At 43.9% G+C, this 57671-nt stretch carries 54 protein-coding genes (1 of these 54 only partly in view); 36 read left to right on the forward strand and 18 right to left on the reverse strand.

Going from position 1 to position 57671, the window contains the following annotated elements; genetic code table 11:
• Together KFE96_RS04815 and KFE96_RS04820 are read left to right on the forward strand one after the other, a co-directional pair.
• Positions 1-230: the 3' portion of a DUF350 domain-containing protein gene (locus tag KFE96_RS04815; protein WP_255834859.1), read on the forward strand. It extends 190 nt beyond the left edge of the window; the window shows 230 of its 420 coding nt (coding positions 191-420); the start codon falls outside the window, past its left edge; it ends in the stop codon at positions 228-230.
• A 10-nt stretch (positions 231-240) separates the two neighbouring features.
• A complete protein-coding gene (locus tag KFE96_RS04820; protein WP_255834860.1) occupies positions 241-843 on the forward strand; it encodes a DUF1190 domain-containing protein in 603 nt (200 codons plus the stop codon).
• Between the two features lie 43 nt (positions 844-886).
• Here the strand turns inward: KFE96_RS04820 and KFE96_RS04825 are convergent, their stop codons facing one another.
• Positions 887-2542 carry a thiamine pyrophosphate-binding protein gene (locus KFE96_RS04825; protein WP_255834861.1) on the reverse strand — a complete coding sequence of 552 codons (1656 nt, stop codon included), beginning with the start codon at positions 2540-2542 and terminating at the stop codon, positions 887-889.
• A 227-nt stretch (positions 2543-2769) separates the two neighbouring features.
• Between KFE96_RS04825 and KFE96_RS04830 the strand changes: the two genes are divergently transcribed.
• The 4 genes from KFE96_RS04830 to KFE96_RS04845 all read left to right on the forward strand — a co-directional run bounded on the left by KFE96_RS04830 (position 2770) and on the right by KFE96_RS04845 (position 6921).
• Positions 2770-3702, forward strand: coding sequence for an MBL fold metallo-hydrolase (locus tag KFE96_RS04830; protein WP_255834862.1), 933 nt, complete (start codon positions 2770-2772; stop codon positions 3700-3702).
• 31 nt (positions 3703-3733) lie between these two features.
• Complete coding sequence (locus KFE96_RS04835) at positions 3734-4732, forward strand: YheT family hydrolase (RefSeq protein ID WP_255834863.1); 999 nt, start codon at positions 3734-3736, stop codon at positions 4730-4732.
• Positions 4733-4879: 147 nt separating this feature from the next.
• Positions 4880-5845, forward strand: coding sequence for a DUF2336 domain-containing protein (locus KFE96_RS04840; protein WP_255834864.1), 966 nt, complete (start codon positions 4880-4882; stop codon positions 5843-5845).
• 137 nt (positions 5846-5982) lie between these two features.
• Positions 5983-6921: a DUF2336 domain-containing protein gene (locus tag KFE96_RS04845; RefSeq protein ID WP_255834865.1), complete on the forward strand. Its 939-nt coding sequence runs from the start codon at positions 5983-5985 to the stop codon at positions 6919-6921.
• Between the two features lie 54 nt (positions 6922-6975).
• On the opposite strand, the gene KFE96_RS04850 is transcribed toward KFE96_RS04845, so the two are convergent.
• The 3 genes from KFE96_RS04850 to KFE96_RS04860 are packed head-to-tail and all read right to left on the reverse strand — an operon-like array spanning position 6976 to position 9266.
• The gene (locus KFE96_RS04850; protein ID WP_255834866.1) at positions 6976-7440 is read right to left on the reverse strand and encodes a DoxX family protein; all 465 of its coding nucleotides are present in this window, start codon (positions 7438-7440) and stop codon (positions 6976-6978) included.
• A gap of 46 nt (positions 7441-7486) precedes the next feature.
• The gene (locus KFE96_RS04855; RefSeq protein ID WP_255834867.1) at positions 7487-8620 is read right to left on the reverse strand and encodes a hypothetical protein; all 1134 of its coding nucleotides are present in this window, start codon (positions 8618-8620) and stop codon (positions 7487-7489) included.
• Entirely contained in the window at positions 8607-9266 is a 660-nt protein-coding gene (locus KFE96_RS04860) for a DedA family protein (protein WP_255834868.1), read from the reverse strand. Before KFE96_RS04860 ends, KFE96_RS04855 begins: the two co-directional genes overlap by 14 nt.
• Positions 9267-9653: 387 nt before the next feature.
• Between KFE96_RS04860 and KFE96_RS04865 the strand changes: the two genes are divergently transcribed.
• On the forward strand, positions 9654-10187 hold the full coding sequence (locus KFE96_RS04865; protein WP_247015730.1) for an adenine phosphoribosyltransferase: 534 nt from the start codon (positions 9654-9656) through the stop codon (positions 10185-10187).
• A 27-nt stretch (positions 10188-10214) separates the two neighbouring features.
• On the opposite strand, the gene KFE96_RS04870 is transcribed toward KFE96_RS04865, so the two are convergent.
• Positions 10215-11339, reverse strand: coding sequence for a M14-type cytosolic carboxypeptidase (locus KFE96_RS04870; protein WP_255834869.1), 1125 nt, complete (start codon positions 11337-11339; stop codon positions 10215-10217).
• A gap of 434 nt (positions 11340-11773) precedes the next feature.
• Here KFE96_RS04870 and ykgO point away from each other — a divergent pair, with 434 nt between their 5' ends.
• Positions 11774-11899 carry a type B 50S ribosomal protein L36 gene (ykgO, locus tag KFE96_RS04875; RefSeq protein WP_191251113.1) on the forward strand — a complete coding sequence of 42 codons (126 nt, stop codon included), beginning with the start codon at positions 11774-11776 and terminating at the stop codon, positions 11897-11899.
• Positions 11900-11982: 83 nt separating this feature from the next.
• Entirely contained in the window at positions 11983-12591 is a 609-nt protein-coding gene (locus KFE96_RS04880; protein ID WP_255834870.1) for an HAD family phosphatase, read from the forward strand.
• A gap of 4 nt (positions 12592-12595) precedes the next feature.
• Here the strand turns inward: KFE96_RS04880 and pyk are convergent, their stop codons facing one another.
• Entirely contained in the window at positions 12596-14053 is a 1458-nt protein-coding gene (gene pyk / locus KFE96_RS04885; RefSeq protein ID WP_255834871.1) for a pyruvate kinase, read from the reverse strand.
• Between the two features lie 143 nt (positions 14054-14196).
• Here pyk and KFE96_RS04890 point away from each other — a divergent pair, with 143 nt between their 5' ends.
• Entirely contained in the window at positions 14197-14964 is a 768-nt protein-coding gene (locus KFE96_RS04890; RefSeq protein ID WP_255834872.1) for an N-formylglutamate amidohydrolase, read from the forward strand.
• Positions 14965-14974: 10 nt separating this feature from the next.
• Complete coding sequence (locus KFE96_RS04895) at positions 14975-15286, forward strand: DUF1244 domain-containing protein (protein WP_255834873.1); 312 nt, start codon at positions 14975-14977, stop codon at positions 15284-15286.
• Between the two features lie 35 nt (positions 15287-15321).
• Here KFE96_RS04895 and glpD read toward each other — a convergent pair whose 3' ends face one another.
• Positions 15322-16815 carry a glycerol-3-phosphate dehydrogenase gene (glpD, locus tag KFE96_RS04900; protein ID WP_255834874.1) on the reverse strand — a complete coding sequence of 498 codons (1494 nt, stop codon included), beginning with the start codon at positions 16813-16815 and terminating at the stop codon, positions 15322-15324.
• Between the two features lie 337 nt (positions 16816-17152).
• On the opposite strand from glpD, the gene KFE96_RS04905 reads away from it, so the two are divergent.
• Positions 17153-17440 (forward strand): DUF2312 domain-containing protein, encoded by a 288-nt coding sequence (locus tag KFE96_RS04905; RefSeq protein WP_255834875.1) that lies wholly within the window; start codon positions 17153-17155, stop codon positions 17438-17440.
• A 189-nt stretch (positions 17441-17629) separates the two neighbouring features.
• On the opposite strand, the gene KFE96_RS04910 is transcribed toward KFE96_RS04905, so the two are convergent.
• The 4 genes from KFE96_RS04910 to KFE96_RS04925 form a co-directional block, all read right to left on the reverse strand.
• Complete coding sequence (locus tag KFE96_RS04910) at positions 17630-18496, reverse strand: HNH endonuclease (protein ID WP_255834876.1); 867 nt, start codon at positions 18494-18496, stop codon at positions 17630-17632.
• Positions 18497-18504: 8 nt separating this feature from the next.
• The gene (locus tag KFE96_RS04915; protein WP_255834877.1) at positions 18505-20073 is read right to left on the reverse strand and encodes an AAA family ATPase; all 1569 of its coding nucleotides are present in this window, start codon (positions 20071-20073) and stop codon (positions 18505-18507) included.
• Between the two features lie 534 nt (positions 20074-20607).
• Complete coding sequence (locus tag KFE96_RS04920) at positions 20608-22038, reverse strand: hypothetical protein (protein ID WP_255834878.1); 1431 nt, start codon at positions 22036-22038, stop codon at positions 20608-20610.
• Between the two features lie 134 nt (positions 22039-22172).
• The gene (locus KFE96_RS04925) at positions 22173-23090 is read right to left on the reverse strand and encodes a cyclic GMP-AMP synthase DncV-like nucleotidyltransferase (protein WP_255834879.1); all 918 of its coding nucleotides are present in this window, start codon (positions 23088-23090) and stop codon (positions 22173-22175) included.
• A 97-nt stretch (positions 23091-23187) separates the two neighbouring features.
• Between KFE96_RS04925 and KFE96_RS04930 the strand changes: the two genes are divergently transcribed.
• On the forward strand, positions 23188-24741 hold the full coding sequence (locus tag KFE96_RS04930) for a nucleotidyltransferase (RefSeq protein ID WP_255834880.1): 1554 nt from the start codon (positions 23188-23190) through the stop codon (positions 24739-24741).
• A gap of 9 nt (positions 24742-24750) precedes the next feature.
• A complete protein-coding gene (locus tag KFE96_RS04935; protein WP_255834881.1) occupies positions 24751-25848 on the forward strand; it encodes an SAVED domain-containing protein in 1098 nt (365 codons plus the stop codon).
• 353 nt (positions 25849-26201) lie between these two features.
• On the opposite strand, the gene KFE96_RS04940 is transcribed toward KFE96_RS04935, so the two are convergent.
• On the reverse strand, positions 26202-26459 hold the full coding sequence (locus KFE96_RS04940) for a helix-turn-helix domain-containing protein (RefSeq protein ID WP_255834882.1): 258 nt from the start codon (positions 26457-26459) through the stop codon (positions 26202-26204).
• A gap of 122 nt (positions 26460-26581) precedes the next feature.
• Between KFE96_RS04940 and KFE96_RS04945 the strand changes: the two genes are divergently transcribed.
• The 12 genes from KFE96_RS04945 to KFE96_RS05000 all read left to right on the forward strand — a co-directional run bounded on the left by KFE96_RS04945 (position 26582) and on the right by KFE96_RS05000 (position 38994).
• A complete protein-coding gene (locus tag KFE96_RS04945; RefSeq protein WP_255834883.1) occupies positions 26582-26977 on the forward strand; it encodes a hypothetical protein in 396 nt (131 codons plus the stop codon).
• The gene (locus KFE96_RS04950; protein ID WP_255834884.1) at positions 26958-27311 is read left to right on the forward strand and encodes a hypothetical protein; all 354 of its coding nucleotides are present in this window, start codon (positions 26958-26960) and stop codon (positions 27309-27311) included. The genes KFE96_RS04945 and KFE96_RS04950 overlap by 20 nt, the downstream gene beginning before the upstream one ends.
• A 555-nt stretch (positions 27312-27866) precedes the next feature.
• On the forward strand, positions 27867-28304 hold the full coding sequence (locus KFE96_RS04955; RefSeq protein WP_255834886.1) for a hypothetical protein: 438 nt from the start codon (positions 27867-27869) through the stop codon (positions 28302-28304).
• A 482-nt stretch (positions 28305-28786) separates the two neighbouring features.
• Positions 28787-29734 (forward strand): SH3 domain-containing protein, encoded by a 948-nt coding sequence (locus KFE96_RS04960; RefSeq protein ID WP_255834887.1) that lies wholly within the window; start codon positions 28787-28789, stop codon positions 29732-29734.
• Between the two features lie 180 nt (positions 29735-29914).
• Positions 29915-30469, forward strand: a complete 555-nt coding sequence (locus tag KFE96_RS04965; protein WP_255834888.1) for a hypothetical protein — start codon at positions 29915-29917, stop codon at positions 30467-30469.
• A 377-nt stretch (positions 30470-30846) separates the two neighbouring features.
• Complete coding sequence (locus tag KFE96_RS04970; RefSeq protein ID WP_255834889.1) at positions 30847-31065, forward strand: hypothetical protein; 219 nt, start codon at positions 30847-30849, stop codon at positions 31063-31065.
• Between the two features lie 316 nt (positions 31066-31381).
• Positions 31382-32716 carry a helix-turn-helix domain-containing protein gene (locus KFE96_RS04975; protein ID WP_255834890.1) on the forward strand — a complete coding sequence of 445 codons (1335 nt, stop codon included), beginning with the start codon at positions 31382-31384 and terminating at the stop codon, positions 32714-32716.
• Between the two features lie 92 nt (positions 32717-32808).
• The gene (locus tag KFE96_RS04980; protein WP_255834891.1) at positions 32809-34053 is read left to right on the forward strand and encodes a site-specific integrase; all 1245 of its coding nucleotides are present in this window, start codon (positions 32809-32811) and stop codon (positions 34051-34053) included.
• A complete protein-coding gene (locus KFE96_RS04985; RefSeq protein WP_255834892.1) occupies positions 34010-36115 on the forward strand; it encodes a hypothetical protein in 2106 nt (701 codons plus the stop codon). The genes KFE96_RS04980 and KFE96_RS04985 overlap by 44 nt, the downstream gene beginning before the upstream one ends.
• Positions 36093-38036 (forward strand): tyrosine-type recombinase/integrase, encoded by a 1944-nt coding sequence (locus KFE96_RS04990; protein ID WP_255834893.1) that lies wholly within the window; start codon positions 36093-36095, stop codon positions 38034-38036. Before KFE96_RS04985 ends, KFE96_RS04990 begins: the two co-directional genes overlap by 23 nt.
• Positions 38037-38038: 2 nt before the next feature.
• Entirely contained in the window at positions 38039-38578 is a 540-nt protein-coding gene (locus KFE96_RS04995) for a hypothetical protein (protein WP_255834894.1), read from the forward strand.
• Positions 38579-38748: 170 nt separating this feature from the next.
• On the forward strand, positions 38749-38994 hold the full coding sequence (locus KFE96_RS05000; protein WP_255835591.1) for a DUF2312 domain-containing protein: 246 nt from the start codon (positions 38749-38751) through the stop codon (positions 38992-38994).
• Between the two features lie 59 nt (positions 38995-39053).
• Here the strand turns inward: KFE96_RS05000 and murI are convergent, their stop codons facing one another.
• Genes murI through KFE96_RS05015 form a run of 3 tightly spaced genes read right to left on the reverse strand, consistent with a single transcriptional unit; the run spans position 39054 to position 41997 of the window.
• Positions 39054-39887, reverse strand: coding sequence for a glutamate racemase (murI, locus tag KFE96_RS05005; RefSeq protein ID WP_255834895.1), 834 nt, complete (start codon positions 39885-39887; stop codon positions 39054-39056).
• Between the two features lie 33 nt (positions 39888-39920).
• Complete coding sequence (locus tag KFE96_RS05010) at positions 39921-40541, reverse strand: pyridoxamine 5'-phosphate oxidase family protein (protein WP_255834896.1); 621 nt, start codon at positions 40539-40541, stop codon at positions 39921-39923.
• 7 nt (positions 40542-40548) lie between these two features.
• Positions 40549-41997: a sigma-54-dependent transcriptional regulator gene (locus KFE96_RS05015; protein WP_370650564.1), complete on the reverse strand. Its 1449-nt coding sequence runs from the start codon at positions 41995-41997 to the stop codon at positions 40549-40551.
• A gap of 325 nt (positions 41998-42322) precedes the next feature.
• Between KFE96_RS05015 and KFE96_RS05020 the strand changes: the two genes are divergently transcribed.
• The 9 genes from KFE96_RS05020 to KFE96_RS05060 all read left to right on the forward strand — a co-directional run bounded on the left by KFE96_RS05020 (position 42323) and on the right by KFE96_RS05060 (position 53039).
• Positions 42323-43453: a Re/Si-specific NAD(P)(+) transhydrogenase subunit alpha gene (locus KFE96_RS05020; RefSeq protein WP_255834898.1), complete on the forward strand. Its 1131-nt coding sequence runs from the start codon at positions 42323-42325 to the stop codon at positions 43451-43453.
• Between the two features lies 1 nt (position 43454).
• Entirely contained in the window at positions 43455-43778 is a 324-nt protein-coding gene (locus tag KFE96_RS05025; protein WP_247015705.1) for an NAD(P) transhydrogenase subunit alpha, read from the forward strand.
• The gene (locus KFE96_RS05030) at positions 43775-45196 is read left to right on the forward strand and encodes an NAD(P)(+) transhydrogenase (Re/Si-specific) subunit beta (protein WP_255834899.1); all 1422 of its coding nucleotides are present in this window, start codon (positions 43775-43777) and stop codon (positions 45194-45196) included. The genes KFE96_RS05025 and KFE96_RS05030 overlap by 4 nt, the downstream gene beginning before the upstream one ends.
• A 334-nt stretch (positions 45197-45530) precedes the next feature.
• On the forward strand, positions 45531-46079 hold the full coding sequence (locus KFE96_RS05035) for a hypothetical protein (protein WP_255834900.1): 549 nt from the start codon (positions 45531-45533) through the stop codon (positions 46077-46079).
• A 76-nt stretch (positions 46080-46155) separates the two neighbouring features.
• A complete protein-coding gene (locus KFE96_RS05040) occupies positions 46156-46587 on the forward strand; it encodes a DUF6491 family protein (protein WP_255834901.1) in 432 nt (143 codons plus the stop codon).
• A 169-nt stretch (positions 46588-46756) separates the two neighbouring features.
• Positions 46757-49846 carry an efflux RND transporter permease subunit gene (locus KFE96_RS05045; RefSeq protein ID WP_255834902.1) on the forward strand — a complete coding sequence of 1030 codons (3090 nt, stop codon included), beginning with the start codon at positions 46757-46759 and terminating at the stop codon, positions 49844-49846.
• A gap of 13 nt (positions 49847-49859) precedes the next feature.
• Positions 49860-50951: an efflux RND transporter periplasmic adaptor subunit gene (locus KFE96_RS05050; RefSeq protein WP_255834903.1), complete on the forward strand. Its 1092-nt coding sequence runs from the start codon at positions 49860-49862 to the stop codon at positions 50949-50951.
• Between the two features lie 21 nt (positions 50952-50972).
• Positions 50973-52166 carry a sensor histidine kinase gene (locus tag KFE96_RS05055; protein ID WP_255834904.1) on the forward strand — a complete coding sequence of 398 codons (1194 nt, stop codon included), beginning with the start codon at positions 50973-50975 and terminating at the stop codon, positions 52164-52166.
• Positions 52167-52226: 60 nt separating this feature from the next.
• Complete coding sequence (locus KFE96_RS05060; protein WP_255834905.1) at positions 52227-53039, forward strand: LytTR family DNA-binding domain-containing protein; 813 nt, start codon at positions 52227-52229, stop codon at positions 53037-53039.
• 209 nt (positions 53040-53248) lie between these two features.
• Here KFE96_RS05060 and KFE96_RS05065 read toward each other — a convergent pair whose 3' ends face one another.
• Positions 53249-54154 (reverse strand): FkbM family methyltransferase, encoded by a 906-nt coding sequence (locus KFE96_RS05065; protein ID WP_255834906.1) that lies wholly within the window; start codon positions 54152-54154, stop codon positions 53249-53251.
• A 267-nt stretch (positions 54155-54421) separates the two neighbouring features.
• On the opposite strand from KFE96_RS05065, the gene KFE96_RS05070 reads away from it, so the two are divergent.
• On the forward strand, positions 54422-55372 hold the full coding sequence (locus KFE96_RS05070; RefSeq protein WP_255834907.1) for a UDP-glucuronic acid decarboxylase family protein: 951 nt from the start codon (positions 54422-54424) through the stop codon (positions 55370-55372).
• Positions 55373-55376: 4 nt separating this feature from the next.
• Here KFE96_RS05070 and KFE96_RS05075 read toward each other — a convergent pair whose 3' ends face one another.
• Together KFE96_RS05075 and KFE96_RS05080 are read right to left on the reverse strand one after the other, a co-directional pair.
• Positions 55377-56231 carry a glycosyltransferase gene (locus tag KFE96_RS05075; protein ID WP_255834908.1) on the reverse strand — a complete coding sequence of 285 codons (855 nt, stop codon included), beginning with the start codon at positions 56229-56231 and terminating at the stop codon, positions 55377-55379.
• 71 nt (positions 56232-56302) lie between these two features.
• Positions 56303-57565: a glycosyltransferase gene (locus tag KFE96_RS05080; RefSeq protein WP_255834909.1), complete on the reverse strand. Its 1263-nt coding sequence runs from the start codon at positions 57563-57565 to the stop codon at positions 56303-56305.
• Between the last annotated feature and the right edge of the window lie 106 nt (positions 57566-57671).

Here is a 57671-nt window from a genome sequence, read left to right on the forward strand (position 1 = left end):
TTGGTATCCCGGTTTATAGCGCGCTTGATAACTCGTTAAGTCTGATTGATTTTGCGGTTTGGGCCACCATTGCGCTGGTTGTTCAGGTATTAACGTTCGTTCTGCTGCGTAAGCTTGTGTATCCAAAACTTGTTGAACGTATTGAGCAAGGTGAAATCGCTGCCGCTATTAAAATTGCAGGTGTTTCAATTGTTGTTGGCCTGATTAATGCGGGCAGCATGACATATTAAGAGGTGAATTATGAAGAGAGCTAAAAAACTTTCCCTCACCTTGATGGCCGTTGGTAGTGCTACAACGCTTGCAGCCTGTGGTGATGGCGATAAACGGGAAGAGGTTGAATCCTATAAAGACCTTGAGAGTTGCCTTTCTGCTGGAGTGTTCAGCGATCAGCAGTGCGAGGATGCTTACGATAAGGCAAAGGAAACTCATGATAGCAGTGCGCCGCGTTATGATAAGGTCGGTCTGTGTGAAGAGCAATTTGGTGTAGGGCAGTGTGAGCAACGTACAAATCATAATGGCGGGTCGTTCTGGTCACCATTTTTTACCGGCTATATTATTTCCAGCTTGTTAAACCAACCTTCCTATGGTGGCGGTTATTATTCTACACCTTATTATCAAACACGCTATGGCCGTAGGGCTACGTGGAACGGTGACTATATTAAAACCTATAGGGATTCGAATGGCCGTATCCAACACCGTGTGAATAAGGAATCGTTCCAGAAACCGAAACCAGCAAAAGTATTGAACCGCACAGCAGTGATTTCCCGTGGTGGGTTTGGCACTCGTCCAAAGGCCAGAGCTTCAAAAAGCCGAAGTCGAGGTGGTCGCAGTTGGGGTGGTTAATATCCTGATTAAGAAAAGGCAGCTTAAGCTGCCTTTTTTATTGTTAAATCTGCCTGAGGGAACTGATAGTTGCGGTGGGTGCAATGGCTTCGGGATCTACCATCACTTCAATAAGAGCTGGCTTGCCGGATGCCTGTGCAGCTTTCAGCGCTGGCGCAAAATCTTCAGTTTTTTCAACACGAACGGCGTGAAAGCCGTAGCTTTCAGCCATAGGCACAAAATCAGGGTTAGTAAGCTCTGTGCCTGAAATACGCTCAGGATAATTTTTTTCCTGATGCATACGAATAGTGCCAAACATGCTGTTATTGAACACGAGGAAAATCACATTCGCCCCATAACGAGCAGCTGTTGCAAGCTCCATCACACTCATCATGAAGCAGCCATCGCCTGCACAGCAAACCACTGTTTTTTCCGGTGAAATGATTTTGGCTGCGATGGCCGCAGGCACACCGTATCCCATAGCGCCAGATGTGGGCGCTAATTGGGTTGGGAACCCTCTATACTGATAAAAGCGGTGGAGCCAACTGGCGTAATTACCAGCACCATTACAGAAGATAGTATCGGCAGGTAAATCTTCACGCATATGAGCATAAAGTTCAGCTAGCTGCACATCCCCCGGATTTGGGAGTGGCTTTTGCCATTCTGTATATTCGTTTTTTGCATCTATCACATGATCTGCCCAATTTGTGCTACTGATGTCCCAGTCTTTGATAAGGGAGAGCAGTGTTGTTGGTGTGGCATTGATCGCGAGATCAGGTTGGTAAACGCGGCCAAGTTCTTCTGCACCTTGATGCATGTGAATAAGAGTTTGTTCAGGAACAGGGGCTGATATCCGGCCATAACCGTCTGTTGTCATTTCCCCTAAGCGAGGGCCAAGGGCTAGAATGACATCAGCGTCCTGCATGCGTTTTACAAGTTTTGGATTTGCGCCGATCCCCATATCTCCCACATAATTAGGGTGACGATTGTCCATTCTGTCCTGACAGCGGAAGGACGCGGCGACAGGTAAGTTATTCTTTTCTGCAAATTTTTGCAGCATATCAACAGCTTCAGCTGACCATCCACTGCCGCCTGCAAGTACAAAGGGACGTTTCGCGTTCTGGAGCATGGATTTCATGTTTTCCAGATCAGCGGCTCCAGGGTGTGCAGTGGCTGCGGTGTATGGCACTGTTTTCTGAGGTGCACATAGTTGACGTAGCATGTCTTCTGGAAGGGCTAGTGCAACAGGGCCGGGTCTGCCTGACGTGGCAACCCTGAATGCGCGGCCAATATATTCGGAAATACGCGAGGCATCATTAATTTCCGCAGTCCACTTGGTTACTTCAGAAAGGAACCTACGGTAATCGATTTCCTGAAAAGCTTCTCGCTCTACCTGATCAGCAGCAACCTGCCCAATGAGCATAATCATGGGGGTGCTGTCTTGAAAAGCGGTGTGAAGGCCAATTGAAGCATGGGTGGCGCCAGGGCCGCGCGTTACGAAACAAATGCCGGGCTTGCCTGTCATTTTACCATAAGCTTCGGCCATGTTGGCTGCGCCTGCTTCGTGGCGGCAGGTAATAAAACGCAGTTTATCTTCGGTATCATGTAGGGCATCAAGAGCGGCAAGGTAGCTTTCACCCGGAACTCCAAACGCGATGTCTGCACCGTTTGCAATAAGTGCATCAATTAAGGCTACGCCGCCAGAAACTTGGTCCGCCACAATTATCCTCCCCAGGCTGCAACGCTTCGAAAGATCGTAGGCTGGCCCAAAAAAAAATCAAATGGAACTAAAAGTTTGAAAATTATTATTTTTCACAGGATCAAACCTGCTGTGGTATGAGATTTGGGGTACCTTCACCAAGCTGTGAATAATGGTTACTGTTTCATGGGAAATATATGTCGCATATGGTTTAGGGAACTCGAATTGTTATTCAGTATGAGGGTAGAGTGTCGGAACTAAATACCAGCAATAAGCCACCGGCTGTCGCAAGTCCGTTAGTGGCAAAAGAGCTGCGTAAACACGCGGAATATGGTTTGATCAGACAGGTGGCGGACGGCATTTTGTGCGTGCTTGCAGATAATCCAAAAGATTATACCGGACCCGGAACAAACACATATGTGATTGGTGAAGAGGCTGTGTGGATACTTGATCCAGGCCCAAATAGCCAAAAGCATATTGATGCGGTTTTGGCAGCGGTGAACGGGCGCGGTGTTGAAGGTATTCTTGTTACCCACACACATTTGGACCATAGTCCAGCGGCTAATCCACTGAAAGAAATTACCGGGGCAAAAACATATGGCTTTGGTGCGCTCTCTAAAGATATTCTTGCGCTGACTGATGAAGATATTGACGAAGATTTCGTTCCTGATGAGGCGCTTTCACACGGCCAGATGTTGGGTGAAGGCGATTACCGTATTGAAGCACTTCACACGCCGGGGCACTTCCCAAACCATATGTGTTACCGTTTGTGGAATAAGGATGTTCTCTTTTCCGGTGATCATGTAATGGGCTGGTCAACAACTGTCGTTGTACCGCCTCTTGGGCACCTTGGTGAATACCTACAGAGCCTGAATGTGTTGGAAGCCTGTGAAGCGTCCTTGATGCTACCCAGCCATGGTGATCCTGTTGATAATCCGAATGGTCGTATACACGAAGTGCGCGAACACCGTATGATGCGGCATGCACAGGTAGCGGATTGTATGGCCGAAGGCCTTAAGTGCCCAGAAAAGATCGTTGAAAAATTGTATGTGGATCTTACGCCTCGTCTGATTGAAGCGGCAAAAGGATGCGTTCAAGCTCATATTGAACTGCTTGAAGAAGAAGCCACAATGAGAGCACCAGTGAAAGAGTCTTTTGCATTTGATGTTGTTGCCCCTTAAATAAAGCGTGTAGCTTTTAAGGGAAAACAGAGTGCAGATTGTTGGCGCCGGTTTACAGGCATTTCTAAAAGAACAGGGCGGTGATCTATTGCCGCCTTTCAAACAGCGTTTCCCATGGTTGGGGGCTGATCTTCAAACCGTCCGTAATAGCTTTTCTCGTAATAAGCCTGTAGTTGAGATGCATAACCGCCTTTATGCACCGCTTGAAAGTGGAGAGGCCATAAGTGTTGCGGTTACAGAGCCTCAAATACCTTCAGTGCAAAAATCTTTAGTATTAATCCACGGTTTGGGTGGGAACGAAGATAGCCACTATATGAAAGAGACGGCTCTAGCTTTCTCTCAGCTTGGCTGGCATGTATTCCGTATGAATGCTCGGGGTGTTGGGCCCTCTCGGGAAACTTCAAAACCTCCCTATAGTGCGGGGTTAACAAAAGATCTTAGGTCTGTTCTTGCTGCGGTTCATAAGCATCATCCTGAGAATAAGATTTATGCTATGGGTTTTTCGCTTGGTGGGCAGTTGCTGCTGCGGACCTTAGGTGAAGGCGAATTGCCTGTTGATTTAATTGCTGGTGTATCTGTATCTGCACCCCTTGATCTGTCAGCCAGTCAGCAAAAACTGGAGCGCCGCAGAAACGGTGTTTATGTGGATTATCTCGTTAAGAATATGCGAGCTGACCTGGAAGGTACAAAATCGCCAACGCATGATATTGCTCTTGAGGATATTAAAACTATCCGAGGGTTTGACGAATATATCATTGGCCCATATTTCGGCTTTAAAGGGGCTGATGATTATTATTCGGGTATTTCCTGTAAATCAGTTATCGCAGATATTAAACAACCTGTTCTAGCTATTCATAGCGCCGATGACCCTTGGATACCTGTTGAAGATTATAGAGATGCCAATTGGCCATCTGATGTAGCAGCCGGGGCCGTCGTGCTTCCGAAAGGAGGGCACGTGGGTTTCCACTGTAAGTATGCTGACATTCCCTGGTATATTGGTGCGGCGAAACAATTCTTTGAAGCGATTTAGAAACAATTTTATTAAAATGATTCTATCTATGATAGATAAAAATTTATCCATAAGTTGACTAATTAACAATCTTATCTGACTATTCTTTCTCTCATCGGGCAATTGAATCGGAATTAAAGTCACTTCAGGCGTAAGTGAAATAAACTGGTGAATGCGGGAAAGAATGCATTGGTAGATGTAGCGAAATTAGAGAAGATGCTTCTTGCCAAGCAGGTAGGCCAGTTCTTGTGTGGTGACCATAATGCTGAGGAACGCACAACTGTGGAAGCCGCTGCCCGTAAACTTGCCGAAGATGTTTGCCGATATGTGCGTGAAACTTTAGCTTTTGAACTTCGCAAGTGCGATGATTTAGCGCCGGATCTGGCTGAGAAAATTGCGCGGGATATTGAGCCGGTTTCCAGCCCGTTTTTAGAAGAAACCAATGCTTTTTCCACAGCAACACTTATTCGGTTAATCCCCCAGTTAAAAGAATATGCCCGTGCAGCGATCGCGCGCCGGACAGACCTGAATGAGGATGTGCAGGAAGCGCTGATTAAGTCGTCTTCTGAACAAGGTGTTACCAACCTTGTCCGAAATGACAGAATAGAAATGCCTGAGAAAAACTGCAGCATCTTGGTGCGCAGATTTCAGGATAATGTGCGGGTGATGGATCAGTTCTCGGCTCGTAATGATTTACCGCTGATTATTATCGAAAAGATTGTGAATAAAGTCTCCACCCACTGTCGGAATATGCTTGTTGAAACATATTCTATTCAGAATGTGGTGGCGGATGAGTTGGCTGAAAATACTCAGTTTGAAGCTATGTGGCAGAAAGTAGCCGGGGCTACAGCAAGCCAGATCCACGGCTATGTAACAGATTTAAGAGATGAAAGACGGCTTAATCATCCACTGACTATCAAAGTGGCAAATCGCGGGTGTTTAACATTCCTTGAAAGCGCACTTGCGCTTGAAGCGGGTTTGCCAACTGGGCGGGTGAAGGAAATGCTCAGTCTTGAAGATCAAGCTGCATTTGTTCGTCTGATGCAGATGGCAAATGTTGATAAGAAGTATGCACCTCAATACTTGAAGATTGCGAAGGCAAACTATTTGCCGGAAGGTAAAAAAGCGGCATAACTTTATACTGTGTAAGGGTTTGAAGTGTAAAACTGGATAGAGAAAAATTTTATCCAATGATTCAGCTTTTATAAAGTTAAAGAATGCCATACTTTGTTTCGGAACATTGAATGTTCCGGATGTTTTGGAGCGGGTTAATGAGTTTAAACACTGTAGACATTGTAAATGCTGCAACGCTTGAGAAGGTTGTTCTTGCCAAGCGTATTTCTGCATTTTTACGTGATGAGCACTCTGAAGAAGAGCGCGCTACAGTGGAAAATGTTGCCAGAATGCTGGCGCAGGATATCGCGCTGCAAGTGCGTGAAACACTCGCTTTCGAACTTCGTACATGCAATGCTCTGCCTTATGACTTGGCGGCCAAATTGGCGTCTGATGTAGAAAGTGTGGCGTGCCCGTTTCTTGCGTCCACCTTGGCGTTCACTGATATGCAGCTTGCGGGTCTCGTACCGCATCTTGAAGAATATGCTCATATAACGCTCGCACGTCGCCCTGACTTGGGGCCTCAGACATGTCAGGCGATTGTAACGGTGGGTTCTGATAAAACTGCCACATATGTGGTGCGGAATGACCATATCACGCTATCAGATCAAACCTGCGATATTCTGGTTAAGAAACATGCGGAAAACCAAGGTGTGATGGACCATCTTTCCCGCCGCACAGATCTTCCATTGTCTACTGTTGAAATGATCATGCATAAGGTCTCTGCCGAGTGCAGAGCGGCACTTGTGGAGCATTACAGTATTGATCGGTCTGTTGCCGAGGAAGTGACAGGTAATAGCATGTTTGAGGCGATGTGGCGGCAGCTGGAAAAAGCCAGCCCAACACAGGTGCATGCTTATGTTATCGACCTGAAACGTTCTGGCAGACTTACCCATGATCTGGTGAAAGATATCGCTGGCCGTGGTTGTTTGGCCTTTTTGGAAAGCATGCTAGCTCTTGAAACAGGGTTAACATTAGGGGCTGTGCGGGAAGTTCTCTATGCAGGTGATACAAAAGCCTTTGTGGGCCTGATGCAAAAGGCGAAGATCAATAAATCAGCTGCTCAGGATTACCACCGGATCGTTAACGGCCAATAATTATTCTGTTGAAAACAGGTCTAAAAAAGGGCGCTTCGTAGCGCCCCTTTTTGTTTATGCTTCTGTCGCTTCTGGCTTCTTGCCAAGCAGCGCCAAAATTTCATCCTGACGGCGATACATCATGTAAAGTGCGAAAATCAAAACGATCACAGCAGTATTAGCGAGTGTATCATCCACGTGCTCTACACCTGCTTCATCTGTAAAGCGTACTACCCAGCCAAGTGGGCTGAAAAGGTGGAAGAAGATCGCACCAGCCATTGTGCCTGCGGCCAGAATCGCACCGTATAGGCGCAGATTTGGGATAATCAGCAAAATTGAAGCAGCAAGTTCAATCACACCAGTGATTATCGCACCGTACTGAGAGAACCAATCCATACCAAGCCAGGTGCCGATTGTAGTAAAAATATGTCGAGGTTCTGCAGCCTCCAGGATTTCAAATTTGAAAGGTAGACTGCCCCCCAAAATTGCTACCATAAAAATAACTAAAGCCCATTCATGATGTTTCTTAATAAAATCCATGATGCTCTCTCTTCCTTTAGTTCTGGTTATGCCCCAGTTGTGCGATTTAGTGTGTTATCGGATATTGTTTTGTTAGTTGTTTTTCACGCCACCAAGCTTTTGCAAGTTTTCTCAATGACGTAGGGGCATGGCCCCGCTTCCTGTTTTTTGCACCAATAGCATATAAGTGCCCATATTGCTGCATCAGCGTTTTATAGGCTTGCCATAAGGTTGTACGCGAATCCCATATATGTGTTGGCTCGCCACCAGCACCGTTCACTTCTATGATTTTGAAATCTTCCCCATTCTGGAACTTATCAAAACTTCCAAAGCGTACATCAAAACGGCCTACGTGGAATTCGTTCATGGTTTTGGCAATTTCGTCGAAACGTTTCACCATACCTTCGGTGATATGTTCGTTGCCGTTTCTGAAAATAGTGCCCTTGCTGTGGTTGCCTGCAAACGCCAGTTTAATTGCTTCACCGGAAGGAATAACTTCTTCAAGGCGATCTTTGTGCCGCTCTAAATATAAGTGCGGTACCTTGCCTGCGCGCGGGTCTGCCATAATAAGTTCCCGGAGCGTAGCTTTGCCATCACCATACACACGAGGGAAATATTTAAGAGTGAGGCTGATGATTTGGCCTTTTTCTTCGCCGGGATGCTTGATGTAATAAACCCCAGCTTCGCCTTCTTCATCCACAAGGGTCTGCAGCATAAATTCAGCGCCAGCCGGATAGCTTTCAATATACGCATCAAGCTCCGTATCTGTTTTAACGAGTTGCACCCCAGCCCCGCGCATGCCCATATCAGGTTTCGCTACAAGAGGTAGGGCAAGGCCTGCTTCTTTCATTGCCTGCCTTGCGTCCTTCAGGCTGCGCTTCAGAGCGCCATCACCGCTCCATCGGACGCATTTCACATACGGAGAAACATAATCTCGCGCAGAGCCCGTAATTTCTTCCATCACTTCATATTTGCTTTCACCAACGAGACCGGAGAAAGGCAAATGTGGGTTTGTGTTGGTTGGAAGGGTTAAGCCCATATGACGCAGCATCAGCCAGCCGCAATAAAGCGCTACTGGAGCATAAAAAAGATGCGATGGAGCGAACTCAAACCATGAGATATCAGCAGCTGACGCATCAAGCGCAGGCATACCAGCATGTGGTTCATTGTTATGTTGTGTTTTTAAGCTAGTTGCTTCCACGTGAAGTCTCAAAATTAGGGGGTAATGGTAGGTCTTCTTTTTCCTCAGCAGGATCAGGCAACTGGGTTGATAGGCCTGACGTCTTAATAAAGCGAGGAATAAGGATGATCATGGCTAAGGCAACAATAACAGCTGCAGAAATACTGGCGATACTGCCGTATTCAGAAAATGCCTGCTGGATTTCGCTGACGAACAGTACCATTGCTGTAACCCAGACAATGGCCGCTGCACCCATAACAATCACAAAACGAGTGAAAGATAGCTTCAAAAAACCAAATGTCAGATAGGTTACTAAGCGAGTGCCGGGTGTGAAACGCGAAAAGAAAAGAACACCCGATTCTTTACCCTTTAACCAGCGTCTTAATTTTCTGGTTTTGCCAATTGGCAGTTTTTTACGCAGATAATTATTATCTCTGGCTGTCCAGCCAAGGCCGTAAAGCCCGATATCACCAACCAAAATGCCTGTGGCAATTGCTGTTATGGCAAATAGCGGGCTAACCACTCCCATACCAACGAGAATGCTGCCAGCAATTAGGGTACCGTCTTCTGTAGCGAAGGTGGCTAAAGCAAGTGCTAAACCCAGCAATAGTGGGTCATGCGCCAGACTTTCCAGTAGCTGGATGATATTTTCTGGTGACAAATCCATTACTTTTTACATCGTTTCCTTAGACCAGTTTGGGTATCTGGTGGCTTGTGTCAAGTTTCTGCTCTTTGGTCAACTGCTTCATTGCCACAAAAGATTACCTAAACTCAGCGTTCTGAAAACCTAATTTTAGGTGATAATAAGCGCGCGCTTACACACGGGTTTGTGAAATAAATGTGTAGCATCAGTTTATAGATAACAGTTTAGAAAGCCTCTATTCTAAAGTTTATTTAGGGTGCGATTGGAAAAATATCGCTGTTTTTTGAGATTGTTTAGTTTTGCCCTTGCGAATGCAATACACATTCTTGTGGGTAGAGTAAGCAAAAGTTAATGGGAACTCAGCATCAAGAACTGAGGCGGTAATAACTGTAATGATGAGTGAGACAGCAAGTGATAGAACAGCAACGAATTGATGGATATATCCGCACGATTCCGGATTTCCCAAAACCGGGCATTGAGTTCAAAGATGTAACAAGCCTGTTTGCTGATGCGGAAGGTTTTCGCTTACTGCTGGATAAGTTTCAGCAAAAACTAACTGGGTACCGTATTGATGCGGTGGCTGGTATTGATGCACGTGGTTTTATCATTGGTGGCGCGCTTGCTGATCGCCTGCGGTGCGGGTTTGTTGCTATCCGGAAAAAAGGGAAGCTTCCAGCTGATACCATTTCTGAAGCATATGAACTGGAATATGGTGAGGAAATCTTAGAAATTCACAGTGATGCAATCCAAAAAGGACAACGTGTTCTTTTGGTGGATGACGTGTTGGCAACTGGTGGTACTGCAAAAGCTGGCGTTAAGCTGATTGAGCGTATTGGCGGTGAGATTGTTATGTGTGCCTTCGCGGTCGATTTAGCGAATCTGGGCGGCCATGATGCGCTTGAAAGCGATGGCTATGAAGTTTTCAGCCTTAGCCAATTTAACTAAGGCTGATTTTTTTAAATTATTTTAAGCTTATAGCTCATCTACCATATGGTGGAGCGTATCAATACATGCGCGTGCCAAGTGGCGGCAACGTTGTGGGCTCCAACCAAATTCTGGATCTGGTAGATCATCATTGTCTTTGAATGGCATTTCCAAAGTCATCGCCAAACAGCCATGTGTTTCAGCCACATAATCAGTACATTTTTTCATGTCTGCTGAACCTGGGGCATCAACGTCATAACCGAATTCCTGCTGGAAATCTGGCGAGATGATGCAAAGCAGATCTTGATATATTTTCAGAAGTTTCATCTGCTTTTCTGTAAGCGAAGGGATGCCCTCGAAGCCTGCGATAAAGTTATAAGGCAGTGCTTCATCACCGTGTACATCCAGATGAAAATCAACACCTGTCTCTGCCATCTTTTCACGCACAAGGTACACTTCCGGGCTGCGATCCATGCTTGGGTTTGCCCATTCACGGTTCAGATTGGCGCCCGCCGCGTTTGTACGTAGATGGCCGCGTTTTGAACCATCTGGGTTCATGTTAGGTACAATATAGAAATGGCACTTTTCGAGAAGGGCCGTGGCAACCGGGTTATCCTGATCAAGAAGGTAATCAAAAGCACCTTCCATCCACCATTCTGCCATGCTTTCACCAGGATGCTGGCGGGCGATAAGCCATACTTTCTTCCGGCCTTCTGGGCCGTAGCCAATTTCTACAAGGTCAAGATCTTGGCCATCTAGTGTGTGGCCAAGGACGCTTGTGGAAACAAGAGGGCTATCTGAAACCTCTGCAATCATATCCGCATGGCGTTCCATAGAAAATGGTGCAAAATACGCGAAATAGAGGCTGTCTTGCTCCGGTTCAATTTCCCATGAAAGGGTGGTGCCGTCATATTCAGTTTCAATGCGGAACCAGCTTTCTCTGTCATAGGAAGCGCAAACTTTATATTCTTCCCAGCCTTCGGCGTAAGCTGCACCACCTGCATTTTCGATTGTCAGCTTGCAAGGGGTATCTTCCACACCGGAAACACGGAAGTGGAACCACTGATAAAAATCGGAATTATTGTCCTTACGAATTGCGAGTCGCACATCTGACGGGTCATCCGCCTTAATAATTTCGATATTTCCACTATCAAACGCACTTGAAATAAGCATGCTTGTGGCTCCTGAGCTTGGTTTCTCAATAAATGTAATTTGCCTTTGCCTATCGCCTTTTAGGGGCTTTGGTCAATCAGCAAGTTTGTGAACCTTAACGGAAACCTTAGGGAAACGCTAAGGTTCGTATCGAAAAAACGTGAAAAATTAGTACAGATATTGTACTATCATGTTACTGACGCATATGCGTGAGAGGACTACCCTTGCTATCTAACAGGGGAATTTGAGGCGCTTTCTGCCAAGGCGGGAAGCGCCTTCCTTTTGAAAGTACCATTTTCTTCTATGAAACGAGGCGCAACCTATTGACAGATTGGGCATCCCCCCTTATGTTCCGCCGCCAATGGATTCGAGGAATAACAGATTCGTTGTTCCCGCCGATTTCCGGTTTTCTGGGTCGGTGTAATTGTTAACTGGTTTAAGGAAGGGCCCGCGCTATGAAAGTTCGCAACAGCCTGAAGTCCCTAAAGTCTCGTCACCGCGATTGCCGTGTGATTCGTCGTAAGGGCCGCACATACGTAATTAATAAGACTCAGCGTCGTTTTAAAGCGCGCCAAGGCTAATCCTAGACTAGCCAGAGCATTATTGATTAAACCGCGCACTCTCATGTAGAGTTGCGCGGTTTTTGTGTTTGTGGGGTTGAGCAATGGCAGCTGTTAAAATTGTACTCTTTGATATTGGTAATGTGTTTGTGCACTGGGACCCTCGGTTCCTTTATGAGAAGCTTATTCCTGATAGCGATGAATTAGATCGTTTTCTAAAGGACGTAGTGACCCTTGAATGGCACACGGAGCATGATAAGGGTAAAAGCTTCAAGGAAGGCACCTCAGAGCTTGCTATGCGCTTCCCTGAGTATGAAGACCTTATCAAAGTATATGATACCCGCTGGACAGAAACTATCAGTGGCCAGATAGACGAAACAGTCCATATCCTTGAAAGACTCGTGGAGCGGGGCATCCGTGTTTATGCTCTTACAAATTTCTCTGCGGAGAAATGGCCACCCTTTTGCCACGAATATGCTTTTACAGATTTATTTGAAGGTGTTGTGGTTTCCGGCGAAGAAAAGCTTGTGAAACCTGACCCGGCTATTTTCCAAATCGCTATAGACCGATACAGCCTTGATGCTGAAGCCACTCTTTATGTGGATGATCGGCTGGAGAATGTGGAAGCAGCGGAGGCAAAAAAAATGCAGGGCCATCATTTTACGGACCCTGCAAAATTACTTGCTGATTTAGAGGCGAGAGGCCTGCTTTAAGGTATTAAACCTCGCTACCATCCACCCAAGCGATATGAAGTACGTTTGTGGCGCCTGGTGTGCCGAATGGTACACCAGCGGTTACCACAATGCGGTCACCAGCTTTTGCAAGGTTACTGCGCAGCGCCATGCGCTTAGCTTTGCCAATCATTTCTTCAAACGAATCTACATCCTTGGTCTTCACTGTGTGCAAGCCCCATACAATCGCCATGCGGCGTGCGATAGGTGTGCTTGGTGTTAGTGTAAGGATTGGTGCACTTGGGCGCTCACGTGATGCGCGGATCGCTGTGGCACCAGATGTGGTGAACGTTACGATTGCTTCAGCGCCGATCGATTTCGTTACTTGGCGTGCAGCCGCTGTAATCGCATCCTCTGTGCGGGAATTGGCATTCGCCAGCTCCTGACCTGTTGCCATATAATCTGGTTCAGCTTCCACACGTTTTGCTACACGGTCCATCACAGCTACGGCTTCACATGGGAAATCACCAACAGCTGATTCAGCAGAAAGCATCACAGCGTCTGCACCATCTGCAACAGCTGTTGCGACATCAGTTACTTCCGCACGCGTCGGTACAGGTGACTGAATCATGGATTCGAGCATCTGTGTGGCAACCACAACAGGTTTACCAGCGTGGCGTGCTTTACGGATAATTTTCTTCTGGATACCCGGAACCTTTTCAACAGGTTCTTCAACACCCAAATCACCACGGGCCACCATCACGCCGTCAGACAGTTCAATGATTTCATCCAGAGCATCAACAGCTGCTGGCTTTTCAATCTTCGCCATAACAGCAGCTTTGCCGCCAACCAGTTTCTTCGCTTCTGCAACATCGGCAGAGCGCTGTACGAAAGAAAGTGCAATCCAGTCAGCACCAGCTTTTAGGGCGAAAGCAAGGTCAGCACGGTCTTTTTCTGTAAGGGCAGCAAGCGGGAGAACCGCATTGGGAACGTTCACGCCTTTGCGGTCTGAAAGATAACCACCTACAAGTACAGTTGTGTGGGCCTTACCGTCTTCGATTTCAGTAACTTCAAGGCGGATTTTACCATCATCAAGAAGGATGTTTGTGCCAACCTCAATTGCATCAAAGATTTCTTTGTGCGGTAGGCCAACACGTTCTTTCGTGCCCGGTACATCGGTAAGGTCAAGCGTGAAACGTTGGCCTTCTTCAAGAAGGACTTTACCATCAGCGAAGGTGCCGCAGCGTAGTTTTGGGCCTTGCAGGTCTGCAAGAATGGCGATAGGACGACCAACTTCTTCTTCAACACTGCGGATAATCTTTACAAGGTCTTCTTTGCCAGCATGGTCACCGTGGCTCATATTCAGGCGGAATACGTCAACGCCTGCTTCAAAGAGAGCTTTAATACGTTCATGAGAACTTGATGCTGGGCCAAGGGTGGCGACAATACGAGTTTTACGCTCACGTCGGAATGCGGAAAACTCAGTATGGGTATAGGCGGTCAATGTTGCCTCCAGAAAGGGGGGTTATAGTTCAACTTGCATGCATATGGGGGCTTTAATTTTTGCGCATGCTGCTTTAAACCTTGCGAAAGGTCCAGTTATTTTTTCAACTGAAACTAAATAATCATATATGTTAGGCCCTTCTTATGACTGTAGCAGCATACGCGCCAGAAATCATCAATCCTGACGCTACGGAAAATTTGGTAATTTTGTGTGAACACGCCAGCAATCATATCCCTGCGGATTTGAATAATCTGGGATTGCCCGCTGAGGAACTGAAACGTCATATTGCATGGGATATTGGCGCGGAAGCCGTTACTCGCAAAATGTGCGAAATGATGGGCGTTTCTGCTGTGGTAGCTAAGGCTTCGCGGCTTGTACTTGATGCGAACCGCGAACCCGATCACACCACGCTTATTCCGCTTGAAAGTGACGGTACCCTCATTCCGGGAAACCAAAATCTGAGTGTTGAAGATATTCAAAGCCGTAAAGAGGCTTTTTATGATCCGTTCCACCAAACAGCAGATGCGGTGATTGAACGGCATCTGGAAGCAGGCGTTAACCCGATCGTGATTGGCATGCACAGCTTTACTTCTCATATGGATAGTTTCGACAGACCTTGGCAGATCGGTTTCTTGTGGAACAAGGATCAACGGCTCGCGCAAGCGATGATAGGCCTTCTTGAGCGAGAGACAGATCTTACCATTGGGGATAACGAGCCATATTCAGGACAGGAGCTATATTATACCATGCAGCGGCATGGGGCTGATCGAGGTTTGCCGCAAACCACTATTGAAATCCGGCAGGATTTGCTTGCGGATGATAATATGGTTACCCAGTGGGCAGCACTTCTTGCAGAATGCCTTGATGAATGTATGGGGCGGGCTGATCTGATGAAACGTGAATATTTTTAGGAGCAGATAAATGAGTAAAGAACAAGCAATTGAAGCAGCAGTATTTCGCCGGCTCCTGAAGCATCTGGATGACCGAAAAGATGTGCAGAATATTGATTTGATGGGCTATGGTGGGTTTTGCCGTAATTGTCTATCTGATTGGTATGCTGAAGCAGCGGCGGACGCAGGTGTTGACGTGAGCAAAGATGAAGCCCGTGAGCGTATCTACGGTATGCCTTATGGTGAGTATAAAAAGGCATATCAATCGCCTGCAACTGAAGAACAGCTCGTATTGATGAATGAAAGCGTTGTGAAAAATAAAGCAGCACGCGGTGAAGCTTAATTGAATGAAGGAAAGGTCGCCATCGGCGGCCTTTTTTATTTACCCTGAAACCAGTTTTCCACGTCTTCGATTTCAGCAGCGGTTAAACGCAGCCCTAATTTTGATCTGCGCCATAGCGCATCTTCAGCGCAAGTGGCCCATTCTCTGTCCCGCATAAACTTCAATTCTGCCTCATAAAGACAGGCGCCAAAATGCTGGCCCATGTCTTCAATAGAAGTGCAACCTTCAAGAATGCTGTGGATATCATTGCCGTATGCTTCAATGAACCTCAGGCGAAGGGCGCGCGGCAAGAAGGGATAATCATGCTTGATGCGTGTATTGAAGAAATCCATATCCGCATAATTAAGGCCAACAGCGCCAGGTAAATGGGCATCTTTGGTCCAAGTACCTTCATCAAACCCAAGAAGGGGCTTCAGTTTTTCCAGCGCTTCTTCGGCCAGATGCCGGAAGGTGGTAATTTTGCCGCCATATATGCTGAGAAGCGGTGCATTCTCTTTTGTATCTAACTCAAGCACATAATCCCGGGTTGTCTTTGAGGCATTTTTCTCACCGTCATCAACGAGGGGGCGAACCCCTGAATAACTCCACACTATGGTTTCCGGTTTGATCGTACGGCGGAAATAGTTACTGGCTAGCTGGCACAGGTATTCTTTTTCTGTGTCATTAATTTTCACGGAGTTGGGATCAGCTTCAAAAGGTACATCTGTAGTACCGATAAGGGTGTAATCTTCTTCGTAAGGGATAGCAAACACCACGCGGTTATCACCCCCCTGAAACGTGTAGGCTTGTGCCCCATCATAGACTTTCGGTACGATGATATGACTACCTTTCACCATGCGAATGTTTTTGCGGCTGTCAGGCGCGGGGGAGGATTTTGCTTCGATATCATCAACCCATGGGCCGGCGGCATTCACAAGGGCTCTTGCCTTATATGTAGTTTCTTCATTTTGGCTGTTCCGCACAGTTATGTGCCAAATCCTATTTTCCCGAGTGGCTTTAATCACTTCATGCTGGGTTAGGATATTGGCCCCTTTATTTTCGGCATCTCGCGCAGCAAGTATAACAAGACGCGCGTCGTCCACCCAGCAATCGCTATATTCAAAACCTTTTGTATAGCGCTCTTTCAGGGGCGCACCGCTGGTGTGCTTCCTAAGTGCTCTGACCTCCGTAGGAGGGAGAAGTTTTCTGCCTCCGATGTAATCATAAAGGAAAAGTCCTAGCCGCAAAATAAATGCAGGCCTCAGGCCTTTATGATGTGGCAGAATAAACCGCATAGGCCTGATAAGATGTGGTGCTGATTGAAGCAGTATTTCCCGCTCAATAAGCGATTCTCTTACCAACTTGAATTCGTAATGCTCAAGATACCTAAGGCCGCCATGGATAAGCTTTGAGCTGGCTGAAGATGTGTGCGAGGCAAGGTCATCTTTTTCAGCAAGGGTAACCTTAAGCCCCCGGCCTGCTGCATCGCGCGCAATTCCTGCGCCGTTTATACCCCCACCAACTACAAAAATATCTGATATAGAATGCATAAATTCATAAGCCCCTTAACGGTGATATACTCTGCCTTCATTACAAATTTCGGTAAACAAAAAACTTGATTGAACCGCTATGGGTGGAGGCCTATAGTGCTGCCAATTTTGAGATTACCCAAGGGAGTTAACCGAATGGTTCAAGCAGGTGGTGTTGCTGGTGAACAGCTGCGCGGATTTATTGAGCGCATTGAGCGTTAGTTATATCTCTTGGAAAAGGACTTATTGAATATCTAAGAGCCATATTTGTAGGCTAATGATGTACAAAATTAGCTCTATGATTAGATAGAGTATTTATAAATTATAGAAGGCAGCGGAAATATCCGTTGAAATGAGAATGGTACAAGCAGGTGGTATTGCCGGTGAGCAACTAAGATCCATAGTGGAGCGGATCGAAAATTTGGAAGAAGAAAAGAAGGGTATTGCAGAGGATATTAAGGAGATATACGCAGGCGCTAAAGCCACGGGCTTTGATCCGAAGATTATTCGTAAAGTTATTTCCTTGCGTAAAATGGACCAAGCGGACCGTCAGGAACAAGAAGCGCTTCTCGATGTGTATATGCACGCTATTGAAGGCGGAGAACAAGTTCGCCCGACTGCAGAGGTTGTTTCTATTAGTGAATAATGACGTATTTAAAGATACTGATTCACTAACTTTATAGAAATTGTCTGTATTACGGTTTTGTTTGCGTAGTTTTGCATAGCAGTATTTAAAATTGGAACTGTGTAGATAGAAGATGCGCAACCATCTTTTCGTAGATGGTTGTTCACATATTGCTGTTAGCGTTATTGAAGTGAGCTACATTTTATAATGCTAATCTAACGACCCATTGACAATTAGGTGGTCTTCGAGAGCCATGTACATCACTGTTCGCCAATGATTGGGACCCTTAGAGTGGTTGTAGATGGGTTCACAAATGGTTTCTGTAACAACTTTAGCGCTGAAGCCTAACTTCAATAATTTTCTCATTTGGTCTAGAGTGCTAACCAGCTCATTTGCGGCTAGCTTTGCATATCGAGCCTTAATATTAAAATCGATAAAATGCTTACAGGCTCTAGCTCTTTGAAAGTTCTGCCATTTGAGTGGTGGATTGGTAAAAAATTCTATGGCAGCAGAAGCTTGGTATGGTGGATGATAGGTGGCAAAGACCCATTGTTCATTATAGAAAATGTCATCATCCAAAAATGGATGAAGATATTGTTCATTGGGGTTAGATGGGTGGGTTTGTCCTTTTTCACCCATGTTACAGTCGCGACATGAAGGGACTAAATTATTGGGAAATACTGAAAATTGGGGAAATTTCGACTTGGCTAAAAAGTGGTCAAGATTTTCAGGGGTACCTATTCCGGCGCAAAATGGACATTCATCTTTACATATCATTCTTAGTCGATCGTAAACTACACCTGCTGGTTTATCAGCTGGTGTGAAATACTGGGTGTAGAGTTTTTTTAGGTCTTCCTTGGTAAGATTAGTTGTAATTTTGGTATTGGATGCAGTTACAGGATGAATTCGATGTAACTGAGCTAAAGGTGTAAACGTATCATAGTCGATAGCTTTATTCAGAAGATCATTTTTATCGCTAGTCAACTTGCCCTTCAATATCGGGTTGCCTGTAATTCCTGCGATGCAAGCATCTAAAACTTCTGAATAAAGAATGTTTGGTATTGGTAATTTAAACATTATCAGCCTCAGAATGGATTTTTTTTATTTACAATCATAGCTTGAAGAATTGATCTCCCTTCTAAGCCAAGCTGATTATCAAATTTTTCAAGGATGGCATTGTATGAATGATTTTGATCAACTTCTTTTTGTAAGAGAGCATGAAAACCAGACTTTTCGATTTCTAACTTAAAAACTTCACGTGTTAAAATTCCAACATTTTCACCAAATGTTTCTATCGCTGGGCGATCAAATGAAATCTCTTTGCCATATCTATAAATTTTCCAAACACATTTTCTAGGTACTTCTTGAAGCACTACGGGGGAATGTGTTGCAATAATAGCAACGCCATTTTGCTGTAAAAGTAAATCCGATAGAACTCTTATAAATGCCGATAGTAAGGGAGCATGCAAATGACTTTCGGGTTCATCTAATAGTACTAAAGTCTTTTCAGTTACAGTAGCTACTAGGCGTGTTATTGTTAACAACACAATTGCATGCCCAGAGCTCATACGTCTAAGTGTAGGGATAACTTTTTCTCTAAATATTTCGTCATAGCGGGGCCCTGTATTCTCTCTCACTTCCTGCATAGTCTGTTGAAATTGGTCGCGTAAGAAATCAAGGTTCATAGAAGAGAAGTTTTGATCTGAACATAGACCTTCAATAGCGGTGAGCCACCTCTTCGTTTTCATTTCGTCTTGAAAGCATGTCAATAATGCAGTGACACAATCGTCAAGCAAATCTTGAATCCCGCGATGACTATCTGAACTTTGTGGATCTTTGAGGCCTATATAAAAATAACATGTACCTTTTGCAGGGTCTGGCTGTTCTGATGGAGGAGAAAATGGGTCAAATGCGCTAAAAGAGACAGAGACTAGATTGCTAAAGTAATCTGAACCGATAGGCTGTTCAACTAAGTTTGCTTCATCTATCAGGATTCCCTTACTTTCTTGAGGGCGGCAAATAGTGTTGATGATACCATTTAATAGAGTGGTTTTACCTACACCATTTCTGCCTATAAGCGCATGTATATTGGTGTTAGGCTTAGCATCGACTTCAACTTTGAAGCTTACGTCCATTTTGCCAAATAAGTCTTCCTCTGAATGATAATACCTAAAGGTATAATTTGTTAATTCGGCTTCGCCATTTAGAACACGATGAAATTTCCCTTTAATTTCTGAAATAGTATAGCTTCTGAGTAGTGAAGTGCCGAAGACCCTTTCCTCTCGTATCTTCTCCATAAGAGTTGGCTTTTTTACAAGATCTTGTAAGGCGTCTAGATAATAATTTTTTACCGCATCCGGTACTTGTGATAGTGCTTTGTAGTAGGAGGTGCCTTGCCCTAGTGAAAAATAACCTTCCCCCAGAGAAGAGAATGTTGTTTCCAATACAGAGCTTGTCGTAATATTTGCTGTTTGCCCTTTAAAAGCTATTTTGACACCGCCAAGGTCGTGCCTGGTACCTCTTAGGTCAAAGAGGTAAACATAAAAGAAGGTCTCAAATGAATAGTCATTCCAATTATCTATTTGTAGATATACTTGACCATGTGCTCTGTCAGGCGGGCTAGTCCCTCGCTCTAATAAATGAAAGGTTAGCATCTGTTATCTCATTTTTTACAATTTATTGATGCTTTATACCTCTATAAATTAAAATTAATAGTAATTTCCCTTACTGTTGTATAAGTGGCCTTTCGCGTGTAATTGAACTGGTAATAATATTCCTAAAACACACTCTAACTTGTTTGAGATGAGCCCCACCACCATCTGTTTTCATCTATAACCGCAACTATTCACGAATGTTCGATATCCAGGCTTCTCTCACTCTGCTTTTTTGATGGAACCAAAACACTTACTTATTCAGAACATCAATTCTTTGCCATAAACGCTGACATGGGATGAGAGGAATAACACCTTCTGCTAGTGGCAATAGGTGTTCTTGGAGTTGCGGAAATGTGTTCGGTGACCGGATACATACCTCTTTAATGCCAACTGACGGGCTCATGTGTTCAGTGATTAAACATGGTGGTTTTCTCTATAAACCAGCAAACAATAAGGTTGGTTATCTTTAGTGAGTCATTTTGTCCTATTATCAAACCCAGCGGAGGGGGTACTGATGACCTTAAGAATAATGGACTATTTGATTTCAGTTCCAGATGGTTCTTGTATATTCTTTCTTGGGTGACCGATAGCGCAATAATCAATATAAAACTCCACCCCAATCAGGCGTAAAATAATTCGATGAAATAGAACTTTGAGGACTTTAATATCTCTAATTATTTTTACGGTATCAGAATAGTCTGGTGCTGTGCCGTGAGCGGCTTTGTTTCTTTGTTTCCAAACTTTTTTTTCAGCTTGAGACATATTAAGACCTAATAGTGTAAAGACTTTTTCATTCACTTTGCTTGTAGGTGATTGATTAAGTCCACTAGTGATTTTGTTATGTAAAATTTCTCTTACGTCGGCTGGTATTTCAAACTCGTCTAAAACATTGACCATTCTTTGAGAAATTGGACGCCAGCTTTCTTTTGTTAGTAGGGTATGATTAACCATACTATCAGGTATTTTCGCATATGCTGTCAGTAATGCTTCAATACAGCCTCCAAAATGCACAGGCGCTATATGAGCTGGCGCACAAACTGCATGCCAATATTGCCATATTAGATGTTCAAAATCATACTTTTCATAGTGTTCATAAAGCGCCGCTACAAGGGAAGTTAGTCTATTTCGATCGATTACATTTTCAGTAGTCTCATCCAGGAAAGTTGTCGGCAATGTAGTCATACGAAATGCCTGATCATTCAATGTGTACGGACTGATAGATTCAAAAGAAACCAACTGCCAATCACTATCAAAAATACTAAACCCGGTTGAAAGAAGTGGACGACCAAGTGCAAACGATAAACAGTTTCTGATCTTCTTTCGTTCTCGGCCGGTTACATCGGAAAGGTACAATATATATCCAGGTTGGACCTTTTGCTTTTCTGACTCAATCCATACTAGGTAAAACTCAATTTTACCTAATTGAACAAAAACAGCAGACCGTCCGCCAGATACAGATCTAACTTGATTGGAAATCTCGATCTTTTTCTCACCATCTCCAATGGCGTCAACATGCTTACTGGCAGTTTGTTTCTCTACTGGATCAGGCCACATGAATACATTATCATGGACGTTCTCCAACCAATCGACGGTATATGTGCCCGTTACATCTTCTTTCAGTATAGCGCTTACAGACTGAACAGTAGATTTTACAGTAAGCCATTCTTTTCCGCCACGATCTGTTGAAGTCCTAGAATATGGGTTGACCGCATTTAGGATAATTTCAAAGCCATTGATATGTCTAAGCTGAACGGATTCTGTAAGCTCTCTTAAGGTGCCAACAGGATATTTATTCTTAAAGGAGGCGGCATGTCCTTCAGATTTTGTAGTCATCAACAATTTATGGTCTGAATCTCTTTTTAATTTTAGATCCTGCACAGATTGCTGGGTTGGACCAGCGTCAATGACTTCAAATGCGCCATGTACAAGCATGTTAGTAAAAGGATCTGAATTAAATACAGTCATAAACGAGTTCCAGTCCAGATAGGCTCTATCATTAATTTGATGTGATAAATTTCGCATTTACTATGGCATGGTGCGAGGAAGCCCTAAAACCACATCATTTTGGTGGAAAAATGTATGTGAACGAAAAACTCAAGTCATTTTGATCCAAAGTTTTGGCCGAAAAGTGCTTGCCATTTTTGAAGACTTGAATTGCGCCCAGGCTCACTAATCGCGTCATCAACTCTTAATTTAAGAGATCGAATCTGCCGCTTAAAGTTTTGGTAGTTTACTTCTTCCCAGTTCCTGTTGAAGTTCTCCTTTTCGTAAGCCGGATTTTTGATAAGAGGGGTAGTTTCGTTATGGGAAAGATAATTGTCCACTCTTGTGAGAATAGTTTGAAGGCTAGTAGGAATATCGGTAAAGTCCCTCTCTCGTTCATTGTTTCGAATACAGTTACCGATAAGAGTGGTCATCAATATAGATTTTACTGCGAAAGTCTGCTTATGGTCTCGCATGTATTTAAGAAGTTGTATGACTTTTCTCAGGTTGGCGCCTGGAACAACAGCTTTTTTCTTTTCAAGCCACATTGCAAATCCATCACCGTCGGTACGCTCATATCTGCCTAAATTACGATTACAAACGAAGTAAGTTTCTTTTCTGAAAAATATCAACTCGGATTCTTGCCTGATAATACAGGGGACTACATCAAGATGAAAATCTCCCGCATAATCAAGGGTAACGCATCGCGTCTTACGCGAAACCTTGCTTGAATAAGTAGGACTTTTTTTGAAAGCACTGTATATCTGATCGAGATAGTCTGAAGCTTTCCATCGAGAGTTTGGCTGGAGGAGAACGAGCATATCGGCATCATACTCCTTCTTGGGAAGAGGCTGTATCATTGTTCCATGTCTCCAGGACCCTTGCATCTGAATAGAGACAATACGGTGCGACCATTTTGTTTTTTTTAGAAAAGACTCCACGGAAGTAATGTGTTGTTTCAATCTTATTGTTCGTTTCCGATCGAGTTTGACATGCTGGTTGTAGAACTGATCAAACAGTTTGGTTTGTTTCAATAGTATTTCTCTAAATTTGATAAATGGGTAGTATTTTTACAACTTATAACATACTTAAGTTTCTATATGAAAATTAGGACCATTTAGGAAGCTAAATTTGGAAACTGTATTGTTGAATTTTGATCAAGAAGCACTTGACGCTGTTCTTTACGAAATAGCTGACAAGATCCAGTTAAGCGCAACCAAATATGATCTGGCTAAAGATCGTTATAAAGCTATAGCAGATCACTTGAATGAGAAGGAAAGCGAAGTTGCCAGGTTTTCCCCCCATATTTATCCGCAAGGATCTTTTAGAATTCAAACAGCCGTCTCTAACTCTGATGAGAAGGATGAATTTGATATTGATCTCATTCTAGAGATGAATATTGATACGGACAATGATCCGGACGTGGTACTAGATAGCGTTTGTCGAAGTCTGGATAGAGGGCGTTATAAAGGCAAGGTAGAAAAGAAACGACGATGTGTTCAGGTGCAATATAGTGATATGCACTTAGATGTGACACCTGCTGTCTTGTTGAGCAAAGGCTTGCCATCTCGTCCCAGCCAAATTTTTGATTGCCATCCTAACCGAGCTAACCATGTGGAGGCCGCTCCAGAAGGATTCGCTTTATGGTTTGACGAACAGGTATTGCCTTCTCAACTTCTTGAGAGCCGGCGGTTAGTTGCTAAGGCTAGTGTTGACCCAGTTCCTGACCAAAAACAACTAGAAGAAAAGCCTCCGAAGCTTGTGGCTCTTCAGTTAATCAAACGTTGGCGCGATATGCAGGATAGCCGTCGAAAAGGCGACGACGAGAAAATACCCTCGATCTTACTATCCAAATTGGCTGCTGATTATTTAGAGGGAGGTGATCAAAGTCTCTATTCTGTACTAACGCACATGACTTCCCATCTGATTAGGCTTATGTCACAAGACTTAGGAGCAGTTCTTAACCCGAGTTACGAACGCGACGTATTCACTGACCGTTGGCCTGGGGCGAGGACGACTTCTGATGCTTTACCCTCAAATCAGGAAATCTTCCTTGAAGATTTGAAAGTTCTGAAAGCTAACCTTGATGAAATGGCCGGTGCAAGTCCCAACCGTCATAGAGAATTGATGAAAACGATGTTTGGCGAACGATCCAGTGCAAGTGGGTCTGCTTTATATGAGGGGAGCAATTTTGCTCAGCAACAGGGCCTTGCAACCGACAAGGATCTAGTTGAGCGCATTATTGCAGGTGGGAAAGCATTTCTTACATCGCTGTCTCTAGGAACCTCATATGAGAAGCAACCCAAATGGCCTATGATACCCAGTTGTTTTGTTCAGGTGACGGCAAGTATACACGCAGAAAAACGCGGTCAATTGCTTCGGCAAATTGAAAATGGCGGTGCAGTTGGTATTGGAAAGCATATTTGTTTCAGGGCAATAGGGCGTTCGATGCGACCGGATGGTTCAACTTTTCCCAGAGGAAGTGTAATTCATTGGCGGGTGACAAACACTGGCAAAGTTGCAGCTCGGGAGAAACAACTGCGTGGCGATTTTAATGATGATACCGGTATTTCCCTATGGGAGCATGCGGCTTATGAGGGGATCCATTGGGTACAGGCTTATGTCGTTGATATGCGCGGAAATTGTATCGGGCAATCTGAGCGGTTTTGCATAGTGGTATCGTAGGGGGTGATTATGAAAGAGGTAGCACTAGCAGTCATTGATTACTTTAAGACTAAGATGCTGAGGCTCTCACCAGCAGCTCTATATGTTTATGTTGGCATGTTTTTGATAAGTTCTGCGTTATCATTGGGATTGTTTTTCGACTTTGAACTTTCTTATGGTCCGTTTGGGAGTAGTTTTAGTATCGCAGACCGTCAATCGTGGCCGGTTGGTGTCCAATATGTTTTGTTGTTTTTGGGACTGATTTCTTTTGGTTATGGATTGATTATTGTTCATCCAAGGCATTTAAAGAGAGTGCAAGAGGCAACTCTGCGGCAGAGGGTTGTTGTGGTTGAGCACCGTGGTTTGACTTTCGCGGTGAACAAAGCCGTTTGTGATGCTGTGCCACCTGAATTTCTTGGACGGCGAGAAGAGATATCCATAGATCAGACACCTTATGTTTCAGGGAATAGCAGAGTAAATGATCCAGGAAAGTCTTTGGAAGAAGTACTTCATATCCGGCGGGATATTGACGGTCGAGTTAAGGCCGTAGACAAAAACGATGTCACGGTGATTTACGGCGGGCTTGCATCGGTGCCATTTACCTTTCTGACTGGTTATTTGATTGACGATGATAATGACGTGGAGGTGATGGACTGGGACCGTTTCAATGGAAAATGGAAACACATCAAACCTACACAAAGTGAAGTCACAGAAGCGGAAATTATCGGATTGGCTGAAGCAAAGTTTGCTGATGAAGTAATATTAGCGCTGTCTATATCTCACCGTTGTGATCTTCAGGTTCTTGCCGATGTATTTCCAGGCCTTCCGATTGTTCATATGGATACAGGAGATTACCAGCCAAATAATCACTGGGATAAGAAACAGCAAGGTAGGTGGGCTGAGCAGTTTGTGAAGCTTATCCGGACATTGGGCAGTACAAAAAAAATACACCTCACTATTGCTGCTCAAAACAGCGTAGTTTTTAATCTTGGGCGCACTTATGACAGAAGAAATAGTCCGGCACTTTATGTCTATCAATATGAGCGGGATGAAGACCCAGCTTATCCATGGGCAATTGATGTACCGCGAACTGGCAATATGGCGAAAATTGTTAGAATTGGAACATGAAACCAATATTTATGGCAACTTCAACTAGGATTGGTAGTTGTCGACTTGAGAGTGTCTCTAGCTGTAATTTTTCAGCATATGTGTTGGTGTAACTTTGTGTTAGTTAATGGGATAACAAACGTCTCTACCTGATAGAACAACAACGCTTTAGAAGTTTTGCAATAGATTTTCACTAAACCTATTACTCTGTATAATGGGACTTTTTCTAGAGAGCGACTGATGAGAATTCTTGAGACTGATTTAGTTGCAAAAGTCCTGGGTCGTCAAATTGTACCTTTAAAAAAAAGAGGCTTCTAGTCCATGTAAGTTGTAGGGTATTCCGAGGTCATGTAATGAGTTGCTTGATTATGACTCTATTTGTTTTTGGAAATCTCTGCTTCAATAGTTGCTACGGCATCTGCAAATAGTTTTGATGGTTCGATACCAAGCGCAATAGCAAATTCATATAACTCCGTTACCTGAACCCCTCTTTCAAAGCGTTCAAGCTTCCACAAACTATTAGCATCCCAACCAAGTCTGTTGGCTAACTCTTTTTGGGTAATTCTTCTGCGTTTACGTTCAGCCAAAAGCATTAAAGCTACGGCATCACGAACATGGGAATGCTTAGGCATACAAACTAATCTACATTTGATTTTTCCTTTTTATAAAAAATTTCAAAAACCTGCTTGTTTCAATGTGTGATATTCATGTATGTCTCCAAAAAGGAGATATACGTGAAAAAAAGGACCGTTATATGCGAATAACTCTAGATTTAAATTGGAGCGAAGATGGTCAATTAACGTTAGAACAAGTCTTGCCTTGCAATACTCAGGGAGAGAACTTGAGTATGTATGAGGTCATTGATCAAAATCATGCTGAATATACAAAACACCGCCACTCAGTGAAAACAGCTATCAATTTCTCTGCGTTACCTAAAACATTCAAAGATGAATTTGATAATTTTTGCTCAAAACATGAAATGGTAAGCAAAGAAGTGTTGATTGAAGCAATGCGTTTAATTGGCCAGCAATATGATCATGAGGGGCTTGCTACTTATCCAAGATGGCGCGATTTAACTAGCCGTCCGCTCAATCGTTATCGTGATTACTATAATATCAGGTCAACAAGTTATGACTCTAGTTCCGGATAGAATTATAACTAAGCCGGACGGTACTAAAGTCCGAACACTTGATAGGAATTACTTGCTTGATGGAGAGAAGCTCATACCGTTGCCTGAGCTCTTATCAATGATAGAAGTAACTTTCGACAAAGTGCCGAGCTTCATGGATTTGATCCTTGAACGCTTACGAACCGAAGAAAAACAATCGGGCGATAAGGAATTGATTAGCTACATCATTGTTAAAGGTGGCCATTACAGCTTAGCGGGGCAAGATCAATGTTGCCGTTTACTATGGCAGGCAGCAGTTCATTTACTCGTAATGAATCAAGTTAATCATGTGGTGGAAATCCCAAAGCAGGAATAGTTGTGTCGAAGTTAAGTTTGAAGTTTGAAGTTTGAAGTTTGATTCTCTTGTAAAGTGGTCAAAAAAGCAAGAGGTAGAACCTCTTGCTCTTACGTTGCTAGGTAAAATGCTAGTCTCGGTTTTTTACTTCCTTGTAAGCCAACCAGGCTAACATCAAACTGGATAGCTCAATCACTAACTCCAGTGACATGATCTGTACTCCTTCGGAGATACCCGAAAAAATACTGATCATATGGAAATGATTTCAGCTTATGCATTCCTGCATATCTCCGAAATATGAGCAAGCCAATACTCGTTTCCACTGTATCCTATAACCGCGCCAAGATACCTTTTGAACAACTTTAGTTATCTTGTGTCCTCAGCTGGCTTCTGCTTCGGTAAGATAGATTATCTATAACAGCTTCCTGTTATATCCAATATATGTGCACCACCCTCCGGAATTGTAAGAGCACAACATTAGCGGAGGTAGTATTTTTCCCACATTTACAATCTGCTCCCTTTTTGTTCTCATGCTATACTATATACATGCCCCAACCGAATAAACATGACACCGGCTTGAATGATCCAGGCAAACTGGCACGGCGACTGCTTGCAACCCTTCTGCCTGTGATCGAGTTGAACTGTAATGATCATGTGAACAAGGAAGTTATGCGTGCCGCTGATGGCTGCATATCGGCCTATCAGCATTTGATCAGACTACTGATGATGCATGATGAAGAGATTTCAAGCGTTGAAGAAAAAAGCCGCACACTTCAAATAACCCGCGATGAAGTATTCAAGCAAATGAGCAATCCGGAACTGACAGTCGAAGTTGCTGAAGCTTACCGAAATTATCTGATGCACTTGAATAGATTGATCGAGGCACACGATGGCGGATGGCGAGAGCGTATGTTTCCGATTTCTCCGGAACCAGACACAGGCGGCAATGCATTAAAAAACACTCGCTCAAGATCAACATGTGTTCGTTTATTGTCAAAATCGAGAATGCACTGAATATGGGGAACAAAAACAAATATCGATCGCATCTTGAACAAAGCTCAAGGGCGGCGATTATCCCCTTCAAGGGATTAAATATAGATGCTCATCCTGTCAGTCCAGAAACGTTTCAAAGATCGCGCCTTGGCAAGTGTTTCATCCCAACACAAAACGTGACAGATAAGCGGCACCAAAAAAACTGCGGATGATGTAAATCTATATTACACTATCACCACGTCATAAATAAATTGCCCCGGCACGCACATTCAGTGTGCGCTTTCCGAAATGTAACGAAGGCTTCAGCTCATCAGTTGGGGTCTTTTTTATTACTTATTGCCCACTAGTATCAACAAATGTATTTTGCAATTTATGGGGAAAATTGGGCGTGAGTATGTTTAATTCAATGAACATTCATCTAGTACCTGAACGACGACAATAATCGATTAATACAACTGCTCAATAAAAGGATCACTAGATCAGAGATAATTAAGGATCTAAAAATGCCACTGCTTTTTACAAACATTGCCATTACGCTTCTTGGTTTAGGAGCAACACTCTCGGCATTTGGCGGCGAGACTTGGTTAAAGGGCGACGCCCCCCTTGTGCAGCGAATAACTAAACGAGGCTGGATATCCCTAGTATGCATTCTCTCTGCAATAGTTTTAGGAGTAATCAAAGAGGTTTCCCAACATCAAAGCAGAGTTGCTACCGCTAAAGAACAAAAGTGGCTTAATAATGAAATAATCAGGCTCACGAATGATTTAACTGAAGCAGCTAACATCCTGGCTGATACAGAGGCCAAGATAAGCGAACAACAACTTGCCTCTTTAGAAGCAGCCTTTCAGGTATCTCACACGAAACCTGGAACGGCAGACGATGATGTTGTTCATCTCAGGGGTCAAGAGGAGGTCATACCTCGTTCTAGACATTCCTCTACAATGCAACTGTATTGGGGGGACGAATTTAAATACACAATTATTGCTCCAAAAGCATCCGCCAACGACTTATCAAAACTTGCTCTACGTGTAGGCGATCGAACTTACCCTCTGCATGAAAGCCCAACCAAGGTGACGTATGAAAGGAGCATTCGGATTTACGGTACCGACCCTCGCCCTATGGAGGCTAAGATATTAAACCCAGAAGGCCTTAAAGATGTAATGCTCAAGATTACTGTTCTTAGTACCGATGCTTCCAGAGGTCAGAAAAAATTTCGCAGAATAGTTTTATCAGGTATTTGGGCTGAAATCGCCAAGAAAATGTATAAAAGAACTAATGCTGATATCCTCAACATCAGGTTTGAGCCGGACACATCATCCAATATGGTGGGAAGGTTAACACGCGGATCTTTTGTAAGAGTTCTCCAATCTCAAAACATGTGGACGGAAGTTGCAACGCCAGAAGGACGACAAGGGTGGGTAAGGTCTGAGTACATTGTAGATATTGAATAATTGAAAGGTCACAAATATCTAATTCTATACATAGCTCCCTCTCCCAGGCACGCACATTCAGTGTGTGCTTTCCGAAATGTAAGAAAGGCTTCAGCAGCTAGGGCTTTTTTTTTGCAATAGACAAAATCACCTAATAGTTTTGTTTCTCGCGTAAATTACTAATATTGGGGGATTGAAAAAATGGACACAAAAACAGATCAGAATGAAAAACACTCTTGGGGCGATATTGAAACAGTTATCGATTCAGTACTTAAAGTTCTTTTAAGCATCGCTATCCTAATTTTCGTTTTCTATTCGACTTGGTTTTACTTCACATCAAACGGCAGTCTACTTTCTAAATCCGCCTCAGATTGGGGGTCTTTTGGTGACTTTTTCGGCGGTATTTTCAACCCACTGATTTCATCTGTAATGCTGTATATATTGTTTCAGTCATTCAAAACACAGCGCCAGGAGCTAAGGTCTGTTTCATCTGAAATGAAAGCATCCGTGAAGTTAAACGCACTGCAGTCATTGCATCAAATAACCAGTGAAGAATTGCGAATAAACAAACAGGAACTTATTCAATATCAAAAAAATCTTGAACAACTAGGCAATCCCCCGATCAAATCGCTTAAGCATCTCCAGAAAAGAAATACCGTTAATAAAAAAATCAACAGCTTGGGAATGGCCAGATTAGTTCTTGAAAAGAAACAGGAACGAATAGTTAACGATATAAACAAATACATCGCCCCTTAGGCGAAAATGATTGGTAGGTGGTTCTTGAACATGAGCCCGATAGATATTCCGAGTAATAGTCACACTTCTTGAGATACAATCTATTTCCACAAGCACATTCAGTGTGCGTTTTTCGGAAAATAAGAGAGGCTTCAGCACTAGCTGAGGTCTTTTTTTTTTTTGAAAATGACAATTTCGAAATTTTGCCAGTCTTAGCTGCATAAATAACTATGCCGATGATTGATGCTGCTCTGTTGAAACAGAATTTCGGGGGGCAAATTACTTAAATTGATAAATACATATGAAAACAATTTCGAAGGAGAAGACATATGTAAAATCCATAAGAATAGAGATGAAATTAAATATGTATAAAACGATCAAACTTAGGAGAATTACTTATGATCAATTTAACAATTAACGAACAAGCGGGGATCACTTTTTATAAGGAACGCATCACAGCATTACAGATGAATATTCGAAGAAATGAAAGGTATTTTAGTCGTTCAATGCAGCACGCCATATTTCGTGATGAAAAGGCGATTGCAAAGTGGCGTATCGCATTGGTGAACTATCTGACTATTATTTTAAGAAAACGTATCAATCCTCGTCCTAGCTAACCACTAAATAGGTTTATAAGCGATCAGAATATCAGCGGCGTTCTCCGCTTCTAGTATTCTTGGTCGCTTTACATAATCATAAACAGGGTGACATACTGCCGAAGCATGCTCATTTAGTGTGTACTTCTTTATATGTAAGAAAGGCTGCGATACCAATTCAGACTTTGTAAATGGGTGAGGTACTAGTTATCCATTCATGTTTACTCTTATTGATCGCTTGTCTACGAGATTTAGTCTTGAATATAAAAAAAAACGCAGCATAGATGAATATCTTATGTGTGCTTGCTGGATTTGAAAACAATTTATACGAGTTTATATGGATATTACTGAAACATTACTCGCGCTAATTCTTAATCCCCGGGAAAAGTTAGATATTGAATACAAAGACTGGTTGAATCTTGGCGATGGAAGACATAAAGCCAAGATTGCAAAGTCGATAATTGCTCTTGCCAATCAAGGAGGTGGGTTTTTAGTGATTGGTTTTAGGGAAATAAGAGAAAATCTTTTACCTCAAGAGCGTCCTAACGACTTGGCTGTAATCGATCAAGACGGCATCAACGCCATTGTTCGAAGATATATCTCTCCTACTTTTCACTGTGAACTTCATATGGCAGCACACCCTGATACTGGTACTGAATACCCAATAGTAATTGTACCAGGACCCCATCCTGTTCCAGTTATGTCCATTCGCGCGTACGATGGAGAATTGAGGCAGCACACCTGTTATATGCGTAAACCTGGTCCCTTAAGTGAGCCACCTCGGACAGCTGACGAATGGCGAACAATCTTCGACCAATGTCTTCGCGCAGGTAGAGACGATCTGCTTGATGCTTTTCGATCAATTATGGCAGGTTCAGTTGCTACTCCAGATATCGATGCGGATCATATGCAGCAGCTATCAGACTTCTGTCTTCAATCAGATGATCGTTGGCGAGAGTTAACAGATGAATTGCCCGCAGGGCACGTAGCCCAATTTCCATTGGGGAGCTATGAGTTAGCTTTTTCATTACTTGACGCTGAACCAGTGGCTACATTGCCCATGCTAAACGGTCATTTAGATCATGCACGTGGCGTTAATCTATCCGGATGGAGTCCATTTCTCAAACAAACTGATCGGCAAGCTGCTCCTAGAGTGTTTAATGGTAATGTCGAAGCATGGGTTGGGGGGGGCCAAAATGAACGACTGGAGATGTTTAATCAACCCGCGTATAAAGACTATTGGAATGTTTCGCCAAACAACCTTCTCTATACGAAACGCGGTTATCATGAAGATAGCATTCGTGATATTGAGGTTGGAACAATTATTGATATTGTTAAGCCAATCAAGGTTGTTGCTGAAGGATTATTGTTTGCCTCAAGATATGCTGGTTCAATTGGTTATGAAGGGTCTATTGCAATTATTGTTGGTTTCACAGGTCTTCGTGGAAGAAGGTTAAGCTCAATTAATATTGCGCGGCCAATTTATGAGGATAGAATTGCAGAGCAAAATGAATGGCGTGGTGAAACTGTTATTGAATTAGCTGATATAGAAAATAATCTCCCAGAAGTCCTTCATTCCTTCCTTAGTTCTTTCTATGAACTATTTGATTTTTTCCCATTGTCTCTTGCATTGGTCAGAGAAGCTGTTGAGGAGCTCTTGAATCGTAGATAAAACACCAAGCTCTGTAGATAGTAACTTAATTTATAGGCGTTTGTATGTGATCCATTAACATCAATGTAGCCACTCTACTCTATAAGCATTAGTTGGATATTTTGACCATGTATGTCTTTAAGCCAAACAGTCAACGTATGAAAAATGCAGGATACACGTCCATATTCCATATTCCGATCATAGTTGACACAAACTATGCCACCATTCCTGAAGCTAATTGGTTTTTACGGGAGCGGGCACTTGGTGAAATCAATAAAAAGGCTCCTGGTCGAGTTTTGGCCGAAAGGACGATTGTTGAATACGCCTATGATTTAAAAAGTTTTTTTTCGTGGTTGGATGGCAATAAGCAAAAATATCAATGGCAAACAATTGATTATTATGGAGTTATTCATGGATTTCAGAATTTTCAAATGTCTAGTATTTCTGCATGTACCGGGCGGGCTTTAAGCAGAAGTTTTGTTTCTCGGCGTGTCGAAATGGCACTGGATTTTCTGAATTGGGCTCATGATCAAGGATTGCGTTCAAGTGTTAATGTCTTGAAGAAGCTTGGGACTGAAGAAAATGAAAGCCGACGCACGCATATAAATAAAGTTGATCCACAAAGGAAAGCCAAAGAGTTAGGCCCGCTACCATCTGCTGCCAATGTACAAGATTGGCTGCAGATGGTGGAAGAGAAGTGTGGTAGAAGTAAAGCTCTTGCTTGTTATACCGTCATTCGTACAGGCTTGAGAGTTTCCGAAATAGCGAACCTTCCAACACATATTATTTCAGATGAATGCGATACTGATAAAGGTCTTAGGGTTACCATAAAGTATGGGGCGAAGGGTAAAAAGGCGATTGGGGATGAAGCTATGGAAGGTAAGCCAAGAGAAGTTTATTTCCCACAAGACTTAGTAAAAAAATTGTATAGTTATAAAAATGGTTGGCGAATCAGAAACCTAGCGGTAGGCAAGAAATATAACAAAGAAGACAAAGATAGAATGTTTTTGGGTGATGATTTTGGTCAACCATTGAGCCCTCAAACGATAAGGGAAGCTTGGAAGTCTTGTGATAGGCCGTCAGGCTTACGATCACCTCATAAAGGCCGCGATTATTGGGCATGTAGGATGCTTTATGATCATATGACTTCTGAGCAATTCAAGGTTCACGAGAAATTACCATATGGTACTTTGGTAGACGCAGCATTCAATTTTATCAATCTGCGCATACGCCCTCAGCTCGGTCATTCCACGATAGATACTACATTTGTGTATTTAGAATGGTTATTTCATCATACAAGTCTTAATGAAATGAATGAGGATTGGCGGGAATTTCTATTGGGGGCTGAATATTCCTAGACTTGTAAAAAAACAGCATAATCAAAGTGTTGTCCGTATCAATACTGCTGCAAAATCTCATTTTTTTGCAAATAATGATAGCATGGATTCATTACATTGGTGGCATGATCGTTTCGATTGTAAGACCAAAGTAGACCTACGTATATTTGCTGAAGGAGATGGGAAGGATTTCCCATCAATACCTAGTTTAATTGGTGAGCTAGCTCCAGCTATAAAAATATTGACAGTGAACAATACTGTTTCTTCGATTTTTGCAAGCCTTGATGTCTTGAAGAGGTTCTGGAGATTTCTTGGATGGTTAGAACAATTGGGTCTTACCATTCCTCACTCGGTCATGGATATTGATTATAAGGTTGGGCAATTTTTCAAAGATTGGTTGCTGTTTGAGCAACCTGTTAGTCAAAACTCAGCAAGTGCAACAATCAGCTGGGTAGCTTCGGCAATTAATGCTGCGAGGCGATGTATTGAACCAGGCCAAAATGATATATGGTGGCCTAATATACCTAGAATCAAAGGCGATCTACACGCTGACATTGATCCCGATAATATTAGAAAAATTGGGTTTGCACTTCGTTCAGAGATGAGATGCTATAAGCAGGCAAAGATTGAAGGTAGAAAGTTGTTGTCTAAGAGCATACCTGACCCAAGGGTTTCGGGGTGGGTCAATACAAAACGGAAAAAAACGAAAGAATATCCGTTTCGAGAGAGTGAGTATGAGAATCTCTTAGCTCAATTTGCATATGCGACCAAGGACTTCTGCGATAGAAGTATAGAAGATGAAAGTCTTGTTTTTAAAAGATTTTTAGATTCTAATGAATGGAGTAATCCTTCTTATCGGTATATGGCTCCCTCATGTTTTAGCGACCCAACTCCTATGTCTAGAGTTTCGTGGTTTTTACCGACTTTTGAAGAAGCGTGTATCAATCTCTGCCTTTTTTTACAGAAAAGTGGCTGGAACTCTGAAGTTGCCTTTTCAATGGAGGTAGAGAACTGCTTTATTGAATATCCTGATGACAATATGGCTTCTATTTGGGGATATAAAGGGCGAGCTGGGAAGAAAAAAATCATCACCAGTTCTCAGATGAAGCCAACATGGCACCCTTATCAAGTCTTAAAATATCAGATTGAAGTAACCAAGCCCCTTAGGGACGAGGTGAGGATACGCCTAGGAAAGTTGTTGGAGAAAACGGTACGTACTGACGAAGAAGATGCTTTACGTAAAAGATTGCAGAAAATGTTGAAGTCGCCTTGGTTGTTTTATCGATTAACTCACAATGGCGCTGAGACAGGCAGGATAGGGTGTCTAGAAGATAGTATCAGTCAGTTATCTAAGGTGCTTAGGAAGGTTTGTCAAAAACATGGTGTATCTACTGAAGTAAAGGACGTTAGAAAAGAAAATGGTGTTAGGCCTTTAAAATTAAGCGATTTTCGAGACGGCTATGCAGCCTATGTTTTTGCGAAGAGTGGTGGCAATTTTTTTATACTCCAGCAAGCGCTAAAGCATAATAACACCAGTAGTTTGATTAATTACATTCGTCAAAATAGGCATCGGGAGGAAGCGCTATCAATAGCACATAAGATTTTGAACTTCACATGGCGAGATATTGAAAAAAATAAGGTTGTCGATCCTACACTTCTTTTTGTGGCAATGAACATCAAAGATATAGAAGAAGAAGATAGGCGTCGACTGTTTGAGTATAGAGAAAGAACGCGTGTTGGAATGGGATGCGGGCGCCAAGGACATAAGCCTAAAAATATCGCATCAAAAATCTCTCAAGGTAAAAGGTGTTCAATACAAAGGTGTATCTTATGTGACAAAGGTATGATCTTTGAGGATAGTTTTCAGGGATTAGCTGAAAGATATGGTGAAATACTTTACATAAAAAGCACCACGCCGGTTATAGAATTTGAAGAGTCAGATTTTCAGGATGAAAAGGCCAATATAGAAATTGCCGTCGATGCTTATTGGGGTAGTAGAAAAACTGAATTCATGATTATGGCGGAGGATAAATTGGAGCAATGTTCAAGAGGGGAAGTTTATGTATTCGATACCACTGCTTGATCGCCCCGATGACAATGATGTAGCTATTTATGATTATGTATTTCAGAATGCCACTAAAGGTTTAACTGAGATATTTAGCCCCGATTTTCAAGTTTTACCACATGTAACGTTCTCAAATAATTCATGGGAAATCCCAAAGAAATATTGCTCGTCCCTAACTGTTGATTCTGAGCGAAAGATAGAATTCGGCCCTCTGTTCTTGTTGCCAGCTGAGGACAACATCAGGGATCTATTTGTCATTCGTGCAAAGACAATTTGTATTTTGTTGAAGTTTTTTAAAGTAAGAAATGGAAGCCGTACTCATGCCTTGAAGTATGCAACTTGGGCGAGGATGTGCCGTACATTTATTACTGTAATTTCAAAGATACATCAAAGCGGAATTCACAATGAATATGTATTGAGGGACTTAGGTTATCATTCCTTCTTAAAGTACTTTCACGGCTATGGTGGCCGTTCAATTGTAAGCAGATTGATAGCAATAAACGCCGTAGGCCGTTTAGATGACTTCCCAGAAGATAAAATTGGCTATGAGTTAGAAAGACAAGGTCAAGCCATTGTCTGTGATGAAAGCAATTCCGTTAGCTATCAGCCCTATGAGAATGATGAGCTGGCAATTATGGGGTGGGTAGCCTCTTGGGTTTCCAAAAATTTGACGGAAAAGGCTCTGTCAATGCTATCTGCGGTTAAGCGTGTAGAGTTAGAAACGTCATCTGAAAAGAATAGGTATAAAAAAATATCTGAGGGCCTTCTGGCTTTGCAAGAAATTAACGAATGGCCAATTGAGCTAAATTTGACAACGACAAATAGTAAGGTCAATTGGAAAAAACAATTGCGATTGAACCTTAAGGGGGAGGTGTTAACTTTATTTCGTATTATACAAGCATGCAATGTAGTCATCTTGAATATTTCACTGGGGGCTAGACGATCAGAATTGCTTAATCTATCGTTTGATAATCTTTTAGATACCTATGCTGGTACACCTATCATACGGGGACAAATAGAAAAACATAAAGATACTTCGGTAGATCATTTATGGCCGGCGGCAGATGTCGTGATGGATGTTTTAGAACGTCAAAGAAAGTTGAAAGTGGCATTTGAGGAATATTCCGGGAACGAGTATCAAGACTCTCTCTTTTTTCCCGGTCGAGCAGATAGTCAAAAGGTAAAGAACTTTACTTCATTTTTTTCGACATTTAGCAAAAACATAAAATATGCAGAAAAGACAATGGCTAGTCACGTTGCAGGGTCTATTCATGGTCATCGCTTCCGCTATTCCTTTGCGAGAATTATTAGCTTGGCGGTTACGTCAGGCCCTGCAATTTTACAAAAAATTTTTGGTCATCATGATTATAGCGAAAGTGTTGGATATGCACTTTCTAATAAAGGCCTATCGGGAGACATTGATAAAATTACTAACGAAGTAAGATATCTAATGGCGGAAGAAATGATTACGACCAATAAACAAGCTAGTGGTCCAGCAAATAGCAAGATAGATAGTACAATAAACGCAGTGTTGGTACGTCACGGTAAAAATGAGTTGGGCGTAGATACTATGGAGGAAGCTATAGAAATATTAGCGGCTGCCTCATCTTCTATGCACCTAGTTAGACCAAATGTGATATGTACTAAACTTCTAAATCAGGTTGGCGAGTGCTCTAAAACGGGCGGATACCCGAATGTCTCGGCATGTTCGGTGAACTGTAGCCATCGATACGAAATGGCTGCTGCCCGTGATGATGTTATACAAAGTATTGAACTTCTTTTGTTAGAAATCGACAGAAACACTGACATTAACTCTCGTGTTTTTCAAAAAGCTCAACTTGAAACACAGTTCAGTAGATTTGCTGATGTTAAAGCCAAGTATGAACACGATAAGCGTGTAATGAGATTTTACGATCAAATAAAAGAAATGGAACTGTGATAGTGACTAGAATAACGATTTCCGCATGGGAAGAATTGGAGTTACGTACCCATGAACTAACTGAAAAGGAAAAAATGGGCTTAATAGATTTCCAGATCATTATTCCTGATAATGCTGGTTTTTCTACAAAAAAAAAATATGAGATCATACTTGCTATATTTACAGCTATTAAACATTCTAAAAAAGAAGCTGGTGTGCATGGCAATGAGGGTAAAGAACGAATAACAAAGGCATCTCTACTAAGAGCAGCTAATGTTAAAGAAACTACGCTAAAAAATCCATCGCACAAGTTAACTAGAGCTGTCGTCGATGCATGGTTGCAAAAGAACCAGAGGCCTTCAAAGGCAATCCTAACGAAAAATGAACAAACAGAACTTGCTGCAGCAAAAGATGCGTTATTGTTGGCTGTTGAACAGCAAAACATTAAAGATATTGAAAACCGTCAGCTACGACAGCAGTTGATTGAAAAAGAAGAAGAGATAGTCAGGCTTAATACTCTAATTTCTACGATGAATAAAACAGTGTTATACCCTTCTGGGTAATGTGCTTGCACGTTCTTTCAAAACGATACTGATACACTATTGCATGGACTACCTGTGATGTAGTTCTCATCACAGATAAGAACTACATCACAGGTTTAATAAGTCCGATTTATTAAATAAGATATTGATTTAGTTATATAAATCTATATGATGTTATCACTAATGAGCGTCTGGAAGAAGAGAAAAAAGGTATCGCAGAAGATATCAAGGAAGTTTACGCAGGCGCTAAGGCTGTTGGCTTCGATGTGAAAATCATGCGTAAAGTAATTTCACTGCGCAAGATGGATCAGGCGGACCGCCAGGAACAAGAAGCGCTTCTAGATGTTTATATGCACGCTATTGAAGGCGGCATGCGCCCTGAACCAGCTGGTACTGGTGTTGGCGAAGCTAATGAAGGCGCGGGTGACGAAGAATAATCTTTGTTATTTGTTATAATTTAAAAAAGCCACTTTTCAGAAATGGAGAGTGGCTTTTTTTATATGTTCAGTTTCGCTTGATGAAATTGATTCAAGTGATTGGGCAAGAACAGGTTGGTCTTATTCACGGCTTTTGGATCCCCTGTTGTAAGTAGGCGAATATTGCCTTGGCCTTTGCTGTGGAAATGTGGGTGTCGTTTTAAGTAATCCGCGAGAGAATCTGCGACAATTTCTGGCTGGCTATAGAGTGAAACATGATCTGGTAGTGCAGTTTCAAAATAATGCTTCACCAGCGGGAAATGTGTGCAGCCCAGCACCACAGCATCAGGGTTAGTTTCAAGGGTTTCAGATACAAAACCGGATATAAGGCCGGAAAGAGGGGCGTCGCCAGCGCCGCCTTCGATAGCGTCTACTAAGCCTGGGCAGGCTTTTCCTGTTAGCTGGATTTGTGGTGCGCGCTTTAGCACTTCTTCTACATAAGCGCCGCTTTCAATGGTTTTACGCGTGGCAAAAAGGGTGATGCGATGATTCCTGTTATCATCTGCATGAGGGCGTTCCTGTGACCACGGCACACCGGTGAGAGCTTCAACCATTGGCACAAGTACGCCGAGGATACGGTTGCCCGGGTAAGCGGTTTCGAGCCAGTTTTGTTGGAGCGTACGGAGCGCAACCGCGGCGGCTGTATTACATGCAAGCAGTACAAGCGAGCAACCTTCCTTCATAAGGTAATCGACAGAAGTTTTGGTCATCTCCACAATCTGTTCGCTTGTACGGTGGCCGTAAGGTGCGTTGGCATGATCGCCAAGATAGAGGAAATTCTGATCAGGCAGGCGTTTGGTAAGTGCATCAAGAACTGTGATACCGCCGGAACCTGAATCAAATACACCAATCATATAATGAGCTTCCCCTAAGTTTTCTGTGCGCTATTAATAGAGTGTTTCCGCCTGCCGTTTAGGCAAAATGGCGTCATAACTTTCTGCATCAAAACTTTGATCAGCGGCTTTTATCATCTGACCAGCGGTTGGAACAGTATCAAGATTATCTTCAGGTACCTTTTCCCAGAGAGCTGAGCGTTTAATAGCTCGCGCACACTGAAAATATACCTTGTCGATTTTCACGATGATAACAGTTTTTGGTGGTTTGCCATTCTCGCTGAAGCTTTCCAGCAACTTTGGGTCAGTTGTGATGGTTGCATTACCTTTAATACGCAGTGTTTCGCCAACACCGGGGATAAGGAAAAGTAAAGCGACATTCGGGTTTTCAATAATATTCCTGAGCGTATCAATGCGGTTGTTGCCTCGCCGATCAGGTAGCATGATAGTTTTGGGATCAGCTATTTTAAAAAGCTCACCTTGCTTATCCCCGCGAGGAGAACAATCCAGAAAATCATCGCCCTGACTGGCAAAAGCATAAAAGGGTGCATGCTCCAGCCACTTTTGGTATGTATCCGTTAAGTGATCGGTTTCTTTATCAAGTGATGCTTGTGCTGGCTGGCCGTACAGGGTTTGTAATTCTTCCAGCGTGGTAATTTTATGTGTGTCTGTCACATCATTCTCACTTGTCTAAACCGTATTCAGCAACCTTGCGGTATAAGGTGGAGCGCCCAATTTTCAGGCGCCTCGCAATTTCAGCCATACGTCCGTCATAACGCTCAAGCGCTGCTGCAATAATTGCTGCTTCCAGTTCCTCAAGGGACTTCATATGTCCATCTTCTGTGTGAAGGAAAAGTGTGGCGCCAGTTTGACCTGATTGTGGAATTATTTGCTGCGCAGGTGCATAATGTGCAGCCTGGGCTATATTCACTTCAGGAACGTAGTTTTGTTGTGTATCAGCAAACAGAGACGGGAAATCATCTGGGGTAAGCACATCACCTTCAGACAAGATGACCGCGCGGAACAACATATTTTGAAGTTGCCTGATGTTGCCCGGCCAATCATAGGCTGAAACCGCGGCCAGAGCCGTTGCAGAAATTCTGCGTTGGTCGAGCCCTTCCATGGAAGAAATCTTCTCGAGGAAATGGTCTGTAAGGGCCGGGATATCGCTTTTACGTTCCCGAAGTGGGGGCAGCAGAATGGGGTAAACATTCAACCGGTAGAAAAGATCTTCTCTGAACGCGCCTTCACTGATGCGTTCAACCAAGTTTCGGTTCGTTGCCGAAACAACTCTTATGTCTACCTTAATGGATTGTTTTCCACCAACAGGGTCAATCTCCTTTTCCTGTAAAGCGCGGAGAAGTTTCACCTGAATATCAAGGGGCAGTTCACCAACTTCATCAAGAAACAGAGTGCCGCCGTTTGCTTCCTGGAATTTACCAAGACGTTTTTCGGTCGCGCCGGTGAAAGCTCCTTTTTCGTGCCCGAACAAGATACTTTCCACCAAATTTTCAGGGATAGCGCCACAGTTTACGGCAACAAATGGTTTGCCGGATCTGTCGCTCGCATCATGAATAGCACGAGCAAACACTTCTTTACCAACTCCAGATTCCCCTTCGATAAGTACAGGAATACTTGCTTTGGCTGCCTTTTGAGCAAGCTTTGTTGCCCGCTGCATAGCTGGGCTGTCGCCTACCAAATTATCAAAAGAAAGTGGGCCGATACTTTCCTGCATAGGGCCGATTTCACCAACGAGTGCCGTGGTTTTCAGAGACGCTTCCATAGCTGAACGAATACGCTCAGCGCTGGCAGGCTTTACGATGAAATCATTGGCGCCTGCTCGCATAGCGTCCACTACTGTATTAATAGAGGAGTGTGCCGTTAGCATAATCACTGGCAAATTGGGGAATTTCGGCCTGATTTCACCAAGTACTTCAATACCGCTTTTCCCCGGCATCACCAGATCAAGCAGCATTATATCAATGTGTGGTGCAGGGCTCGTGTTGAGGCGTTTGATGGCTTCGCTGCCAGACATAGCTTTTTCCACATCATAGCCCGCGCGGGTAATAACCCCTTCAAGAAGCGCAAGTTGAGTGAGCTCATCTTCAACAATTAAAACACGTTTACCCAGCATAAAGCCCCCAAATAAAAAGAATATTCAAGGTGTATCATTTCAGGACATGGTAAACAAACATCTTATTGTATTAATGTGTAAGCGTTTGTGACGTAGCGTAAAATAGCATGTAATCGTGCAAGTCGATCACAGTGATGTGTTTTTTTTGATAAGATGACACCCTTGTTTATGAAATTATGTTGCTCAATTAGGTATTTGCATTACCTACTAGTGCAAGGCGCTGAAGGCCCGTCAGAGGGGGCATATAATCAGTAATAACTAATGCTGGAGCCGGAGAGCCTTTAATTGATTGATATTAACCGTTTATTTTGGAGAAAACCCAATGAAGTTAGCGGTTGTTCGGGAGAAGCGAGAGGCTGAAAAGCGTGTTGCAGCAACTCCTGAGACGATTAAAAAACTCAAAGGTCTTGGCTTCGATGTTCATGTTGAAGCCGGGGCAGGCCAATCAGCATCAATCCCTGATGATGCATTTAAAGAAGCTGGCGCCACCATTTCTGCTGATATCGGATCAGCTCTTGATGGCGCTGATGTTATTTTTTCTGTTCAAGGCATAGAAGCAGATGATGCGGCAAAAGCCAAAAAAGGCGCGTTGCAGCTTGCTGTCTTGAACCCGTTCGTTGAAAAAGATCGCGTGAAAGCATATGCAGATGCGGGTTTGATGGCAGTTGCGATGGAATTTGTACCGCGTATCACGAGGGCGCAGTCCATGGATGTGCTGTCATCTCAGTCAAACCTCGCGGGCTATAAAGCGGTGCTTGATGCAGCTGCTGAATTTAGCCGTGCATTCCCCATGATGATGACGGCTGCAGGTACAGTTGCCCCAGCCAAGGTAATGGTGATGGGCGCAGGTGTTGCAGGCCTTCAGGCGATTGCTACAGCAAAACGCCTTGGTGCCGTTGTAAGTGCGACAGACGTGCGCCCAGCTGCCAAGGAACAAGTTGAAAGCCTTGGCGGTACTTTCGTGATGGTTGAAGATGAAGAAACCGCAGCCGCTGAAACATCTGGTGGCTATGCGAAGGAAATGAGTGATGACTATAAAGCCAAGCAGGCTGCACTCATCGCTGAAACGCTGGCAAAGCAGGATATCGCAATTACCACAGCGCTTATCCCCGGGCGTCCGGCACCGAAGCTTATCACAGAAGAAATGCTTAAAACCATGAAGCCGGGCAGTGTGATTGTTGATCTCGCGGTGGAAATGGGCGGTAACTGTGCCTTATCGAAACCCGGTGAGATCGTGGAAGCCCACGGTGTGAAAATTGTCGGGCACCTTAATGTGCCGTCTCGCCTCGCCACAGATGCGTCCGCGCTTTATGCCCGTAACCTTGTGCACTATATCACACCTCATGTGAAAGAAGGTGCACTTGAAATTGATTTTGAAGATGAAGTTGTTGCTGAATCGCTGATCACCAAAGATGGTGCAGTGGTAAGCGAACGTCTTCAGGAGGCTTCATAACATGCATGAAATTCTCGTAAATCCATTCATTCAGCAATTCACTGTTTTTGTGATGGCTATTTTTGTGGGCTACTATGTTGTGTGGTCCGTAACTCCGGCTCTCCACACGCCGTTGATGGCGGTAACAAATGCAATATCCAGTGTAATTATTGTGGGTGCGCTTATCGCCGCTGGCCCTGAGGGCATGACACTTTCCAAAATTCTTGGCTCAATCGCTATTGCGCTTGCGGCGGTAAACATCTTTGGCGGCTTTGCTGTTACCCAGCGCATGCTTGCCATGTATAAAAAGAAGAAACCTTCCGAAGGTAAGGGAGGTGACAAATGAACCAGTTACATGCTGATTTAACAGCCGTTGCATATCTTGTTGCTGCTGTTCTTTTCATCCTGTCGCTTCGCGGGCTTTCAAGCCCGGAGACAAGCCGCAAGGGTAACACCTACGGTATGATTGGTATGGCGATTGCCATTATTACCACGGTGTTGAACCCAGAGGTGGTTTCCTATGATTGGATCATTGGTTCCATTGCGGTTGGTGGTGTGATTGGCTTTATCATCGCTCGCCGTATTGCCATGACAGCAATGCCCCAGCTTGTAGCAGCGTTCCATAGCCTTGTTGGCTTGGCTGCAGTTCTTGTGGCTGCCGCCGCGTTTCTTAACCCTGTGTCGTTCGGTATTACCGATAGCCTTGGCCAGATTTTCATGGCCAGCCGGATTGAAATGTCCCTTGGTGCAGCCATTGGCGCAATTACTTTCTCTGGTTCTATTATCGCGTTTGCGAAACTTCAGGGCCTTATGTCTGGTGCGCCGATTATGTTACCGGGCCGCCATGTGATTAATGCGGTACTTGGCCTTGGTATTATTGGTATGATTGCAGCCTTTGCTATGAGCAGTGGCGCAGCATCCGGTGGTGGCATGCTGATGTGGTATATCATTGCGGCAAGCTTTGTTATTGGCTTCCTGCTGATTATCCCAATTGGCGGTGCTGATATGCCAGTGGTGGTTTCCATGCTGAATTCATATTCTGGCTGGGCTGCAGCTGGTATTGGCTTCACGCTGCAAAACACAGCGCTTATCGTAACGGGTGCTCTTGTGGGCTCGTCCGGTGCCATCCTTTCTTACATTATGTGTAAAGGCATGAACCGCAGCTTTATCTCTGTGATCCTTGGTGGTTTTGGTGCTGACGACGGCGCGGCTGCTGCCGTAGGTGGCGGTGAACAGCGCCCTGTGAAACAAGGGTCCGCTGATGATGCAGCCTTCATTATGAAGAACGCTGGTAAGGTTATCATTGTGCCGGGTTACGGTATGGCGGTAGCGCAGGCACAGCATGCTCTCAAAGAAATGGTTGATATGCTGAAGGCGGAAGGCGTGAAGGTTTCTTATGCCATCCATCCTGTGGCGGGTCGGATGCCGGGGCATATGAACGTGCTGCTGGCTGAAGCCAACGTACCGTATGACGAGGTGTTTGAGCTTGAGGATATCAACAGCGAGTTCGCTGGCGCAGATGTTGCGTTCGTGATTGGTGCAAACGATGTAACCAACCCGGCCGCGAAAACCGATCCTCAATCCGCCATCTACGGCATGCCAATTCTGGATGTGGAAAAAGCAGGGACTGTTCTGTTTGTGAAGCGTTCTATGGGAAGCGGTTATGCTGGTGTGGATAACGAGCTTTTCTTCCGGGATAACACCATGATGCTCTTTGCAGATGCGAAGAAGATGGTGGAAGAGATTGTTAAATCTCTGAATTAAAGAATGATGGAAGCGAGGTATAGCCTCGCTTCTAAGTGATACGATAAAGTAAAAGGCCGCTTCCCATGGCGTGGAAGCGGCCTTGTCTTTTGCCTTAGGAAAACAAAAGGAGAGCGGTGGGATTTCCAGGGCCAACAGGAACCCACCTATGGTATTAACGCCGCTGTCAGGTCCGGCGTGCAAGTTCAGCTCCCTTGATTGCGTCGCTTGCAAAATCATATAAACACGCATGATATTAATAATCAATCGCAAAAATGAAAAAAGTGCATTTTTTTTAAACTCTCTGTGACAGATCGGCCTAAAGCGCTGCATTTCCTTGCTGAAATCCCCACATATGGCTATAGAACTATGGCAAATAGAAAGTGATGGCATGATAGAACAAGCGTCGATAATTGATTTTTTGAGCGCAAGCCTGCGTGGTTTGGAGGCTTCCGGTCGCTCGATTCTATCACCTGCAGAACAATCGGTTGCTGATGAAATTGCAAGACGCCTTGATGCCAAATTGCAGGAAATGGTGGAAGAACTGGAAGCTATTGCATCGTGCCAGCAAGATATGCCGCGGGTGGAAGGGCTTGATGAGCTGCCACCGTTTGAGGCTTTCTGTATTGGTTTGAAAACAATCGGCGATGCACTTCTACCGCACCTGGTGGCTGAGTTTTCTACGGCTTGTTCCGAACAGGGTGCACCAACAAAACCATTTCAGTGGATCATTCGAGCACGGGCAGATGCGTTTGTTGCCTATTTACTACAGATTGCGCAAGTTCACGGCCTTGCTTTTGATGATAAGCTTGAAACCGTTGGGAAAAGTGAGCAGATTGCCCTAGCAAACTTGGGGGCAGACCTGAGATTACGCATGCAGCAGGAAATGGATAAATTGGTATGAACCGCTGTTCAGCCAATATTAATGCTACATCGCTAGGTTAGGTTTGTTAACTGTGTTGGGATCTGTGATGAGAGCCTTGTCTTCAATTTTTATATTTGCTCTGGGAGTGATGCTTATCGGCGCTGTTCATGCAGCCGATGATAAGAAACAATCTCGGCAGGAAAAATTGACGGCAGAACGCGTGGCCAAACTGAATGAGCGTTATCAGCCTACGGGTAAAATGCGCAAATGTGTGTCTTATTCTCAGATTCGCGATACTCAGGTTCTTGATGATCAAACCATTTTTTTTCGTGCAACCGGACGGCGCGGATATGTGAACAAAATGAGCAGGAAGTGCCCCCGACTGCTTTCTGAAGAACGCTTTGCTTATCGGAGCCATACCGGGCAGCTTTGCCGCGGTGAAGTTATTTCTGTCCTCGATTCTTTTGGTCAAACCTGGGCAAGCTGTAGCCTTGGGGAATTTCAGGAATATATACGGAAACCAAAAGAGGAAAACGGCGATAAATAAAGGTAAACTAAAGAGGGGCTACTTTAGTTTGAACGTATGATCTTTGGTATAAAGATGTTACATTCTATCGCACTTTGCTTTCCATTTAGCGCATAAGAATTTCTTAAATCAGCAATTAGGCGCATACCCGTTTCAAAGAGCTAAAAAGCCATTTGACGCGAGGTAAATCATGCAGCTCACCGAAAAAAGTTTGAAGAATCCAGCAGCCGTTATCGTGCTTGCTATGATCGCACTGGTTCTTGGGGGTGTTATGCTCACCAAACTACCAGTTCAACTGTTCCCTGCTATCGAACGTCCGCAACTGGGCGTACAGGTTTTCTGGCGTGCTGCCAGTCCGTCTGAGATAGAATCAGAAATTATCGAACCGATTGAAGAGGTAATGCAGGGTGTGCCGGGGCTTGAGGAAATGCGGTCCTTCTCGAACCCTTCATTTGGCTTTGTTTCACTTGAGTTTACCCTTGAAGCGGATATGGACCACGCACTTATTGAAGTGATCAGTCGTCTTAACCGTTTACCGCCGCTTCCTGCGGACGCAGACCGGCCTCGTGTGGTAATGAATGGTGGCGGTGGCCCTGCTTCTGAAACACTTATTTACCTGTTCACTCAGTTCCGTGAAGGAAGTGCCCTTAGCCAGGAAGAATATGTTCCTTTCATCGAGGATGAAGTTGTTCCGCGTCTTGAAGCAATCGAAGGTATTGCGGATATTTCTGTTGAAGCAGGCGCTGGCCTTGGTGATCAGTTGCAGATTGAATTTGACGCTGTAAGAGCCGCTCAGCTTGGTATTGATATCAATACGCTCACACGCCGTATTGGCCGTACAGTGGATAGTTCAGGCGGCTATATGGAAGTGGGTCGCAGACGGTACCTTATGAATTTCCAGGGCCGCTATGAGCCAGATGAACTCCGTGAACTTATTTTGGATTGGAGAGATGGCAGCCCGGTAACACTTGGTGATATTGCGACGATCTCTGTTGCACCACCAGACGCTACTCAGGTGGTGTACCAGAATGGTAACAAAGCTATTGGTATGCGTGTGGTGCGTGAAAGCGGCGCGAACGTGCTGGCAACAATCGACAGACTTACCAAAGTATTGGATGAACTGAATGCTGGTATGCTTGCAGACCAAGGTATTTCTATTCAGAAATCTTTTGATCCGTCCGTATTCATTAACCGTGCGATCAACCTTCTTTCCAGCAACCTGTTGATTGGTGTGTTGCTGGCGGTTGGTGTGCTTTGGTGGTTCCTTCGTCAGGTGCGCGCAACCTTGTTGATTGCACTTACAATTCCGATTTGTCTGCTCTCTACCATTATTGTTCTCGCACTCTTTGGCAGAACGGTGAATGTGATCTCGCTCGCGGGTCTCGCGTTCGCAACAGGTATGGTACTTGATGCAGCGATTGTCGTGCTGGAAAACATTGTAAGGCTCCGTGAACGCGGTGAAAAACCAAACATGGCATCCCTTATGGGCGCAAGTCAGGTTTGGGGAGCACTGCTGGCTTCCACAGCAACAACAGTGGCTATTTTCGTGCCGATCCTGTTCCTGAAGGATGTGGAAGGCCAATTGTTTGCTGATCTGGCACTTACTATTGCAATTGGTGTTGGGCTCTCGCTTATTGTGGCGGTAACTGTGCTGCCTGTTGTTGCCGAGCACTGGCTTAAAAAACTACCTAAAAACGATGATGCAGGTGAACGTGCTGAACGTTTCTCCGCCCGTATCATGCGTATTACAGGTACACCGTTGCGCCGCGCGGGTATCATCACCGGTTTGATTGGTGGTGCGGTATTCCTTAGTTACTCGCTTTTGCCGAACCTGAACTATCTGCCGCCCGTGAAACGGGATGCGGTTGATGCGTTCATTATGTTCCCATCTGGTGCGAACACAGAAACTGTGGATAAAGAGGTTGCCCAGGTAATTGTAGAGCGCCTTCAGCCCTATATGGACGGTGTTAAAGAGCCTGCTCTCAAAAACTATTACATCATCACTTTCCCGAATGGTCAGGGTGGTTCTCTAGGTGTTCGTGCGAAAGACCAAGGTAAAGTGAAAGAACTGGAAGAAATCGTTCAAAACGAAATTCTGGCTGGTTTCCCTGATGTACAGGCGTTTGCGCAGCAAGGTAACCTGTTTGGCGGCTTCGGTGGCGGTGGTTCAGTGCAACTGAATATCCATTCCCGTGATCTAGATGGGCTGCGTGATGTTACGCTGCAGGCTGGCCGTATTATCGGTGAGGCTGTACCTGGCGCGCGTGCACGCCCGAACCCTGATCCAAACGTGATTTCACCTGAATTGAAAATCAATCCAAATGACAGACGTTTGGCGGAAGTAGGCTACGGCCGGAATGATATTGCACGCATTATCCGTGCGCTTGGTGATGGTCAGTGGCTTGGTGAACACTTTGATGGTGAACGCCGTGTGGATATGATCCTGAAATCGCAGGAATGGACAGATCCTGAAATGCTCGAATCTATTCCAATCGCAACACCACGTGGCGGTATTGTGCCGCTTGGCGAACTTGTGGATATTGAGCGTGGTGTTGGCCCAACCTTTATCCAGCGTGTAGACCGCAAGCGTACGGTAACTTTCAATATCAACCAGCCTGATGGTATGGCTCTGGAGGATATGGTTACGATCCTGAAAGAGCAAGTTGAACCGCAAATCCGGCCGCTACTGCCTGCTGATGCAACTATTTCTTATGGTGGTAGTGCTGATGCGCTTGACCGTGCTGTTGGCTCACTCACTATCAACTTTGTTTTAGCTCTCGGCTTACTGTTCATGATTTTGGCAGCTCTGTTCAAATCACCAAAAGATGCAATCTTTGTGGTGATTACGATCCCACTGGCCAGCATGGGTGGTGTGCTTGCTCTTTGGATATTGAACCAAATTAACTTTGCGCCGCTAGATCTCCTTACAATGATCGGCTTCATCATCTTGCTGGGGCTTGTGGTGAATAATGCGATCTTGTTAGTGGCGCAGACACGCGCAGGCGAGGCTGAAGGTTTGAGCCGTGAACAAGCGATCGAGCGCGCGCTCGCTCTTCGCCTGCGCCCAATTTTCATGAGCACACTCACATCCATTATGGGCATGCTACCGCTCGTATTATTCCCCGGCGCGGGCAGTGATATTTACCGCGGTATGGCAACAACAATTGTGGGCGGGATGAGTGTATCAACAATCTTCACCCTATTGCTATTGCCGTGCTTGCTACGCCTGACAGCTCCCAAGATTGAAGCACCAACAAAAAGTCTGCAACCAGCAGAATAAGCGAGGATATAAGATGACTATTCTGAACAGATTACAAAACCGTATGAAGACCCGGGTTGCCATCTTGTGTGGCATTGGCTTGATGGCAATGAACCCTGCTATAGCGCAAAATGGGCCACCACCCGCGGTAGTGGAAATTGCCGAGGCCAGTACTGAGGTAATGGCACCACAGGTATTTATGCCGGGTACAGTTGTGAGCCGAAACGATAGCCGTATCGCCGCAGAAATTGCTGGTCGGGTTATGAGTGTTGTACCTGAGGGAACCGCTGTTCAAAAAGGCGATGTAATTGCTGAAATTGATAACCGGAACCTTAAGCTTCAACTGGAAAGAAATAAATCTCAAATCAAACGGCTTGAGGCACGTATTCGCTTCCTTGAAGCAGACCTTAAACGGGTTAAGGAGCTTGCTGAAACCAATCACACACCAGCAAGCCGTGTGGATGAAGCGCAAAGCCAACTTGATATGACACAGGAAGAACTTGCGCAGGCGAAGCTTAATCTGGATCAGACGCGAGTTGACCTTGACCGCACTAAGGTGCGAGCACCGTTCCCGGGCCGAGTAGTTGAGCGTTTGGCACAAGCCGGGGAATATAGTGCCCCGGGCCGTGAAATTGTGCGCCTGGTAGATACAGGTCATCTTGAGGTTAGTGCTCAGGCACCAGTGAATCTTGCAAGTGTTCTTTCTGATAATCAACGTGTTGCCCTTCGTCAGGGAGGTAGCTTTTCTGACGCAACGATCAGAGCATTGATCCCTGTTGGTGATGCAGTAAGCCGGACTATGGAGATCCGCGTGGAAGTACCTGAAGGGGCTGCTTTTGTTGTTGGGGCTGCAGTCCAGATTGGTCTGCCGTCTAGTGCACCTGAACAGGTTGTTGCTGTACCAAGAGATGCACTGGTTCTCCGCCGTGAGGGTACGTATGTATTCCGCGTGAAAGAAGATAATACGGCAGAGCGGTTAACAGTTCGCACAGGTGCCGCAAATGGCGCACTTGTAGCTGTAGTTGGTAATATCTCTAACGGTGATCGTGTAGTAATCCGTGGCGGTGAACGTCTGCGCTCCGGGCAACAGGTTAAACTAAGAGATGAAGTAACAACCAGCCGCTAAGTTGTTGCTGTTTGGAGTATCATGACCAAAAAAAATAAAAACAAGGTTGGCGATACGCTTTCTCCTAATCATAATGCTGCTTCAGAAATTGATTTGAAGCAGCCAACCCGTTCGGCTGCAACCAGCATGGAAGGCCGTCGGGGAGCTATGAAGTTAGTAGAACGTTTTTTTGGTACGAAAGACCGGACTTTCTGGACGTTTCAGGCTGCAGGTTGGACTGGCTACGCCATGTTGCGCACGCTTCAGGCGGTTATCAATAGAGAGACTTTTCCTGAATATTTAGGCTTTGTTGTTTTTGTTCTGCTCTTGGGTGTTGGGCTTTCCCTAGTGATGCGTTCTATTTACCGCGTGGTTAGAAACATGTCATTAGCTGTGACACTCCTGGGGATTATTGTGACATGTGCTGGGCTTGGGCTAGTGTTTTCGTGGGCGGAACTTCAGGTAGGGCCTCTGCTTGTTCAAGATATGGAGCTAATTGGCGGTATCCGTTTGCTAGGTAATGCCATGTTCGAAATTACAGTGCTTTTGGCGTGGTCTGCTATCTATTTTGGGTATCATTACTATACCAGCCTTCAGGAGCAAAAAGAGCAGGTGCTTACAGCAACGGCAATGGCGCACCAAGCGCAGTTGAAAATGCTTCGCTATCAGTTGAACCCCCATTTTCTGTTTAATACGCTGAATGCTATATCCACACTTGTACTGGAGAAATCAGAGGCCGACGCGAACCGGATGTTGACAAAACTCTCCAGTTTTCTGCGTTATACGCTTGTGAACCAACCAACCCAACGGGTAACCCTTGATCAGGAAATGCATGCTCTTGGACTTTATCTGGATATTGAGAAAGTACGCTTTCAAGATAGGCTGCTTCTTGAATTTGATATTGGTGAAAAAGCGCGTGACGCACTGATACCAAGCCTGCTGCTACAGCCGCTTATTGAGAATGCCATTAAATATGCAATCGCACCGTCTATCGACGGGGGTACGATTAAAGTGAGTGCTGATGTGGACGAGGGGCGGCTGAAGGTCGCGCTTACCGACACTGGGCCGGGTATGGAAGATTTGACGAACATCGTGAGTAAATCTGGTTCAGGTGTTGGAATTGCAAACACACGCGAGCGTTTGATGCAGATTTACGGCGATGATCATGAGATTACACTTAGGAATATGGACCCAACTGGTTTAGGTATTTTTATTGAACTACCTTGTGACCGCTAATTTTATGTTTACATAATGATGTGAAAATGCCGTTGCTAAGGCTCGATAGGGGAAGAATATATGGCTAAAATCAGAGCGCTTTTGGTGGATGATGAACCACTTGCGATCCGCGGGCTAACGCTACGCCTTGAAAAGTTTGATGATTTGGAAATCATTGGAACATGTTCAAATGGCCGGGAAGCCGTGAAAGCAATTAAAGAACAAAAGCCTGATCTGGTTTTCCTCGATATCCAAATGCCCGGCTTTGATGGGTTTTCGGTTGTGCGTTCACTTGTTGGGCAAACGGAAATTCCGCTTATTGTTTTTGTAACTGCTTTTGATCAGTATGCCTTTGAAGCGTTTGAAGCCCATGCACTTGATTATCTTTTGAAGCCGGTTGAAGAAGAGCGGCTTGAAGAAGCTATCGTACGTGTGCGTGAAGCGCTTAGCCAGCGGATTGCAATTGAACAAAATGCGCGTCTTGTGGATTTGATTGAAAGCATGGATGAGCCTCCAAAAGAAGCGCTCACCGCTATTCTGGAAAAGCCTGTAGAACATAAAGAAGATCGTTATGATCCGCATCTTCGTATTAAAGATCGCGGGCATATTACGATTGTTGATGTTGCAGATGTTGATTATGTAGACGCGGCTGGCGATTATATGTGTATTCATGTTGGCGAAAAAACCCACATTCTTCGAGAGACCATGAAAACCATGGAAAAGCGCCTTGACCCGCGTGTTTTCCAGCGAGTTCACCGCTCCACTATTGTTAATCTGGATAAAGTTAAAGAAGTGCGCCCTCATTCAAATGGTGAGTGCTTTCTTACCCTTATGTGCGGCGTTGAATTAAAAGTAAGCCGTTCTTACAAGGATGTTGTTGGGCGCTTTTTATAAAACCAAGTTTATTTGATAAGTTTCAGAGAGAAGCTAAAAGAGGCTTCTCTTCGCTGTCTCCGTCGTTTCATGTTTGGTTGCTAACCGCACGGTTTTGTTGGTTTGTGTGAAAGTTGGCAGATCAGCCGCGGGCAAATATTCGTCCGCGGTTATACAAGAAGCTTCCCAATGACCATGGCCACCAAAGTTAAGAGCGCTATCGTCTTCGGTTAGTTTTGGAAGTAGCTTGATAAAAAGTTTGCCCACTGCACATCTACTTGGCTGATAAGTGATGCCTTGATCATATCTTCCTCTCCCAGAGCAGACAGTTCAGGTGGTGAATATATATCGTCAGTTACTTGGGTTAATGTGTCGGTCCATGGATGCTGGCTTACCTGGTCTTTATGGATAGCAAGAATGTTGGTTTCTGTGTTGCCTTTGAAGATATCTATTTCGTTACGCCGTATATTGAATTTTGGGTAAGCCTTGGATACAGACCAAAATGAAGCATAGTCACGGTCAGAAAGTATTTTTTGGATTTCATGAAAATTTGCGACCGTGTTTTGTTCGTAAAAAACTATAGGCTTCTTTTCAGCAATAATATCTTGTGCCCCAGAGATAACCTCTAATTCCATGCCCTCTACATCTATTTTGATAAGATTGCAGTTTTCCAGATTGAGATCATCCAGTTTCAATTTCATGTAGGGCGAGCCACTTTCTGTTTTTTCCATATGTCCGGCGAAACTTGCAGCAGCCAGATTTTGGATGTCAGTGACATCATCTTCAAGCATCACTATTTCGGTTTTTGATCCAATCAAAGCCTTATGTATCTTGGTATTTTCAAGATTGTTGATGATGCAGTTTAGGGTGAGAAGCTTGTGATTTATTTCGTGAGGCTCGAAAGCAATTACATTGCCACTTGGCTGTACTTTGAGAGAAAAGAACAAGGAGTGATATCCAACATTAGCACCAACATCTATAACTGTATCGCCTGGGTTGATCACCTTATTTAAGATAGCTAATTCACCGGGAGCCCATTCACCATATTCCTTGAAAGACCAGCCGATACACTTATCTCGTTGATCATGCACCATATTCCCTAGCCGAGTTGGATAGCAGACAAGCTGTTTTTTCATGTGTGGGTACCCCTGAGCGTTAAGATATTGAACTATCCAACATTTTTTTGAATTTTGAAACAGGTGGGTCGAGTTGTGTGAATATAGACGGTAAATACGTGCAGTTATTTTCGTTTCTATTCGCTTGAAATAATAACTTTACGATCATGCCGCATATATTATTTGAATAGGAATAGCTAAATACTAAAATATTATTATCAAATATGATTTTCAGTGATAATGGTAAGCAAGAATTTTGGTAGTGTTTCTATTTTAAAAGGCTGGCACATGCATGAAAATAAGCGCGTTTTAGTTACTGGAGGTGCAGGCTTTTTAGGCTCTCATTTGTGTGAGAGGCTGCTTGAGCAAGGATGTGATGTGTTGTGTGTAGATAATTTTTACACAGGTACAAAACATAATGTGCAACACTTGCTTAACCATCCAATGTTCGAGTTGATGCGCCATGATGTTACTTTCCCACTGTATGTGGAGGTGGATGAAATCTATAACCTAGCATGTCCTGCTTCACCTATTCATTATCAGCGTGATCCAGTGCAAACCACCAAGACCAGTGTGCATGGTGCGATTAATATGCTAGGTCTCGCTAAACGTGTTAATGCGAAAATCCTACAGGCTTCGACCAGTGAGGTTTATGGTGATCCCGCAGTGCATCCCCAAACGGAGGAATACTGGGGTAACGTAAATCCAGTTGGCGCGCGGTCATGTTACGACGAAGGAAAACGTTGTGCTGAAACACTGTTTTTTGACTATCATCGCCAACATAACTTGCAAATCAAAGTAGCGCGTATTTTCAACACCTATGGTCCTCGTATGCATGTGAATGATGGCCGCGTTGTTTCAAACTTTATTGTGCAAGCTCTAAAGGGTGAGGATATCACTATCTATGGTGATGGGAGCCAAACACGCTCTTTTTGTTATGTAGATGATTTGATTGACGGTTTAATGCGGTTGATGGCGCGCGGACCGGAATTTACCGGCCCAGTAAATATTGGTAATACAGGCGAAATGACCGTTAGACAGCTAGCGGAAACTGTTATCGAGATTATCGGTTCATCGTCTAAGTTAATATATAAACCGCTTCCAGAAGATGATCCTTTGCAGCGGCAGCCAGATATTTCTTTAGCTAAAAAGGAATTAGATTGGTGTCCTTCGACGAACGTGCAGGCCGGGCTAAGGAATACGATTAGTTATTTTGAAAGCGTGCTGGACCGCGGGTAAAAATTTATCGGGCTTTCACGCCATATTGTTCCATTTCCTGATGGTGAATGTTGTAAACTTTCCTGAAGTTTTCAGTGTAATTTCTGGTTGTTGACATATTTCCAAGGTTTTTAGTGTCGATTAGATAGTCAGTCCCAATCATTGGTAACAGCGGTGGGATTTGTTCTTGCGTATATCTTAGGATCATCTCCCAGTCTTCAATCCGTTCGATATCGACATTAAACCCGCCGAGTTTATCGATTAATTTACGCCTGTGAATGAACACATTCATATCTATAAAGTTGCCGCTTAAAAGGCGAGCTCTGTCATAGGTTTGCGCGAGAACATATTGTTTATTCTCGTCTTTGTTCGTTACGAACAGGGCTGCATAGGCGCAATTGAGTTCCGGTTCTTGAGCAAACAAACCTGCCATCATCAAAAGATAATTTTTACGCCATTTATTGTCCGTGTCTAAATATGCGATTAAATCACCTGTCGCTATTTGTTGGGCGAGGTTTCGAGCGTGGGCTGCCCCTTTGTTTTCACTGTTTTTTATAATTTTAATGAGACCGGAATTTATTTCTTGAGGAAAAGAGTTTTCTACGGTTTTTACAGAATCATCTACACTGCCATCGTCGCTGATAATAAGCTCGTATGGGCGAAAACTCTGATCAAGAACACTTTGAATGGCTTCTATAACAATGTTCTGCCTATTCCACATTGGCATAATAACGGAAATACGAGGAACATTTCTAAGAACAATATCTTTGGCAGCATTGATGGCTATCTGGCCGGCTTGTTCTTGTTCATTTTTCTTAGCCCTAGAGAGTATCTTTAGAATGACGAGTCTTTCGTTCCATTCTGCTTGTGTCGCGACCATTAAATATCTCTATTATCTACTATAAACCGTTATATATTCGAAGGTGTGGGAGTGTACGGACAGTACAGTCCCTATTTACCTCGGATGACTGAAATACCCTGTTTCGGGTGCGCAGATAGTACTTTTTCATAAATCTTATTTAGTTCCGGGATGTGGTCTTCTCCCGTTGGTGTGAAGGTATCAATCGCTGCCTGCTTCATCTCTATAAGTTTCTTTGGTGAATCAAGAAGGGATTTGAGAGCATCATATACTTCGCCAATACCATCCACTGGTACTGCAAACCCATTTTTGTCATGCTCTACACGTTCTCCTTGAGCTCCCAGATTGGTAACGATTGGAACGACACCAGCAGTCCAGGCTTCACTTAGTGTAATCATGTATGTTTCGGGCCATACAGAGAGATGCAAGGACACGTCATAATCTTTGAGAATATCTATGATATCTTTAGGGTCGTAACCGCCTTTGATAATTAAATTTGGGAATTTATGCTTCTCAAATAATTCTTTGTATTTAGGTTCTTGAATGCGACCAAGGACGGTAAAGCGTATTTTTTCATGCTGTAATCCGCGGATGAGTTCAAACATCAAGTCACCCCCCTTAACTGAATTGTAGTTACCCGGGATAGCTACTTCCAGAAACTCCCCTTTAGGTTTAGGGGTCGGACGCTCTTGATCATTCGATGGCCAGGGTTTTGGGAGAGGAAGAATATGAAATAAATCATCAGGAAGATGCGGATAGATTTTTTGAAACGCGTTTTTCGTATAATTTGTGCTTGAGATCAAACCTGCGAAGTTTGATAGCATCTCTCCAATAAATGCGCGCCGCTGCTCCTGATAGCCAAATTCAATGTTATGAGTTGCCTGCAAACAGAAGTTACATTGGCTTACTGAATGGTCAAATGTATTGCAGAAACTGCCGTTCGGTTTACGTAGATTGAATTTGAAACAGGTAAGATAGAAATCCTGCAGCGTATATAGCATCGGAATTTTCATGTTCTGCAGCACTTTTGGCAAGCCAAGTGGATGGCCTAAAAGATGTTGGAAGTGTACTAGATCAATCTTGTGTTCCCTTATCAGTTGGACAACAAGATTCATCCTTTGGTCTTCTTTTACAGTTTTAACCGATATCTGTTTTTCTAAGGCGTAAATGCGGAATTTTTCATCTGGGGTTCTAACGATATATTCTGGTGTATTGTTGCGTGTGGTCTTAACCAGAAAAAAGACATTATACTCTGGATTTTTTCTTATAATGTCCTGATACACTTCGATGCCGCCGCCGGGAGTTAGCTCGGTGATGTTATGGGTAATGATCAGCAAGTTTTTTTTGGTCGACATCTTGTAATTCTCTATCCAGAAAAATATGAATTTTAATACTGGTAATAGGTTTTCAACATCTGGGATGTTTCAGTATTTACCTATTGTTTATTATTCGCTTTGAAGA

Origin of the sequence: Kordiimonas sp. SCSIO 12603 (genome assembly GCF_024398035.1) — a bacterium.
Lineage (GTDB): Bacteria > Pseudomonadota > Alphaproteobacteria > Sphingomonadales > Kordiimonadaceae > Kordiimonas.

Excerpts from the sequence above, each read along its gene's own strand:
- KFE96_RS04820 (WP_255834860.1), top strand. The coding sequence starts at position 241 with ATGAAGAGAGCTAAAAAACTTTCCCTCACCTTGATGGCCGTTGGTAGT.
- KFE96_RS04845 (WP_255834865.1), top strand. The coding sequence starts at position 5,983 with ATGAGTTTAAACACTGTAGACATTGTAAATGCTGCAACGCTTGAGAAG.
- KFE96_RS04850 (WP_255834866.1), bottom strand. The coding sequence starts at position 7,440 with ATGGATTTTATTAAGAAACATCATGAATGGGCTTTAGTTATTTTTATG.
- KFE96_RS04860 (WP_255834868.1), bottom strand. The coding sequence starts at position 9,266 with ATGGATTTGTCACCAGAAAATATCATCCAGCTACTGGAAAGTCTGGCG.
- KFE96_RS04870 (WP_255834869.1), bottom strand. The coding sequence starts at position 11,339 with ATGCTTATTTCAAGTGCGTTTGATAGTGGAAATATCGAAATTATTAAG.
- ykgO (WP_191251113.1), top strand. The coding sequence starts at position 11,774 with ATGAAAGTTCGCAACAGCCTGAAGTCCCTAAAGTCTCGTCACCGCGAT.
- KFE96_RS04880 (WP_255834870.1), top strand. The coding sequence starts at position 11,983 with ATGGCAGCTGTTAAAATTGTACTCTTTGATATTGGTAATGTGTTTGTG.
- KFE96_RS04890 (WP_255834872.1), top strand. The coding sequence starts at position 14,197 with ATGACTGTAGCAGCATACGCGCCAGAAATCATCAATCCTGACGCTACG.
- KFE96_RS04895 (WP_255834873.1), top strand. The coding sequence starts at position 14,975 with ATGAGTAAAGAACAAGCAATTGAAGCAGCAGTATTTCGCCGGCTCCTG.
- glpD (WP_255834874.1), bottom strand. The coding sequence starts at position 16,815 with ATGCATTCTATATCAGATATTTTTGTAGTTGGTGGGGGTATAAACGGC.
- KFE96_RS04905 (WP_255834875.1), top strand. The coding sequence starts at position 17,153 with ATGGTACAAGCAGGTGGTATTGCCGGTGAGCAACTAAGATCCATAGTG.
- KFE96_RS04910 (WP_255834876.1), bottom strand. The coding sequence starts at position 18,496 with ATGTTTAAATTACCAATACCAAACATTCTTTATTCAGAAGTTTTAGAT.
- KFE96_RS04915 (WP_255834877.1), bottom strand. The coding sequence starts at position 20,073 with ATGCTAACCTTTCATTTATTAGAGCGAGGGACTAGCCCGCCTGACAGA.
- KFE96_RS04920 (WP_255834878.1), bottom strand. The coding sequence starts at position 22,038 with ATGACTGTATTTAATTCAGATCCTTTTACTAACATGCTTGTACATGGC.
- KFE96_RS04935 (WP_255834881.1), top strand. The coding sequence starts at position 24,751 with ATGAAAGAGGTAGCACTAGCAGTCATTGATTACTTTAAGACTAAGATG.
- KFE96_RS04940 (WP_255834882.1), bottom strand. The coding sequence starts at position 26,459 with ATGCCTAAGCATTCCCATGTTCGTGATGCCGTAGCTTTAATGCTTTTG.
- KFE96_RS04945 (WP_255834883.1), top strand. The coding sequence starts at position 26,582 with ATGCGAATAACTCTAGATTTAAATTGGAGCGAAGATGGTCAATTAACG.
- KFE96_RS04950 (WP_255834884.1), top strand. The coding sequence starts at position 26,958 with ATGACTCTAGTTCCGGATAGAATTATAACTAAGCCGGACGGTACTAAA.
- KFE96_RS04960 (WP_255834887.1), top strand. The coding sequence starts at position 28,787 with ATGCCACTGCTTTTTACAAACATTGCCATTACGCTTCTTGGTTTAGGA.
- KFE96_RS04965 (WP_255834888.1), top strand. The coding sequence starts at position 29,915 with ATGGACACAAAAACAGATCAGAATGAAAAACACTCTTGGGGCGATATT.
- KFE96_RS04970 (WP_255834889.1), top strand. The coding sequence starts at position 30,847 with ATGATCAATTTAACAATTAACGAACAAGCGGGGATCACTTTTTATAAG.
- KFE96_RS04975 (WP_255834890.1), top strand. The coding sequence starts at position 31,382 with ATGGATATTACTGAAACATTACTCGCGCTAATTCTTAATCCCCGGGAA.
- KFE96_RS04985 (WP_255834892.1), top strand. The coding sequence starts at position 34,010 with ATGAGGATTGGCGGGAATTTCTATTGGGGGCTGAATATTCCTAGACTT.
- KFE96_RS04990 (WP_255834893.1), top strand. The coding sequence starts at position 36,093 with ATGTATTCGATACCACTGCTTGATCGCCCCGATGACAATGATGTAGCT.
- murI (WP_255834895.1), bottom strand. The coding sequence starts at position 39,887 with ATGATTGGTGTATTTGATTCAGGTTCCGGCGGTATCACAGTTCTTGAT.
- KFE96_RS05020 (WP_255834898.1), top strand. The coding sequence starts at position 42,323 with ATGAAGTTAGCGGTTGTTCGGGAGAAGCGAGAGGCTGAAAAGCGTGTT.
- KFE96_RS05025 (WP_247015705.1), top strand. The coding sequence starts at position 43,455 with ATGCATGAAATTCTCGTAAATCCATTCATTCAGCAATTCACTGTTTTT.
- KFE96_RS05030 (WP_255834899.1), top strand. The coding sequence starts at position 43,775 with ATGAACCAGTTACATGCTGATTTAACAGCCGTTGCATATCTTGTTGCT.
- KFE96_RS05035 (WP_255834900.1), top strand. The coding sequence starts at position 45,531 with ATGGCTATAGAACTATGGCAAATAGAAAGTGATGGCATGATAGAACAA.
- KFE96_RS05045 (WP_255834902.1), top strand. The coding sequence starts at position 46,757 with ATGCAGCTCACCGAAAAAAGTTTGAAGAATCCAGCAGCCGTTATCGTG.
- KFE96_RS05050 (WP_255834903.1), top strand. The coding sequence starts at position 49,860 with ATGACTATTCTGAACAGATTACAAAACCGTATGAAGACCCGGGTTGCC.
- KFE96_RS05055 (WP_255834904.1), top strand. The coding sequence starts at position 50,973 with ATGACCAAAAAAAATAAAAACAAGGTTGGCGATACGCTTTCTCCTAAT.
- KFE96_RS05060 (WP_255834905.1), top strand. The coding sequence starts at position 52,227 with ATGGCTAAAATCAGAGCGCTTTTGGTGGATGATGAACCACTTGCGATC.
- KFE96_RS05065 (WP_255834906.1), bottom strand. The coding sequence starts at position 54,154 with ATGAAAAAACAGCTTGTCTGCTATCCAACTCGGCTAGGGAATATGGTG.
- KFE96_RS05070 (WP_255834907.1), top strand. The coding sequence starts at position 54,422 with ATGCATGAAAATAAGCGCGTTTTAGTTACTGGAGGTGCAGGCTTTTTA.
- KFE96_RS05075 (WP_255834908.1), bottom strand. The coding sequence starts at position 56,231 with ATGGTCGCGACACAAGCAGAATGGAACGAAAGACTCGTCATTCTAAAG.
- KFE96_RS05080 (WP_255834909.1), bottom strand. The coding sequence starts at position 57,565 with ATGTCGACCAAAAAAAACTTGCTGATCATTACCCATAACATCACCGAG.